The organism is Pseudomonas brassicacearum (assembly GCF_003732225.1).
In the GTDB taxonomy this organism is placed as follows: domain Bacteria; phylum Pseudomonadota; class Gammaproteobacteria; order Pseudomonadales; family Pseudomonadaceae; genus Aquipseudomonas; species Aquipseudomonas brassicacearum_E.
On record NZ_MOBJ01000009.1, the window covers coordinates 1 to 55440 of the forward strand.

Annotated in this window: 59 protein-coding genes and 1 tRNA gene (1 of these 60 only partly in view); 39 read left to right on the forward strand and 21 right to left on the reverse strand. The window is 57.8% G+C overall.

Annotation, left to right across the window (positions count from 1 at the left end):
- Positions 1-86: 86 nt before the first annotated feature.
- On the reverse strand, positions 87-1751 hold the full coding sequence (locus BK659_RS13525; protein ID WP_123425570.1) for an electron transfer flavoprotein-ubiquinone oxidoreductase: 1665 nt from the start codon (positions 1749-1751) through the stop codon (positions 87-89).
- Between the two features lie 547 nt (positions 1752-2298).
- Here BK659_RS13525 and BK659_RS13530 point away from each other — a divergent pair.
- From BK659_RS13530 to BK659_RS13595, 14 genes are all read left to right on the forward strand, one after another.
- A complete protein-coding gene (locus tag BK659_RS13530) occupies positions 2299-3048 on the forward strand; it encodes an electron transfer flavoprotein subunit beta/FixA family protein (protein ID WP_123425571.1) in 750 nt (249 codons plus the stop codon).
- Between the two features lie 16 nt (positions 3049-3064).
- Positions 3065-3994 carry an electron transfer flavoprotein subunit alpha/FixB family protein gene (locus BK659_RS13535; RefSeq protein WP_123425572.1) on the forward strand — a complete coding sequence of 310 codons (930 nt, stop codon included), beginning with the start codon at positions 3065-3067 and terminating at the stop codon, positions 3992-3994.
- An 82-nt stretch (positions 3995-4076) separates the two neighbouring features.
- Positions 4077-4901 (forward strand): substrate-binding periplasmic protein, encoded by an 825-nt coding sequence (locus tag BK659_RS13540; protein WP_123425573.1) that lies wholly within the window; start codon positions 4077-4079, stop codon positions 4899-4901.
- Between the two features lie 9 nt (positions 4902-4910).
- A complete protein-coding gene (locus BK659_RS13545; protein WP_123425574.1) occupies positions 4911-5267 on the forward strand; it encodes a DUF4398 domain-containing protein in 357 nt (118 codons plus the stop codon).
- Positions 5264-6076, forward strand: a complete 813-nt coding sequence (locus BK659_RS13550) for an OmpA family protein (RefSeq protein ID WP_123425575.1) — start codon at positions 5264-5266, stop codon at positions 6074-6076. The genes BK659_RS13545 and BK659_RS13550 overlap by 4 nt, the downstream gene beginning before the upstream one ends.
- Before the next feature lie 211 nt (positions 6077-6287).
- Entirely contained in the window at positions 6288-7727 is a 1440-nt protein-coding gene (locus BK659_RS13555; protein ID WP_123425576.1) for an aminotransferase-like domain-containing protein, read from the forward strand.
- A gap of 92 nt (positions 7728-7819) precedes the next feature.
- Positions 7820-8323 carry a translation initiation factor 2 gene (locus tag BK659_RS13560; RefSeq protein WP_123426078.1) on the forward strand — a complete coding sequence of 168 codons (504 nt, stop codon included), beginning with the start codon at positions 7820-7822 and terminating at the stop codon, positions 8321-8323.
- 167 nt (positions 8324-8490) lie between these two features.
- Positions 8491-8745 (forward strand): YkgJ family cysteine cluster protein, encoded by a 255-nt coding sequence (locus BK659_RS13565; protein WP_123425577.1) that lies wholly within the window; start codon positions 8491-8493, stop codon positions 8743-8745.
- Between the two features lie 41 nt (positions 8746-8786).
- Complete coding sequence (locus BK659_RS13570; RefSeq protein WP_123425578.1) at positions 8787-9392, forward strand: START domain-containing protein; 606 nt, start codon at positions 8787-8789, stop codon at positions 9390-9392.
- 138 nt (positions 9393-9530) lie between these two features.
- Positions 9531-9767 (forward strand): hypothetical protein, encoded by a 237-nt coding sequence (locus BK659_RS13575; protein ID WP_259740259.1) that lies wholly within the window; start codon positions 9531-9533, stop codon positions 9765-9767.
- A 211-nt stretch (positions 9768-9978) separates the two neighbouring features.
- A complete protein-coding gene (locus tag BK659_RS13580) occupies positions 9979-10320 on the forward strand; it encodes a ribonuclease E inhibitor RraB (protein WP_019689386.1) in 342 nt (113 codons plus the stop codon).
- 301 nt (positions 10321-10621) lie between these two features.
- Positions 10622-12031 carry a circularly permuted type 2 ATP-grasp protein gene (locus tag BK659_RS13585; protein ID WP_123425580.1) on the forward strand — a complete coding sequence of 470 codons (1410 nt, stop codon included), beginning with the start codon at positions 10622-10624 and terminating at the stop codon, positions 12029-12031.
- 12 nt (positions 12032-12043) lie between these two features.
- The gene (locus BK659_RS13590; protein WP_123425581.1) at positions 12044-12994 is read left to right on the forward strand and encodes an alpha-E domain-containing protein; all 951 of its coding nucleotides are present in this window, start codon (positions 12044-12046) and stop codon (positions 12992-12994) included.
- Positions 12991-13794 carry a transglutaminase family protein gene (locus BK659_RS13595; protein ID WP_123425582.1) on the forward strand — a complete coding sequence of 268 codons (804 nt, stop codon included), beginning with the start codon at positions 12991-12993 and terminating at the stop codon, positions 13792-13794. The genes BK659_RS13590 and BK659_RS13595 overlap by 4 nt, the downstream gene beginning before the upstream one ends.
- Before the next feature lie 122 nt (positions 13795-13916).
- Here the strand turns inward: BK659_RS13595 and BK659_RS13600 are convergent, their stop codons facing one another.
- Positions 13917-14723 (reverse strand): c-type cytochrome, encoded by an 807-nt coding sequence (locus tag BK659_RS13600; RefSeq protein ID WP_259740260.1) that lies wholly within the window; start codon positions 14721-14723, stop codon positions 13917-13919.
- A 605-nt stretch (positions 14724-15328) separates the two neighbouring features.
- On the opposite strand from BK659_RS13600, the gene BK659_RS13605 reads away from it, so the two are divergent.
- The 3 genes from BK659_RS13605 to BK659_RS13615 all read left to right on the forward strand — a co-directional run bounded on the left by BK659_RS13605 (position 15329) and on the right by BK659_RS13615 (position 19540).
- A complete protein-coding gene (locus BK659_RS13605; protein ID WP_123425584.1) occupies positions 15329-16534 on the forward strand; it encodes an acetyl-CoA C-acetyltransferase in 1206 nt (401 codons plus the stop codon).
- Positions 16535-16559: 25 nt separating this feature from the next.
- Positions 16560-18704: a 3-hydroxyacyl-CoA dehydrogenase NAD-binding domain-containing protein gene (locus BK659_RS13610; protein WP_123425585.1), complete on the forward strand. Its 2145-nt coding sequence runs from the start codon at positions 16560-16562 to the stop codon at positions 18702-18704.
- A gap of 107 nt (positions 18705-18811) precedes the next feature.
- Positions 18812-19540 (forward strand): amidotransferase, encoded by a 729-nt coding sequence (locus BK659_RS13615; protein WP_123425586.1) that lies wholly within the window; start codon positions 18812-18814, stop codon positions 19538-19540.
- Positions 19541-19627: 87 nt separating this feature from the next.
- Here the strand turns inward: BK659_RS13615 and BK659_RS13620 are convergent, their stop codons facing one another.
- From BK659_RS13620 to BK659_RS13630, 3 genes are all read right to left on the reverse strand, one after another.
- Positions 19628-20599 carry a magnesium and cobalt transport protein CorA gene (locus BK659_RS13620; RefSeq protein ID WP_123425587.1) on the reverse strand — a complete coding sequence of 324 codons (972 nt, stop codon included), beginning with the start codon at positions 20597-20599 and terminating at the stop codon, positions 19628-19630.
- 132 nt (positions 20600-20731) lie between these two features.
- Complete coding sequence (locus tag BK659_RS13625) at positions 20732-21454, reverse strand: lysophospholipid acyltransferase family protein (protein ID WP_123425588.1); 723 nt, start codon at positions 21452-21454, stop codon at positions 20732-20734.
- A gap of 217 nt (positions 21455-21671) precedes the next feature.
- Positions 21672-22361, reverse strand: coding sequence for a crotonase/enoyl-CoA hydratase family protein (locus tag BK659_RS13630; protein ID WP_123425589.1), 690 nt, complete (start codon positions 22359-22361; stop codon positions 21672-21674).
- Positions 22362-22668: 307 nt separating this feature from the next.
- On the opposite strand from BK659_RS13630, the gene BK659_RS13635 reads away from it, so the two are divergent.
- From BK659_RS13635 to BK659_RS27755, 4 genes are all read left to right on the forward strand, one after another.
- Positions 22669-22758, forward strand: a tRNA-Ser gene (locus BK659_RS13635).
- Positions 22759-22971: 213 nt separating this feature from the next.
- On the forward strand, positions 22972-23718 hold the full coding sequence (locus BK659_RS13640; protein WP_123425590.1) for a zeta toxin family protein: 747 nt from the start codon (positions 22972-22974) through the stop codon (positions 23716-23718).
- Positions 23715-23897: a hypothetical protein gene (locus BK659_RS13645; RefSeq protein WP_123425591.1), complete on the forward strand. Its 183-nt coding sequence runs from the start codon at positions 23715-23717 to the stop codon at positions 23895-23897. Before BK659_RS13640 ends, BK659_RS13645 begins: the two co-directional genes overlap by 4 nt.
- Positions 23898-24154: 257 nt before the next feature.
- A complete protein-coding gene (locus tag BK659_RS27755) occupies positions 24155-24304 on the forward strand; it encodes a hypothetical protein (protein ID WP_185015402.1) in 150 nt (49 codons plus the stop codon).
- A gap of 20 nt (positions 24305-24324) precedes the next feature.
- On the opposite strand, the gene BK659_RS13650 is transcribed toward BK659_RS27755, so the two are convergent.
- The gene (locus BK659_RS13650; RefSeq protein ID WP_123425592.1) at positions 24325-25872 is read right to left on the reverse strand and encodes a sensor domain-containing diguanylate cyclase; all 1548 of its coding nucleotides are present in this window, start codon (positions 25870-25872) and stop codon (positions 24325-24327) included.
- Positions 25873-26094: 222 nt separating this feature from the next.
- The gene (locus BK659_RS13655; RefSeq protein ID WP_123425593.1) at positions 26095-26637 is read right to left on the reverse strand and encodes an Hsp20/alpha crystallin family protein; all 543 of its coding nucleotides are present in this window, start codon (positions 26635-26637) and stop codon (positions 26095-26097) included.
- A 281-nt stretch (positions 26638-26918) separates the two neighbouring features.
- Between BK659_RS13655 and BK659_RS13660 the strand changes: the two genes are divergently transcribed.
- Complete coding sequence (locus tag BK659_RS13660; RefSeq protein ID WP_123426079.1) at positions 26919-27173, forward strand: DUF1652 domain-containing protein; 255 nt, start codon at positions 26919-26921, stop codon at positions 27171-27173.
- A gap of 53 nt (positions 27174-27226) precedes the next feature.
- On the opposite strand, the gene BK659_RS13665 is transcribed toward BK659_RS13660, so the two are convergent.
- Positions 27227-27562: a c-type cytochrome gene (locus BK659_RS13665; RefSeq protein ID WP_123425594.1), complete on the reverse strand. Its 336-nt coding sequence runs from the start codon at positions 27560-27562 to the stop codon at positions 27227-27229.
- Positions 27563-27619: 57 nt separating this feature from the next.
- Entirely contained in the window at positions 27620-27985 is a 366-nt protein-coding gene (gene osmE, locus BK659_RS13670; protein WP_123425595.1) for an osmotically-inducible lipoprotein OsmE, read from the reverse strand.
- A gap of 245 nt (positions 27986-28230) precedes the next feature.
- Here osmE and BK659_RS13675 point away from each other — a divergent pair, with 245 nt between their 5' ends.
- Both BK659_RS13675 and BK659_RS13680 read left to right on the forward strand, forming a co-directional pair.
- On the forward strand, positions 28231-28566 hold the full coding sequence (locus BK659_RS13675) for a hypothetical protein (protein WP_123425596.1): 336 nt from the start codon (positions 28231-28233) through the stop codon (positions 28564-28566).
- A 36-nt stretch (positions 28567-28602) separates the two neighbouring features.
- A complete protein-coding gene (locus tag BK659_RS13680; protein WP_123425597.1) occupies positions 28603-28899 on the forward strand; it encodes a hypothetical protein in 297 nt (98 codons plus the stop codon).
- Between the two features lie 70 nt (positions 28900-28969).
- Here the strand turns inward: BK659_RS13680 and BK659_RS13685 are convergent, their stop codons facing one another.
- Entirely contained in the window at positions 28970-29548 is a 579-nt protein-coding gene (locus BK659_RS13685; protein WP_123425598.1) for a DUF4337 domain-containing protein, read from the reverse strand.
- A gap of 276 nt (positions 29549-29824) precedes the next feature.
- Here BK659_RS13685 and BK659_RS13690 point away from each other — a divergent pair, with 276 nt between their 5' ends.
- Complete coding sequence (locus tag BK659_RS13690; RefSeq protein ID WP_123425599.1) at positions 29825-30157, forward strand: hypothetical protein; 333 nt, start codon at positions 29825-29827, stop codon at positions 30155-30157.
- Positions 30158-30304: 147 nt separating this feature from the next.
- Here the strand turns inward: BK659_RS13690 and BK659_RS13695 are convergent, their stop codons facing one another.
- The gene (locus tag BK659_RS13695) at positions 30305-31210 is read right to left on the reverse strand and encodes a LysR family transcriptional regulator (protein ID WP_123425600.1); all 906 of its coding nucleotides are present in this window, start codon (positions 31208-31210) and stop codon (positions 30305-30307) included.
- Between the two features lie 94 nt (positions 31211-31304).
- On the opposite strand from BK659_RS13695, the gene BK659_RS13700 reads away from it, so the two are divergent.
- The gene (locus BK659_RS13700; protein WP_123425601.1) at positions 31305-32294 is read left to right on the forward strand and encodes an SDR family oxidoreductase; all 990 of its coding nucleotides are present in this window, start codon (positions 31305-31307) and stop codon (positions 32292-32294) included.
- 45 nt (positions 32295-32339) lie between these two features.
- Here BK659_RS13700 and BK659_RS13705 read toward each other — a convergent pair whose 3' ends face one another.
- Complete coding sequence (locus BK659_RS13705; protein ID WP_123425602.1) at positions 32340-32534, reverse strand: hypothetical protein; 195 nt, start codon at positions 32532-32534, stop codon at positions 32340-32342.
- A gap of 126 nt (positions 32535-32660) precedes the next feature.
- On the opposite strand from BK659_RS13705, the gene BK659_RS13710 reads away from it, so the two are divergent.
- From BK659_RS13710 to BK659_RS13720, 3 genes are all read left to right on the forward strand, one after another.
- The gene (locus BK659_RS13710; RefSeq protein ID WP_123425603.1) at positions 32661-32981 is read left to right on the forward strand and encodes a YbjQ family protein; all 321 of its coding nucleotides are present in this window, start codon (positions 32661-32663) and stop codon (positions 32979-32981) included.
- A 191-nt stretch (positions 32982-33172) separates the two neighbouring features.
- On the forward strand, positions 33173-33364 hold the full coding sequence (locus tag BK659_RS13715) for a hypothetical protein (RefSeq protein WP_123425604.1): 192 nt from the start codon (positions 33173-33175) through the stop codon (positions 33362-33364).
- Between the two features lie 358 nt (positions 33365-33722).
- The gene (locus BK659_RS13720) at positions 33723-34067 is read left to right on the forward strand and encodes a hypothetical protein (protein WP_019689428.1); all 345 of its coding nucleotides are present in this window, start codon (positions 33723-33725) and stop codon (positions 34065-34067) included.
- A 131-nt stretch (positions 34068-34198) separates the two neighbouring features.
- Here BK659_RS13720 and BK659_RS13725 read toward each other — a convergent pair whose 3' ends face one another.
- Both BK659_RS13725 and BK659_RS13730 read right to left on the reverse strand, forming a co-directional pair.
- Positions 34199-34525 carry a helix-turn-helix domain-containing protein gene (locus BK659_RS13725; RefSeq protein WP_123425605.1) on the reverse strand — a complete coding sequence of 109 codons (327 nt, stop codon included), beginning with the start codon at positions 34523-34525 and terminating at the stop codon, positions 34199-34201.
- The gene (locus tag BK659_RS13730; RefSeq protein ID WP_019689430.1) at positions 34506-34760 is read right to left on the reverse strand and encodes a type II toxin-antitoxin system RelE family toxin; all 255 of its coding nucleotides are present in this window, start codon (positions 34758-34760) and stop codon (positions 34506-34508) included. Before BK659_RS13730 ends, BK659_RS13725 begins: the two co-directional genes overlap by 20 nt.
- 253 nt (positions 34761-35013) lie before the next feature.
- Between BK659_RS13730 and BK659_RS13735 the strand changes: the two genes are divergently transcribed.
- Complete coding sequence (locus BK659_RS13735) at positions 35014-35706, forward strand: HAD-IA family hydrolase (protein WP_123425606.1); 693 nt, start codon at positions 35014-35016, stop codon at positions 35704-35706.
- Positions 35707-35790: 84 nt separating this feature from the next.
- On the opposite strand, the gene BK659_RS13740 is transcribed toward BK659_RS13735, so the two are convergent.
- Positions 35791-36537, reverse strand: coding sequence for a 3-oxoacyl-ACP reductase family protein (locus BK659_RS13740; RefSeq protein ID WP_123425607.1), 747 nt, complete (start codon positions 36535-36537; stop codon positions 35791-35793).
- 124 nt (positions 36538-36661) lie between these two features.
- Here BK659_RS13740 and BK659_RS13745 point away from each other — a divergent pair, with 124 nt between their 5' ends.
- On the forward strand, positions 36662-37585 hold the full coding sequence (locus tag BK659_RS13745) for a LysR family transcriptional regulator (RefSeq protein WP_123425608.1): 924 nt from the start codon (positions 36662-36664) through the stop codon (positions 37583-37585).
- Between the two features lie 153 nt (positions 37586-37738).
- On the opposite strand, the gene BK659_RS13750 is transcribed toward BK659_RS13745, so the two are convergent.
- Complete coding sequence (locus BK659_RS13750) at positions 37739-38473, reverse strand: phosphoadenylyl-sulfate reductase (RefSeq protein ID WP_123425609.1); 735 nt, start codon at positions 38471-38473, stop codon at positions 37739-37741.
- A 174-nt stretch (positions 38474-38647) separates the two neighbouring features.
- Between BK659_RS13750 and thrH the strand changes: the two genes are divergently transcribed.
- Positions 38648-39265, forward strand: coding sequence for a bifunctional phosphoserine phosphatase/homoserine phosphotransferase ThrH (gene thrH / locus BK659_RS13755; RefSeq protein WP_123425610.1), 618 nt, complete (start codon positions 38648-38650; stop codon positions 39263-39265).
- 31 nt (positions 39266-39296) lie between these two features.
- Here thrH and pabB read toward each other — a convergent pair whose 3' ends face one another.
- The 4 genes from pabB to rloA all read right to left on the reverse strand — a co-directional run bounded on the left by pabB (position 39297) and on the right by rloA (position 43941).
- Positions 39297-40640, reverse strand: coding sequence for an aminodeoxychorismate synthase component I (gene pabB, locus BK659_RS13760; protein ID WP_123425611.1), 1344 nt, complete (start codon positions 40638-40640; stop codon positions 39297-39299).
- A 240-nt stretch (positions 40641-40880) separates the two neighbouring features.
- Positions 40881-41867: an alpha-L-glutamate ligase-like protein gene (locus BK659_RS13765; RefSeq protein WP_123425612.1), complete on the reverse strand. Its 987-nt coding sequence runs from the start codon at positions 41865-41867 to the stop codon at positions 40881-40883.
- A complete protein-coding gene (rloB, locus tag BK659_RS13770) occupies positions 41867-43399 on the reverse strand; it encodes an osmotic stress tolerance membrane protein RloB (protein ID WP_123425613.1) in 1533 nt (510 codons plus the stop codon). Before rloB ends, BK659_RS13765 begins: the two co-directional genes overlap by 1 nt.
- A gap of 5 nt (positions 43400-43404) precedes the next feature.
- Complete coding sequence (gene rloA / locus BK659_RS13775; protein WP_123425614.1) at positions 43405-43941, reverse strand: retropepsin-like aspartic peptidase RloA; 537 nt, start codon at positions 43939-43941, stop codon at positions 43405-43407.
- Between the two features lie 270 nt (positions 43942-44211).
- Here rloA and BK659_RS13780 point away from each other — a divergent pair, with 270 nt between their 5' ends.
- The 6 genes from BK659_RS13780 to prpD all read left to right on the forward strand — a co-directional run bounded on the left by BK659_RS13780 (position 44212) and on the right by prpD (position 52818).
- A complete protein-coding gene (locus tag BK659_RS13780) occupies positions 44212-44934 on the forward strand; it encodes a GntR family transcriptional regulator (protein WP_123425615.1) in 723 nt (240 codons plus the stop codon).
- Entirely contained in the window at positions 44931-45821 is an 891-nt protein-coding gene (gene prpB, locus BK659_RS13785) for a methylisocitrate lyase (protein ID WP_123425616.1), read from the forward strand. Before BK659_RS13780 ends, prpB begins: the two co-directional genes overlap by 4 nt.
- A 124-nt stretch (positions 45822-45945) precedes the next feature.
- The gene (gene prpC / locus BK659_RS13790; protein WP_123425617.1) at positions 45946-47073 is read left to right on the forward strand and encodes a bifunctional 2-methylcitrate synthase/citrate synthase; all 1128 of its coding nucleotides are present in this window, start codon (positions 45946-45948) and stop codon (positions 47071-47073) included.
- Positions 47074-47273: 200 nt separating this feature from the next.
- Positions 47274-49868 carry a Fe/S-dependent 2-methylisocitrate dehydratase AcnD gene (gene acnD, locus BK659_RS13795; protein ID WP_123425618.1) on the forward strand — a complete coding sequence of 865 codons (2595 nt, stop codon included), beginning with the start codon at positions 47274-47276 and terminating at the stop codon, positions 49866-49868.
- Positions 49869-49920: 52 nt separating this feature from the next.
- The gene (gene prpF, locus BK659_RS13800) at positions 49921-51123 is read left to right on the forward strand and encodes a 2-methylaconitate cis-trans isomerase PrpF (protein ID WP_123425619.1); all 1203 of its coding nucleotides are present in this window, start codon (positions 49921-49923) and stop codon (positions 51121-51123) included.
- Positions 51124-51333: 210 nt separating this feature from the next.
- Positions 51334-52818, forward strand: coding sequence for a 2-methylcitrate dehydratase (gene prpD, locus BK659_RS13805; RefSeq protein ID WP_123425620.1), 1485 nt, complete (start codon positions 51334-51336; stop codon positions 52816-52818).
- A 124-nt stretch (positions 52819-52942) separates the two neighbouring features.
- Here the strand turns inward: prpD and ppsR are convergent, their stop codons facing one another.
- The gene (ppsR, locus tag BK659_RS13810; RefSeq protein WP_123425621.1) at positions 52943-53761 is read right to left on the reverse strand and encodes a posphoenolpyruvate synthetase regulatory kinase/phosphorylase PpsR; all 819 of its coding nucleotides are present in this window, start codon (positions 53759-53761) and stop codon (positions 52943-52945) included.
- Between the two features lie 176 nt (positions 53762-53937).
- Between ppsR and ppsA the strand changes: the two genes are divergently transcribed.
- On the forward strand, positions 53938-55440 hold the 5' portion of the coding sequence (ppsA, locus tag BK659_RS13820) for a phosphoenolpyruvate synthase (protein ID WP_123425623.1). Its footprint extends 873 nt past the window's final position; 1503 of the gene's 2376 nt are visible here — the first part of the coding sequence; its start codon is at positions 53938-53940; its stop codon lies beyond the right edge, outside the window.

The window sequence follows — 55440 nt, forward strand, 5'->3', positions numbered from 1 at the left end:
ATTTTCTAGGAAGCCCGGCGTGGACTCAAATGCTTAAGTGAACAGCATTACCCCACTTAGGGAGCCTTGATGTTTGGCGATTTGGCTTACATGTTCGGGTAAGTCGGGCCGCCAGCACCTTCCGGTGTTACCCAGGTGATGTTCTGCGCAGGGTCCTTGATGTCACAGGTCTTGCAGTGCACACAGTTCTGGGCGTTGATCTGGAAGCGCTTCTCGCCGTCTTCCTTGGTGATCACTTCATACACGCCAGCCGGGCAGTAGCGCTGAGCAGGCTCATCGTACAGCGGCAGGTTCTTGCTGATCGGGATGCTCGCGTCGGCCAGCTTCAGGTGGCAAGGCTGTTCTTCTTCGTGGTTGGTACCGGAGATGAACACCGAGCTGAGTTTATCGAAGCTCAGTTTGCCGTCCGGTTTCGGGTAGTCGATCTTCTTGCTGTCGGCCGCCAGCTTGAGGCAGGCGTAGTCCGGCTTGGTATCGTGCAAGGTGAGCGGCAGTTTGCCGCCGAAGATGTTCTGATCGAGCCAGTTGAAGCCACCGCCGACGATCGCGCCGTACTTGTGGATCGCCGGGCCGAAGTTACGGCTGGCGAACAGTTCTTCGTAGAGCCAGCTGGCTTTGAACGATTCAACGTAGCTGTTCAACTCATCAGCGCCTTCGGAGCCTGCGAACAGGGCGTCGGCCACGGCGTCAGCGGCGAGCATGCCGGACTTCATCGCGGTGTGGCTGCCTTTGATCTTCGCGAAGTTCAGAGTGCCGAGGTCGCAACCGATCAGCGCGCCGCCCTTGAAGACCATCTTCGGCAGCGAGTTCAGGCCACCTTTGCAGATTGCGCGCGCGCCGTAGCTGATGCGCTTGCCGCCTTCCAGGTACTGCTTGAGCACCGGGTGATGCTTGAGGCGCTGGAACTCGTCGAACGGCGACAGGTAAGTGTTGCTGTAGGACAGGTCAACGATCAGGCCAACCACCACCTGGTTGTTTTCCAGGTGATAGAGGAACGAGCCACCGGTGTTTTCGGTGCCCATGATGTCCAGCGGCCAACCGGCGGTGTGCACCACCAGGCCTGGCTGATGTTTGGCCGGATCGATTTCCCAGATTTCTTTCAGGCCGATGCCGTAGTGCTGAGCGTCGGCATCGGTGTCGAGGTTGAAGCGCTTGATCAGTTGCTTGCCGATGTGGCCACGGCAGCCTTCGGCGAACAGCGTGTACTTGCCACGCAGTTCCATGCCTGGGGTGTACAGGCCTTCTTTAGGATTGCCTTCACGGTCAACGCCCAGGTCGCCAGTGATGATCCCGCGAACCACGCCGTTTTCGTCGAACAGCGCTTCCTGAGCGGCGAAGCCTGGGTAGATCTCTACGCCCAGGTTCTCGGCCTGCTGAGCCAGCCAGCGGCACAGGTTGCCCAGGGAGATGATGTAGTTGCCTTCGTTGTGCATGGTCTTGGGCACAAAGAGGTCTGGAATCTTGATCGCGCCATCGGCGTTCTTGAGAACGAAGATGTCATCGCGAGTGACCGGAGTGTTCAGCGGTGCGCCGAGTTCTTTCCAGTCAGGGAACAATTCATTCAGGGCCCGAGGTTCGAACACCGCGCCAGAAAGAATGTGAGCGCCGACTTCGGAGCCTTTTTCGACCACGCAGACGCTAATTTCCTTACCGGCTTCGGCGGCCTTCTGCTTCAATCGGCAGGCGGCGGAAAGACCAGCGGGGCCGGCACCGACGATGACCACGTCGAATTCCATGTATTCGCGTTCCACAGGTTATCTCCTACTCAAGGCTCAACAGTTTTTTTCTAATTGGAGGTTTGGTGTCGCATCCATGAATTCCCACGACAGGCGGGGGAAGGGACAATCGATGAACCACCTTTCTCTCTAGGTGGCGCATTATATCTACACCACTCTCAGCGTCCAATACAAACGTTTGTTTGAATTTGCTCCAGGCCAGAGAAATCAAAGAAGCGCGGCTTATAACTGGCTATTTTGGCGTATTGACCGGAATAGGCGTTCCGGTCAAGATACGGGCGGTTTTGCGCTCGCCGTAGGCTGACTGTTGGTTTCAAGAGCACCTCTAAAGACAGGGCGAAGGCAGTACAAGGTGACGCGCAGCGCAGGTTTGGCGCGAAGTTTACACGCCGCGACAAAGAATGACTCGTTAGTCACCACTGACGAACGGTCATCACGCCTCGTGAGCTGGGTCACCCATCACAAATGCCGGCGTTTTTAGAGGTGCCCTTGTGCCCGATGAGCATCAACCGCCAGGTTCGCCTAGGCGACTTTCTTTTCACCGGAGAGTAACGAGGAATCCATGAAGGTTCTTGTAGCTGTCAAACGAGTAGTCGACTATAACGTCAAGGTTCGCGTCAAAGCGGACAACTCCGGCGTCGATCTCGCTAACGTCAAGATGTCGATGAACCCTTTCTGCGAAATCGCAGTGGAAGAAGCCGTACGCCTGAAAGAGAAAGGTGTTGCGACTGAAATCGTCGTCGTCTCCATCGGCCCGTCCACCGCTCAAGAGCAACTGCGCACCGCGCTGGCTCTGGGTGCCGACCGTGCCATCCTCGTCGAATCCGCCGAAGACCTGACTTCCCTGGCCGTTGCCAAGCTGCTCAAGGCTGTTGTCGACAAGGAACAGCCTTCGTTGGTGATCCTTGGCAAACAAGCCATCGACAGCGACAACAACCAGACTGGCCAGATGCTCGCTGCACTGAGTGGTTACGGTCAGGGCACCTTCGCCTCGAAAGTCGAAGTCACTGGCGACAAAGTTGCCGTGACCCGCGAAATCGACGGCGGCGCGCAGACTGTTTCGCTGAAATTGCCAGCCATCGTCACCACCGACCTGCGTTTGAACGAGCCGCGCTACGCGTCCCTGCCAAACATCATGAAAGCCAAGAAGAAGCCGCTTGAAGTGCTGACTCCTGACGCTTTGGGCGTTTCCACCGCCTCCACCAACAAAACCCTGAAAGTCGAAGCGCCGGCTGCACGCAGCGCGGGCATCAAGGTCAAGTCGGTGGCTGAACTGGTCGAGAAACTGAAAAACGAAGCGAAGGTGCTTTGAGTTAAGGAGCCGAATCATGACTATCTTGGTACTCGCAGAACACGACAACAAAGTAGTGGCCCCGGCCACGCTGAACACTGTGGCCGCTGCCGCTAAAATCGGTGGTGACATCCACGTTCTGGTCGCAGGTCAGGGCGTTGGCGCTGTAGCTGAAGCTGCCGCGAAAATCGCTGGCGTGGCCAAAGTGCTGGTCGCCGACAACGCTGCTTACGCACACCAGTTGCCGGAAAACGTAGCGCCTCTGGTTGCAGAGTTGGGCAAGGGCTACAGCCACATTCTGGCTGCCGCCACTTCCAACGGCAAAAACATCCTGCCGCGCGTTGCCGCTCAGCTGGACGTTGACCAGATCTCCGAGATTATCTCGGTTGAAAGCGCTGACACCTTCAAGCGCCCAATCTATGCCGGTAACGCCATCGCTACCGTTCAGTCCAACGCTTCGGTAAAAGTCATCACCGTGCGTGCTACCGGTTTCGACCCGGTGGCAGCTGCTGGTGGTTCGGCTGCCGTTGAAGCGGTTGCTGCTGCTCACGACGCTGGCACTTCCAGCTTCGTTGGCGAAGAGCTGGCCAAGTCCGATCGTCCGGAACTGACCGCTGCCAAGATCGTCGTATCCGGCGGCCGCGGCATGCAGAACGGCGATAACTTCAAACACCTGTACGCCCTGGCCGACAAGCTGGGCGCTGCTGTTGGCGCTTCCCGCGCCGCGGTCGACGCAGGTTTCGTACCCAACGACATGCAGGTTGGTCAGACCGGCAAGATCGTTGCTCCACAGCTGTACATCGCCGTCGGTATCTCCGGCGCGATCCAGCACCTGGCCGGCATGAAAGACTCCAAAGTGATCGTTGCGATCAACAAGGACGAAGAAGCGCCGATCTTCCAGGTGGCCGATTACGGCCTGGTGGCGGACTTGTTCGAAGCCATCCCCGAGTTTGAGAAGCTGGTCTAATCCAGCGGCTTAACTTATAAAGAGCCCGGCCTTTTGGTCGGGTTTTTTATTGTCTGCGATTTGAGTGTGGGAGAAATGCGCCATGGATTTGCGTCGCCGGAGCGGCTTGTGGCTGCTGCTGAGCCTGTCGGCTTTGCCCTTATTCTCAGTTGCCGCGGGCAAATGCGAGCGTCTGGTGGTGACCGGCAGCCCGGATGCACCACCGTATCTGTGGCAAGACCCGCAAGATCCGGTGCACTTGATCGGTACCAGCGCCGACTTGTTGCAGCAGATGGCGGGGGAGTTGGGGATCAAGGTTGAGCTGCTGTACGCCGGCAAACGCTCCCAGGCGCTGGATGAAGTGCGCAGCGGGCGCATCGACATGCTGGCTGATGCGCCTCTGATGGAGAATCAACTCGAGTCACTGGACTACATCCAGCCGCCGCTGGTGGAAAACGACTATCTGGTCTGGACCCGCAAGGGCTCGGCACTGGTCTACAACGAGGCGCAGGACCTGCGTGGGCATGTTGGTGCAGTCTCGGCAAAGGCTCGTTTAACACAACCTTTCGAGACCTATGCACAAGAGCAATTGACCTTGATGAGTCTGCCAAACCTGACACAGGCTTTTCAGAAGTTGCTGCTGGGTGAAGCGGATTATGTGCTCGCCGGGCGTTATACCGGGATGGCCATGGCACAGACATTGGGTATGGCCAATGACGTAAAGACGTATCCGCAACCGATCGACCAACCAGGGCTGTTCCTCGCCATTTCCCGCAACTCTGCCTGCAACGATCCATGGTTACGCGGACAGTTGTCGAAAAAGATGACAGAATTGCCCGCGTCCGGCCTGACGGAGGCCCTGCTGCAGCGCAATCTGGAGCGCTGGAAAGCACACTTGCAGCAACCCGTCAGCACCCCAAAACAGTAGGGATTTTTAGTGACTCTTCGACCTCTTTTCGCTGCCCTGGCCGTTCTGGCTCTGGCGGGTTGTGCAGCCGATCCGGCGCCGAATGAACAATTGCGTTTGACCGAACGGACCCTGGAACAGGCCGCCGCTGTTGGGGCAACTACTGAAGATGTGCCCGAGCTGAAACTCGCTGAAGGCAAGTTCGCTCAGGCTCAGGCCGACATGAGCCATCAATCGTTCAAGGATGCGCGCATGCAGGCCGAACAGGCGGAGCTGGACGCGCGCTTGGCCGAGGCCAAGGTTCTGACGTTGAAAAGTCAGGAGAAACTGAACGTGCTCAATACCCGCATCACTCGCCTGCGCAAGCAACTGGGAGATGCCCAATGAACCTGAAAAACACACTCCTGGGCGGCTTACTGCTGGTCGGTTGCGCAGGGCTTGCCGGCTGCGCAGGTCAACACAGCGCGGCGGCTTTGCAACAAGCCGGCGCCGACTTTCAGAAGGTCAAGGAAGATTCGAATGTACTGCGCATTGCGCCCAAGGACGTGATTCGGGCGGGTGAGTCCCTTGCCCGGGCTGATCGCCTGTCGACCTACTGGGGCAGCGGCGCGGATGTTCAGCATTACGCTTACCTGAGTCAGCGTTACAGCGAAATTGCCCGTCAACACACAGAGCAAGCGCTGAATGATGAGCGTGCGGTGAAGCTTGAGTTGGAGCGTCAGCGCCTGCAACTGGCATTGCGCGAGAACAAACTGCTCAGCGTGCAGCAACAGGGTAAATGGCTCGAAGAGCAAATCATCAATCTGGCCACGACCCAGACCGATCGGGGTCTGGTCATGACCCTCGGCGATGTATTGTTCGACACGGGGGAAGCCGAGCTGAAAAACTCGGCAAACCGCACCGTACTGAAAATCGTCCAGTTCCTTCAGCTCAACCCCAAGCGTGTGGTGCGTATCGAAGGCTATACCGACAGCACCGGCGGCAAGCAGGACAATCTCCATTTGTCTCGCGACCGTGCCCAGTCAGTGGCTGACATGCTGATCGATCTGGGAATCGACGATAAACGTATTCAGGTCGAAGGCTACGGTGATGAGTATCCGGTAGAGGCCAACGCTTCCGAGCGGGGGCGCGCGCAAAACCGCCGGGTCGAAATTGTGTTCTCCGACGAAAAAGGCCAGCTTGGCGCTGCCCGCTAAGGTCAGCGTTACTGGAAAACCCGGCCCCTCAGTGATGCCGGGTTTTTTTTGCCTGCGAATTGGATCGCGCCATACCCATAAAAGCAGTACAGTTTTTGCTGTCACTGCACTGTACGGTCGACTATTGTGGCAACTGTCCCAGTACACTTCTAAACTGTTCCGGTATTGTTTCACACAAGAATAAAATGCCCGTGAAATCGAGTGCTGCGTCATGACCAATCTCTTGCTCTATCAACGTATCGCTCAGCAGTTGGCTGAGGATATCCGGCGTGGTGTCTATCAGCCTGGCGAGCGCGTGCCTTCAGTGCGCAAGATGAGCTCGCAGCTTAATGTCAGCCATGCGACGGTGCTTCAGGCGTATGCCAATCTTGAAGATCAGGGGCTGATTCGCGCGCGTCCGCAGTCGGGTTACTACGTCCACCAGACCCCGGCACTGACCGCGCCGACACCGGATATCGCGCGTGTCGAGCGTCCTGGCCTGGTCACGCGCAGCAGTATCATTCAGCAAGTGTTGGTCGAGTCGCGTCGTGAAGGGGTGTTCCCGCTAGGCGCGGCGGTGCCCAGTGTCGACTACCTGCCGGTACGGGCGTTGCACCAGCAATTGGCCAAGGTCACACGGTTCCACAGCCCGCGGGCGTTCAGTTACATGTTCAGCCCGGGGTTTGAGCCGCTGCGTCGTCAGGTGGCGATCCGCATGCGTGATGCCGGCGTAGTGGTCGACCCTTCAGAAGTGGTCATCACCCATGGTTGTGTCGATGCGCTGCAAATGTCGTTGCGCGTCCTGACGCGTCCCGGCGATCTGATCGCAGCGGAGTCGCCGACCTACTACGGTCTGTTGCAACTCGCCGATTTACTGGGGTTGAAAGTCATCGAGATTCCCAGCGACCCGGCGACGGGAATGAGCCTGGAAGCCTTGCAGTTGGCCGCCAACCAATGGTCGATCAAAGCGTTGGTGCTGACCACCCGCCTGAGCAACCCGCTGGGTGGCACCATGCCGGAAGAGCGGCAAAAGCAGCTGCTGCGCCTGGCTTCGGACTTCGATATCCAGATTGTCGAAGACGATATTTACGGCGAGTTGATGTTCGAGCAGGGCCGCACCAAATCGTTGAAAGCCTATGACCGGCTGGATCGGGTCATCTATTGCTCAAGTTTCTCCAAGACCCTGTCGCCCGGTGTGCGTATCGGCTGGATGATTGCCGGCAAGTACCAGCAGGAAATCCAGCGTTTGCAGACCTTCAGCACCCATTCGGCGTGCAGCGTGACGCAGATGGGGATTGCAGCTTATCTGGAGAACGGCGGCTACGATCGCCACTTGCGCTACATCCGTCAGGAATACCGCAAAAATCTCAGCGCTTTCCAGTTGGCGGTGCAGCAGTATTTCCCAGAAGGAACGCAGATGAGCCGGCCCACGGGCGGCTTCATTCTATGGGTCAGCCTGCCGGGACGGGTCAATACGCAGGAATTGCATGTACGGGCGTTGCAGCAGGGCATCAGTATCGCGCCGGGGCTTATTTTCAGTAACACCGAGCAGTTCAATCACTGCATTCGCTTGAACTGCGGCACGCCGTGGAATCGTGAAGCCGAGCGGGCGCTGATGACACTCGGGATGCTGGCCACTCAGCTGTGTCAGGAGACCGCTAGCGGCTTTTGATGCGGACTCGAGGGCTGGATTGCTATGTGAGCTTGTCAGGGGCTTTACAACAAGCGAGCATATGGCCCTCTGCCGTTAGCGCTGTAGTGTTTATGAAAGCGATTTTCCCTGCGGGATTGATGTTGGCGTGCCTTTTGAGTGTCTTCATTCCAGGCAGCGCGATGGCTGCGGCTGCTCCAGATAAAGGGGCAGTCAGCACGTCTGAGGTGAAGGCGAAGCCCGCTGCGCCGGCGAAAAACCATGCCCCTGTCAAAAAGACCGAAGCGTCGAAGAAGCCGACACCCCAAAAAAAACGCCCACCTGTTGCCTCAAAATCGAAATCCGCGAGTGAGGTGGTTAGAACCACGTACTTGCCACCGGCCAAGCTGGATTTGAGTCTGCCACCGGATATGGTCAAGCAGTTGCAACCTGTCGGGAGTGTCCCGCTAGTCAAACATGCGCCTTTGCTGCCGCCCATGTTTGGTGAAAAGCCCAAAGATGACAGCCCGTTTCAGCTCAACGGTCGCCTGCTCAGCAACGAAATGCAGTTGCAAATGCGCAAAGAAGAGCACCGAGAAGTAGAAGGCGCGGCACTTGAGTTCGAGTTCAAGCACTAAATCACTCGCAGATCCGTGACTCCCGAACCAGACGCTTTGTCGGAGACTGGTCAGTCACGCGTATTTGAATGAAAAAACCGCTGTCCGGCCAATTTCAAACGGCTGTTTTAGCGGGTACTCTAGTCCACGTTATTCAACACACTACCCGTCGCGAGGAGCGTGTCGTCATGAACTGCCGTGAAGGCTGTGGCGCCTGTTGCATTGCCCCTTCCATCAGCACACCTATCCCCGGAATGCCCAACGGCAAAGCGGCGGGAGAGCGTTGTGTGCAACTGTCTGTCGACAATCTGTGCAGTATCTTCGGCAAACCTGAACGTCCGGCAGTATGTAGCGCGTTTCAGGCGGATATCGAGGTCTGCGGCAACAGTCGGGAAGAAGCCATCAAGTTGATCGGTTGGTGGGAGGAAATGACCGCGGCGTAGTGTGTTCAACGAACGGAACTTCAACAATAAGGAATAAGACTATGGGTTCGCTGCATCGTATCGCTGTGTTGTGTGGTTTGACCGTTCTGCTGGCCACGACAGCCCAGGCTGAAGACTGGAAAACTGCCAAGGATGAGGACGGTATCAAGGTTTCCCTGAGTGAAGTCGCCGGGTCTCAATACAAGGCCTATCGCGGTGTGACTGTGATGAAGACCACCGTGGCCAAGTTGCGCGCTCTTCAGGAAGACGTGGTCGGCGCGTGTGCCTGGATTCACGAGTGCAAATCGCAGAAGTTGCTCAAGCACGAAGGCGATCAAAGCTGGACCTACACTCAGTTCAATACCCCATGGCCGGTGACTGCACGTGATTCGGTGCTGCACGTGACCACCGTCGCAGGTGCCGATGGCAGCCTGACCCGTAAGCTTGAAGGTGTGCCGACCTACCTTCCTGAAGAAAAAGGTTTTGTGCGTGTCACCCAGGTTCAAGGCTTCTGGAAGTTCATTCCAAAAGGCGCTGACCAGGTCGAAGTGACCTATCAGGTTCACACTGAGCCGGGTGGCAGCGTGCCGTCCTGGCTGGCCAACAAGTTTGTGGTCGACGCGCCATTCGATACCTTGAAAGCACTGAAAGAACGCGCCGAGAAGTAATCCCGCGCGCGTTGCAGAGAGGTCGCCAACAGGCGGCCTTTTTTCATGCCAAAGCATTGGTTTGCGCGGGAACGATTGCTCGGCGTTTGGGGTCGAGATGTTGTAAGCCCATCAATGGGTTTTATCGAGGAGGCACCAATGCAAAAGTGGGAAGTCACCTTTGTTGATGATCACGGTGTGCAGACCGTGGAGCAATTCGATTGCGAACAAAAACCCACGATGGAGCGGGCCGCGCAATTGATTCGTGCAAAACTCCTCCCTGTTCCGGCCGAGCTCGATCTCAATGATCTGGAGGGTCGAACCGATGATCCGACAGTCAAAAGTCTGAAAGATCAGAACAGCATTGAAATTCTCAGTATCACTCCAATTGCATAACCTCTTGATGCGACTCGCAACCAGGCCTTGGCAGCAGCTCTGACTTGGGGCTACTCTGCAATCGAGATCAGCGAATGGATCGCTAAGGTCTGGTCTTGTCAGCTACATGCTTGTTTCCCGGCGGCAATCTGATTGCCGTATCGCCCTCACCATTCGGTTGCGGGCGCTGGGAGTACGGAAAGTCTATCCATCAGTTTGAGGAGGACGTTTCATGAGCACAGCCTATCAAGAAGACATCAGCAGCAGCGTGCTGCGCCGCATGAAAGAGGGCGGTTTTGACTTTTCACGGTTCCATCCCATCGAGTTCTACGCCATTTTCCCGGATGAGGAGCGGGCACGCAGGGCGGCAGGGCATTTTCGCGGTGAGTCCTTGAATGCGCAGGTCAGCGTGCGTGATGACGGTGCCTGGCATCTGGAGTTGAGCAAAGTGATGTACGCCACTTACGGCGGCATCGGTGACTTCGAACAGGACTTTGAGGCGGTGGTCGAGCCTTTGGGTGGGATTATCGAAGGATGGGGCGTCAAGCAGGAGGTACGAGGGCTACTCGCATAACACTATGAACAGCGACAACACTCAGCAACGGCTGACCTCAGGGTTGGCCGTTTTTGTTTCTGGATGTTAAAAAATCAAAGGATCGCAGCCGCAAACGGGCAGTGAAATCAACTCTGGCTATGCTGGTAATAGCCATGAGCATTGCTTTGCAATGAAGCGGGGGCGATCAGGTTGGGGCATTTGCCGCACAGGATTGGTGCGGTGTGCATTGGGCGATTATCCAACCGATTGATAATAAAGCGTTTATGCCGCTGGCACGGGCCTTGCGAAGCCTAGGTGTCCGGGTGACAAGGAGTACGGCATGATCCGCACCTATTTTGATGAGATGTACGACGCCGGCGGCCTGGTCCGCCCGCATTATCGGGAGTTTGCCCGTTGGTTAGCTGAAACGCCTGACGAGCTTTTGGCACAACGGCGACGCGAGGCCGATCTGTTATTTCATCGCGCCGGGATAACCTTCACGCTCTATGGTGATGAGCAGGGGACAGAGCGCCTGATTCCCTTCGACACCATTCCCCGCAGCATCCCCGCCAGTGAATGGCGGATCGTCGAGCGCGGCTGTATTCAACGGGTCAAGGCACTGAACATGTTTCTTGCCGACCTGTATCACGAGCAGCGCATCATCAAGGCCGGCATCATCCCGGCCGAACAAGTGCTGGCCAACGAGCAATACCAGCTGGCCATGCAAGGGCTGGATCTGCATCGCGATATCTATTCGCATATCTCAGGCGTCGATCTGGTGCGCGATGGCGACGGCACGTACTACGTGCTCGAAGACAATTTGCGCACGCCCAGTGGCGTCAGCTACATGCTCGAAGACCGCAAGATGATGATGCGGCTCTTCCCCGAGTTGTTCGCCGCCCAGCGCATCGCGCCCATCGATCATTACCCGAACCTGTTGCTCGACACCCTGAAAAGCTCGAGCCCGCTGGACAACCCGAGTGTCGTGGTACTGACCCCCGGGCGCTTCAACAGTGCGTTCTTCGAGCACGCGTTTCTGGCGCGCGAGATGGGCGTGGAACTGGTGGAGGGCGCGGACCTGTTCGTACGTGATGACAAGGTGTTCATGCGCACCACCGACGGGCCGAAAGCCGTCGATGTGATCTACCGTCGCCTCGACGATGCCTTCCTCGATCCGTTGGCGTTCAACCCGGATTCGATGCTCGGCGTTCCAGGATTGCTGTCGTCCTATCGCTCCGGCAATGTGGTGTTGGCGAATGCCATCGGCACCGGTGTCGCGGACGACAAGTCGGTTTATCCGTTCGTGACCGACATGATTCGTTTCTACCTGGACGAAGAGCCGATCCTGAAAAACGTGCCGACCTGGCAGTGTCGCAACCCGTCAGAGTTATCTCACGTCTTGGCGAACCTGCCTGAGCTGGTGGTCAAGGAAACCCAGGGTTCCGGTGGTTACGGAATGTTGGTCGGACCCGCTGCCTCTGCGGCAGAGATCGAATCGTTTCGCGCACGCATCAAGGCCAAGCCCCACGCGTATATCGCACAACCGACGTTGTCCCTGTCGACCTGCCCGACGTTTGTCGAAAACGGCATCGCCCCACGGCACATCGACTTGCGCCCGTTTGTCCTGTCTGGCCGCGAAACCCGGGTCGTACCCGGCGGCCTCACCCGTGTAGCCCTGCGCGAAGGATCCCTGGTGGTCAATTCGTCCCAGGGGGGCGGAACCAAGGACACCTGGGTGGTCGAGGATTGAAGGAAGCCTGCCATGTTAAGTAGAACTGCCTCGGATTTGTATTGGATGTCGCGTTACCTGGAGCGGGCGGAAAACCTCGCACGGATGCTCGATATCAGTTATTCGCTGTCATTGATGCCGCAGGATGGCCGCGGTGACGGTCTGCACGAATTGGCGATGCCCTTGCTGATCACCGGCACGCTGGACGATTACCTGGAGCGCCACGGCGAATTGCACGCCGAACGATTGCTGCACTTCTTTGCCCTGGATGCGGCCAACCCGGCCAGCATCTACAGCTGTCTCGGTGCTGCGCGGGCCAGTGCTCACGCGGTACGTGGGCGGATCACCGCCGACATGTGGGAAAACATCAACTCGACCTGGCTGGAGATTCGCGGTATTGCCGAACAGGGCCTCAGCCGTTATGGCATGAGCCGTTTCTGCGAGTGGATCAAAGAACGCTCCCACCTGTTCCGGGGCGCGTCCTACGGCACCATCATGCGCAACGATGCGTTTCGCTTCATTCGTCTGGGGACGTTCATCGAAAGGGCTGACAACACGTTGCGTCTGCTCGATGCCCGCTACGAAATGGCCGGCGATCAGGCCGAGGCGGTCAGCGATGGCACCGCCCACGCCTATTACCAGTGGAGCGCATTGCTGCGGGCCTTGTCGTCGTTCGAGGCGTACACCGAGATCTATCGCGATGCACCTGGCGCTCGGCATGTCGCCGAGCTGTTGCTGTTGCGTGCCGACGTACCGCGTTCGCTGCGTGCCTGCACTGAAGAAATCGATCAGATCCTCGCCCAACTGCCGGGGGCCAACGGCCGTCCTGCGCAACGTTTGGCAGCGGAAATGGACGCACGGCTGCGTTATACCGGTATCAACGAAATTCTCGATGAAGGCCTGCACGCCTGGCTGACCGAATTCATCCCGCTGGTGCGCCAGTTGGGCAACGCCATACACAGTTCCTATCTGGAGGCTGCATGAGACTTTCCATTAGCCACGAGACCACCTATCACTACGAAGATCAGGTGCGGGCGAGCATCCAGTATTTGCGACTGACACCGCACGACAGCGAGCGTCAGCACGTGCTCAGCTGGCAACTCGACCTGCCACGTCCGGTGCGCGCGCAACTCGATCCGTTCGGCAACATCCTGCACGTGCTGACGATGGACGAGCCCCATGAGGCGATCATCATCGGCGCGCGGGGTCAGGTGGACATCGATGAACTGCGTGAGGCCGAACATGAAAGCCAGTCGGCGCTGCCGTTCTTGCGTTTCACTCGACTGACCGAGGCGGATGAGGCGCTACGTGCGTTTGCCGAGAAGGAATGTCGCCAACGCCGTGATCGCACAGCGCTGATCGACTTGATGCATGGCCTCAACCAGCACATGACCTACACGCCGGGGTCCACTGAAGTCGAAACCAGCGCAGCTCAAGCGTTCGCCGGGCGCGCGGGCGTCTGTCAGGATCACGCTCATGCGTTTCTCGCCTGCACGCGCAGCCTGGGGATTCCAGCGCGGTATGTGTCGGGTTACCTGTACAGCGAAAACAGCGAGCACCTGGCCAGTCACGCCTGGGCCGAAGCCTGGCTCGACGACGCGTGGTACAGCTTCGATGTCACCAACGAACTGGCCAGGCCCGAGCGTCATCTGAAACTGGCGGTAGGCCTCGACTATCTCGATGCCTGCCCAGTACGCGGCATGCGCCGTGGCGGTGGGTGTGAACAGATGCACGCCAAGGTGTTCGTCTCGCCGACGCCGGTGATTTCGGTGCAACAGCAGTAAGATTGGGGATACCTCATCGCGAGCAAGCTCGCTCCCACATTGGATCTCCAGTGTGCCGGAAATCCTGTGGGAGCGAGCTTGCTCGCGATGAGGCCCTTACTAACACCACATCTCTCAAACTATCAGGGCTGCTGCTTACGCCCCGCCATATGCTTCAAATATCCCACCAGCAACGTCAGCTCCTCATCCGACAATGCCGCCGTCGAGAACCCCGGCATCTTCGCCTGTGGCCACTGGCGCAAGCTTTGCGGGTCGCGGATATAGCGCTTGAGGAATTCAGCGCCAAAGTACTCGGTTGGGCTGAAGGGAATGTTCAGGTCCGGACCAAACTGCGCATCGCCCGCGCCGTTCAAACGGTGGCACGCCAGGCAGTTTTTCTGGAATAGCGCGTAGCCCAGATTCACCGGGTCATTGGCTGCGAGCGCCGGGTCTGGAAGCAGGGCAGGGAAGCGTACGCCGACCGCTGCCAGGCGTTTGATACTGGCGACCTGGAAAGGCCATTGCTCGGGACTGATATGCCCGGCCTGAGGGTTGGTCCACACCAGATAAAACGGTCCGGCACTGGGTTTACCTTCCGCCAGCGCTGGCCAAGGCTTGGCCGGGTCTTCAATGGCCAACCACGCCTGCGCGCCCTCCGTGTTGAGCAAAGGCGCGGCAGCCAGCTCGGCAGCGAAACCGTCCAGGGCCACGGCTTGCAAGTGGTCGTCGGCTTTTATTCCGGTCAACAACGCCGCCAGCGGTACAGCGCGATAACTCATGTCCCGTTTATAGGACACATCGTCGGTGATCTGAATAGTCTGAACCTGAGGATGCTTGAGCAACTCCTCGGTCCGCCAGGTTTGGCTGCTGTTGCCCAGATCGAGCACCAGTTGCGCAGCATACAAGGGCGTGCTGAGCAGCAAGGCCCAGAGCAAAAGTAGACTTTTCAAGTGATCGCCATCCTGTCGTGGGTATGCCGTAAAGGTTGGCACACGCGCGCTGACCCGGATAGCGAGCGAGTCAGATTTTTAATGAGGCGTCGTAAACAACCACGCTTGATTATCCGATCATTTTTGTAAGGTTCGGCAAAATCAGTATCAACGTAGTGGCGAATAGAATGAGCCCGGCTTGACGTACCTTCGAATGTTTGAACATGGCTGTCTGCCTTTTTTTGTTATTTCCTGAGCGTCGAATGCTTGCCTGCATTTCTCCATGACGGCAAAGCGCTGTAGTTCCCTTCTCACGAGCGCCTCGGCAAAACCCGACGACAACCTCGTAAGGTTTACCTTAGGGGCCCCGCAGGCTGTGGTTTAGATCCATTTCGTATCAAATAAGAACAAACAGCTACTAAAAAGGCATGAGGCGTATTGCCAGCTGCTTTGCCGGCCTTTTGCTAGACAGTTCGCTGACCTGAACCGGTTAATCCGATAGCTCACTACCGTCCGTCTGAGCGTGACCGTCAAGGCCGTTGAGCGCTTCGGTCATTGAATCCGCCGCTGCTGAGCCTAAGGTGAGAACTCGCTCATTATTCATCTGCCAGCGGTACGAGGACGTCATGACCCAAGCTTTGATTTTCGATGCGTTACGCACGCCCCGTGGCCGAGGCAAGGCCGATGGCGCCTTGCACAGCGTCAAGCCGGTGAACCTGCTGGCAGGCTTGCTCGGCGCTTTGCAGCAGCGTACGCAGCTCGACACCAGCCAGGTCGATGACATCGTGATCGGCTGTGTCACGCCGATTGGTGATCAGGGCGCCGATATCGCCAAAACCGCAGCGCTGGTGGCCGACTGGGACGTCAGCGTCGCGGGCGTGCAAATCAACCGGTTTTGCGCGTCCGGGCTGGAGGCGGTGAATCTCGGAGCGATGAAGGTTCGCTCCGGCTTCGAGGACCTGGTGGTGGTCGGCGGCGTCGAGTCCATGTCGCGGGTGCCGATGGGCAGCGATGGCGGCGCCTGGGCGCTTGACCCGCAGACCAACCTGCACAGCCATTTCACTCCACAAGGCGTCGGCGCCGACCTGATCGCCACGATCGAGGGCTTCAGCCGTCAGGACGTCGATGCGTACGCGCTGCACTCCCAGCAGAAGGCTGCGCGAGCACGGGCGGATGGCTCGTTTAAAAAGTCCCTGGTGCCGGTGCAGGATCAGAACGGTATCGTCCTGCTTGATCATGACGAGTTCATTCGCGCCGAGTCGACGCTGGAAGGCCTGGGCAAGCTCAAGCCGAGCTTCGAGATGCTCGGGCAAATGGGTTTCGACGCCACCGCGCTGCGGGTCTATAGCCACATCGAACGCATCAACCACGTTCACACACCGGGCAACAGCTCGGGGATCGTCGACGGCGCGGCGCTGATGTTGATCGGCTCCGCCGCTCGTGGTCGAGAGTTGGGTTTGCAGCCACGGGCGCGGATCGTCGCCACTGCAGTCACCAGCACCGACCCGACCATCATGCTGACCGGCCCTGCGCCGGCCACTCGCAAGGCCTTGGCCAGGGCCGGGCTGCGAGTCGAGGACATCGATCTGTTCGAGGTCAACGAAGCGTTTGCCTCGGTGGTGCTCAAGTTCATCAAGGACATGGCCATCGATCCGACCAAGGTCAACGTCAACGGCGGCTCCATCGCCATGGGCCACCCGCTGGGCGCCACCGGTTGCGCGATTCTCGGCACCTTGCTCGATGAACTGGAAGTGCGGCAGTTGCGCTACGGTTTGGCGACCCTTTGCGTCGGCGGCGGCATGGGCATTGCCACCATCATTGAACGCCTCTGAGCCCCGACTTCAAGGAAGCACCTTTATGACTGATGCCATTCGTTACGAAAAAGGTCAGGACCAGATTGTCGTCCTGACCATCGACATGCCGGGCCAGAGCGCCAATACCATGAACGCGGCGTACCGCGAGGCCATGGCTGATTGCGTTGCGCGGCTGGTGGCCGACAAGGATTCGATTGCCGGAGTGATCATCACCTCCGCGAAAAAAACCTTCTTTGCTGGCGGCGATCTCAACGAGTTGATCAAGGTCGGCAAGCCCCAGGCCAAAGCCTTCTACGACATGGTGCTGACACTCAAAGCTCAGCTTCGGACGCTGGAAACACTCGGCAAACCAGTGGTTGCGGCGATCAATGGTGCGGCACTGGGCGGCGGCTGGGAAATCTGCCTGGCCTGCCACCACCGCGTTGTGCTGGACAATTCGTCGGTGCAGATCGGTTTGCCGGAAGTCACGCTGGGGCTGCTGCCGGGCGGCGGCGGGGTGGTGCGCATGGTGCGCATGCTGGGGCTGGAGAAGGCACTGCCGTATTTGCTCGAAGGCAAGAAAGTTCGGCCGCAGCAAGCACTGCAAGCCGGTTTGGTCGATGAGCTGGCGGCGGATCGTGATGAACTGCTGGCGAAGGCGCGCACGTGGATTGTTGCCAACCCTGCGGTCAAACAGCCTTGGGATATGAACGGTTACCAGATTCCCGGTGGTACACCGTCGCACCCGAAAGTCGCGCAGATGCTGGCCATCGCGCCGTCGATTTTGCGCAGTAAAACTCAGGGTTGCATGCCGGCACCGGAGAAGATCCTCTGCGCCGCGGTTGAGGGTGCTCAAGTCGATTTCGACACGGCGCAACTGATCGAAACCCGCTACTTCACCGAGCTGACTACCGGCCAGGTGGCGAAAAACATGATCGGCACCTTCTGGTTCCAGCTTAACGAGATCAATGCCGGAGGTTCGCGGCCTGCAGATTTCGCACCTTACGTGACCAAGAAAGTCGGGGTGCTCGGTGCGGGGATGATGGGCGCCGGCATTGCCTACGTCAGCGCCGTGGCCGGTATCGACGTGGTGCTCAAGGACATCAACCTGACGGCAGCCGAAAAGGGCAAGGCCCATTCGGCAGCACTGCTGGACAAAAAAGTCGCCCGTGGCCAGTTAAGCGCAGCGCAGCGGGAAGCCACGCTGGCGCGGATCAAAACCACCGAGCAGGACGCCGATCTGGCGGGCTGTGACCTGATCATCGAAGCCGTGTTCGAAGACCGTGAGCTGAAAGCCAAGGTCTCGTCAGCCGCGCAAAAAGTCATCGGTGCCGACGCGGTCATCGCTTCCAACACCTCGACCTTGCCGATCAGTGGCCTGGCGACAGCGGTGCCGGATCAGTCGAAATTCATCGGTCTGCACTTCTTCAGCCCGGTCGATAAAATGCCGCTGGTGGAGATCATCAAGGGCGCCAATACCAGCGATGAAACCCTCGCCCGTGGTTTTGATTTCGTCCTGCAAATCAAGAAAACCCCGATTGTGGTCAACGACAGTCGTGGTTTTTTCACCTCGCGGGTGTTCGGCACCTTCACCAACGAAGGCATTGCCATGCTCGGCGAGGGCATCTCGGCGCCGATGATCGAAACCGAGGCGCGCAAGGCCGGGATGCCGATTGGTCCGCTGGCGATTTCCGACGAAGTTTCCCTCAGCCTGATGAGCCATATCCGCCAGCAAACCGCCAAGGACCTGCAAGCCGAAGGCAAACCGCTGACAGTGCATCCGGCGTTTGCCGTGATCGACCTGCTGCTCAACGAATACAAACGTCCTGGTAAAGCCGCTGGCGGTGGTTTCTATGAGTATCCGGCTGGAGGGCAAAAACACTTGTGGCCAGAGCTGAAAACGCGTTTCGAGAAGGCTGACGGGCAGATATCACCACAGGACGTACGCGATCGCTTGCTGTTTGTGCAAGCCATCGAAACCGTGCGCTGCGTGGAGGAGGGCGTGCTGCAGTCGACGGCCGACGCCAACATCGGTTCGATCTTCGGCATTGGCTTCGCTGCCTGGACGGGCGGGGCGTTGCAGTTCATCAACCAATACGGCGTGAAAGACTTCGTCGCCCGCGCCCAGTACCTCTCCGAGCAGTACGGTGAGCGTTTCACTCCGCCTGCGTTGCTGCTGGAAAAGGCCGCGAAGGGAGCGTTGTTCTGAGGGAGTCGCTCTGACGGATTGGCGGTGCGCACCGGGCTTGCCTGACCCAACGTTTCAAGGCAGGCTCTGGGTGTGCACTATCGCCTCTATCGTGTCAGGTATTTTTTATGTCGTTACGCATCTGCATTCTGGAAACCGACATCCTGCGCCCAGAACTGGTCGATCAGTATCAGGGTTACGGGCAGATGTTCCAGCGTCTGTTTTCGCAGCAACCCATCGCTGCCGAGTTCACCGTCTACAACGTGATGCAAGGCGAGTACCCGAGCGATGAGTTGAGCTTCGATGCCTATCTGGTGACCGGCAGCAAGGCTGACTCATTCGGCAACGACCCGTGGATTCAAACCCTCAAGACTTACCTGTTGGCGCGCTATGAGCGCGGCGACAAGCTGCTGGGCGTGTGCTTCGGCCATCAATTGCTGGCGCTGCTGTTGGGCGGCAAAAGCGAGCGCGCGACGCAGGGCTGGGGCGTCGGCACCCACAAGTACAAACTCGCCGCCAAAGCGCCGTGGATGAGCCCGGTGCGGGAAGAACTGACCTTGTTGATCAGCCACCAGGATCAGGTCACCGCGCTACCGGAAAACGCTACGGTGATCGCTTCCAGCGATTTTTGCCCGTACGCCGCGTACCACATCAACGACCAGGTACTGTGCTTCCAGGGCCACCCGGAGTTCATTCACGATTACTCGCGGGCGTTGCTGGAAATCCGCCAGCAACATCTTGGCGAACAGGTCTATCAGAAAGGCGTGGCCAGCCTGGCGCATGAGCACCACGGCACCACTGTCGCGGAATGGATGATGCGGTTTGTGGCTCATAAGCCGCAGGCGAAATCTGTATAAATGCCCGTAGGAGCTGCCGCAGGCTGCGATCTTTAAAGTTCAAGATCAAAAGATCGCAGCCTGCGGCAGCTCCTACAGGATAAGGCGTTACAACCACCCCGACCGCTTGAAGCTCACCCACAACCCGAAACAGCCCACAGTCATAAACCCCATCACCACGAAATAGCCGTAATGCCAGCTCAGTTCCGGCATGTTCTGAAAGTTCATCCCATAGATCCCGGCCACCGCTGTCGGGAACGCCAGAATTGCCGCCCAGGCCGCAAACTTGCGTTGCACCACACTTTGTCGGGCTGCTTCCAGCAACACGCCGATCTCGATGGTCTGGCTGGCGATGTCGCGTAACGTCGTCAGGTCTTCCATCTGCCGTGTGACATGGATCTGCACATCACGAAAGTACGGTCGCATGTTCTTGTCGATAAACGGGAAGCTCAGCTTCTGCAGCTCCTCGCTGATTTCTACCATCGGCGCTACATAACGGCGCAGGCGCAACACGTCGCGACGCAAACCATGGAGGTTCTGAATGTCCTTTTCGTTGAGCGTGCTACGCAGCACGTTGCGCTCCAGTTCATCGATCTCGTTATGGATCGCTTCGCCCACTGGCTGATAGTTTTCGATGACGAAATCGAGCAGGGCGTACAGGACGAAATCTTCGCCGTGCTCAAGCAACAGCGGGCGCGCCTCACAGCGTTGGCGCACATGCGCGTAGGACGCCGAGTGACCGTTACGGCAGGTGATGATGTAACCCTTGCCGGCAAAGATGTGGGTTTCGATGAACTCCAGTTTGCCCTCATGGCGCACCGGCGAGTACGTGACGATAAACAGCGCATCGCCAAAGGTTTCCAGCTTCGGTCGGCTGTGTTTACCCAGGGCGTCCTCAATCGCCAGTTCGTGCAGGCCGAACTGACGTTGCAGGTTGGCCAGCTCTTGGGCGTTCGGCTCCTCAAGGCCGATCCATACAAAGTGGCCTGGTTTTGCAGCCCAGGCGGCGCCCTCATCGAGGGTGATATTGGCGACTCTCTTACCGGCACTGTAGACCGCAGACGCAACGACTCTACCCATGATTTTTATTCACTTCTTCTTGGCAAATGGCAATGACAGGTAACGTCCAGCTTATCCTGCTCTGAGGCTTGAGAGTCAGTAAAATCGGCGAAGTTCGCCGGCAAAAACAAGCCCGCACAGGGCGGGCTTCATTCAGGCAGCGTGCAGCTGTCGATCCATCGACTCGATGCACTCGCGCATCTGTTCGCGGCACTGGGCGATCAGCATCGGCATGTCGTCCATGCTCAAAGCGGCGGTAGGAATCGCCGGTAGCGAGCGGATCAGGATCTCCCCACTGCGCCAGCGGTTCAGGCGCATATGGTTGATGTAGCTGCTGACGCACACGGGCACGATCGGCACCCCGGCGGCGATCGCCATCTGGAACGCACCTTTCTTGAACGGCAGCAACTCTTCGCCAAGGTTGCGCGTGCCTTCCGGGAATACCCAGATCGAGGTGTCTTTGTGCTGCAAGGTGTCGGTGGTGGTGAGCATCGATTGCCGAGCCTTGTGCGCATTGCCACGGTCAATCAACACATTGCCTGCCAGCCAGAACAGCTGCCCGAACAATGGCACCCATTTCAGGCTCTTCTTGCCGATGCACACGGTGCGGTGCGGCACTACATTGCCCAGCACAAACAGATCGTAGTTCGACTGATGGTTGGCGATCACCACGCAGCTTTGCGTCTTGTTCGTTAGCCCGTCGACATCGGCCTTCACTCGCAAACGCAAAATACACATCGCCGGCCAGGCATAAAGGCGCGCGCACAAACGGCTGTTATCCGGATTGAACGGCCGGCACAGACCAAGCACTACGCCGAGCACACCCGCTACAACAAAATGCAGGCCCATCAATAACATGCGAAACAGATACAGCATTTACAGGCCCACCGGGACAAAAGGTGGCGCAGTGTACGGATGTGCACTGTTTTCGGCAATTGCCACTATAGAGGTAGGAGATAGGCGATGTTTAAGCGCATGTTTCTGACCTATAGCGTCAGATGCCGCCTAGAGCGGCTGAAGGACGGTAAACAGATCGGACAAGAAAAAGCCCGACTCGGCGGTCGGGCTTTTCATTGCATCGCTTTCGGGCTTCTTAAACCAAATGTTCCTGATCCTGAATGATCGCGTTGTCCAGCGTCTCCAGCAGGGCCTTGCGCACTTTCAGCTTGGTGTTCTTGTGAGCGGTCATGTTGATCTTCTTCAACTGACGCGCCATGGCCAGTGCGGCACCTTGCAGTTCTTCAGCAGAGACGACCTTGTCGAGGAAGCCAGCATCCACCGCGCTTTGCGGATCGAACATCTCAGCGTTGATCACCGAACGGTGGAACGCCGATTTGCGCAGACGATCACGGGCCAACTCGATGCCGGCGTGGTGCATGGTCATGCCGATCTGCACTTCGTTCAGACCAATGCTGAACGGGCCGTCGACACCAATCCGGTAATCAGCCGACAACAGAATGAATGCACCTTTGGCCACCGCATGCCCTGGGCACGCGACGATCACCGGGAAAGGGTGCGACAACAGACGACGGGCCAGGGTCGAGCCAGCGGTCACCAGGCTCACCGCTTCTTTAGGACCGGCCGTCATCACCTTCAAGTCATAACCGCCGGACAAAATGCCCGGCTGACCGGTGATGATCACCACCGCACGATCCGTCACCGCCTGATCCAGCGCAGCATTAAACGCGGCAATCACGTCCGGCGAGATGGCATTGACCTTGCCATTGCTCAAGGTCAGGGTCGCGATACCGTCTTCGAGATGGTAGGAAATCAACTCACTCATGACGCTATTCCTTGTATTGAAGTGGGGCAGACGTTACCCACCGCCGTAGGCCAGGTAAAGCACCAAGGCTGACCGGCCAGTCAGCCAATTCGCGCCCGCCAAGCGTAACCGGCCATACGCACCGCGCATTGCCCTCTATATAGAAGCATTCACCCAGCCGAAGATTGGCAGGTTTGCCCTGTCTCCAAACCCGCCCGAACGCATAAATCTCTTAACCGCATGAAAATTCTGAAAAAATGTTTGCCATCGGAAAAGCTTTCGACTACATTAGCGCGCCTCGACAGACAGAACATGTTTGAAGAGATACGGTGAAGTGTCCGAGTGGCTTAAGGAGCACGCCTGGAAAGTGTGTATACAAGAAATTGTATCGAGAGTTCGAATCTCTCCTTCACCGCCAAATTCGATACACACAAAACCCCTGATTTCGAAAGAAGTCAGGGGTTTTGTGGTTTCTGGCGTCTGAAAAAAAGCGAACATCCCAACAGATGGGGGACCTAGGAGAAACCCAAAATGTGACCGCATCATTCCAGATGGCCGTATCACCAGTAGCAACCGGTATAGTCGGCATGCCGTAGCCTTAAACGACGCCACGAGTGAATCCGAGTTTCATATGACCCCTGAAGAAATTGCCATTGAAGAGGCAGCCTTTGAGTTTGCAAAAGCGAATCGGACGTCGCTCGCCAGAACAATTGCGGACACGAGTATTTTCGCGGCGGAAGCTTCTCCGCTTACCGTTTTCATGGCTGGGTCACCAGGGGCAGGGAAAACAGAGATTTCCAAGGCTATGGTCGAAACCTTGGAGGAGGGGATACCAGGTGTGCCTGCGCAGAGAGTTTTACGCATTGATCCCGACGACTTCAGGTGCTTGATTCCTGGGTATGCTGGCGATAATTCATACCTCTATCAGCGTGCGGTAACCAAAATTTTGGAGAGGGTGCTTGATCGGGCGTTCAACAAGCACCTTTCATTTCTTCTTGATGGGACCTTGGCAAATATTGACGTGGCAAGACGGAACATCGACAGGGTCCTGAGAAATCAACGAATGGCTCAGGTGATCTATGTTTATCAAAGGCCTGAGCTAGCTTGGCAGTTTGTTAAAGCTAGGGAGATCACTGAGGGGCGCAATATCCCAATGGATGCATTTGTCAGTCAGTATTTGGCTGCGCGCCGAAACGTTGTGGAGCTGAGGAAATCTTACGGTGAACATTTTTCTGTGGATTTGATCATAAAAAATACGGATCGTACGGCTATGGCCTTCGAGGGCGACGTTTCCGTAGAGCAAATTGACGCTTTGATTCCTGAGACCTATGATCAAAACGAGCTCGTTGAGCTATTAACCGAGGTGGAACAGTCATGAGTGCCGTTAAGGCCGGAAAAAACAGCCCATTGGCTGATTTTTTCTCCAACGCTTCTGCGGAAACGAAGCGAGGAGTGTTTGAAGAAGTGATCAGCAAGGCTATCGCTTCTCAGCTAGAAGTCATAGAAAGGGCTGAAGCGATCAAAAAGACGCAAAAATCGTCGAAGGCACCCGTATAACAATATTTCCTCGATTCCGAAGCCCAGCCTAGTGCTGGGCTTTTTCATTGGACCACTACAGGTGCTTCCGAAATTGCTGTAGGGCAAATGATGGAGGTGTGGGAAGCAACGCTGCAAAGCCAGGTACTTGAGCGCTTCCATGGGTTTCAGCGCTTCACACGAAGCAAGTCGGGAAGGGCTATTCATTTCGCACCTTTAGGGTAGAAAATGAATCAAAGCGCAGCACACCCGACCCGCCACCCGAAAGGACGAATGTTATGCAGGAGCTGACCCTGCAACACGCCGAACTGGAAAAGGTTCACGTGGAAATCGTCAAGCTGATGGCTGAGCAGCGCAAGCTGAATGCCGAGGCTGGCCTGATCGGCACGGTGGCCGCCGTCACTGCGGTGTTGATCAAGCTTTTCTAATCCCTTCAAACCGATCAATATTAATTTGAAATAATGGTCCTGTTTCTCCCGTTGGACTTGGCGATGTATAGCGCTTTGTCGGCGGTATCCACCAGGTTTTCGGGAGTGCCAATTTCCTCTTCAGAGAGTGCGCTAATGCCAATGCTGATAGTGATCACTCCCAGCGGAGACTTGATGTGTTCTATTTTAATTTTTTCTAGATCGAATCGTATCTTTTCAGCCAGCAGGAAAGCGCCAACATAATCTGTATTTGAGAGCACAATGGCAAATTCTTCTCCACCGTATCGGGCGGCAAGATCGCCGACCCGGTTGACATGGTTTTTAATTATTGCCGCCACCGTCTTCAGGCACTCGTCACCCTGTACGTGTCCGTAGTGGTCGTTGTAGTCTTTGAAGAAGTCAATGTCGATCATGATGAGCGCGGTGCCGTCTAACTTGCGTTTCTTTCGGCTAATTTCAGCTTCTATAAATAAGTCAAAATGACGGCGGTTGGCAATTTTTGTAAGCCCGTCTTCGAGTGCCATTAATCCAAGTGCTTTGTTTACTTCGATATAGTTCTTTTGGGAGGCCTGTAACTCTCTTTGCGCTTGAATTTGCTGGCTCATCAGTTTGATCAGTCGATAACCTATAATGCTAAGGATTATCAGCAGTATGGAGGATATGATTAAGCTGGCAAGAGACTCGCTTCGCCAGTCCGCGAGGAGTTCATTTCTGTCAAAGGCCGCGATGACTACCAGCGGGTATCCATCAACGCGTCGAAAACCGATGACCCGCTCCACGCCGTCTATAAACGACCTTATGGTTGCAGTGCCAGAATTGACATCAGGCTTTAGCAGGGCGAACACTTCACCCGTTGATATGTTAATACCGATGTCTGAGTCGTGAAATGGTTTGCGTACCAGAATATTGCCGCGTGATGTCACTAAATTGATGATTCCGTTTGTTCCCATGTCTACGTCGTCGTAGAGGCTGAGAAAATAATTAAGATAAATGGTAGCAATCGTTACCCCGGCAAAACTCCCGTCAGGATGGTTGATCCTGCGAGATATGGTCATTATCCATTCATTGGTCGAGCGGCTGCGTATTGAAGGGCCAAGATAAGGGCCAGAGTCGGGGTGGTCGCGATGGTAAATGAAGTAGTCGCGGTCTGAGTTGTTTGCGCCGACGGGGAGTATGCCGTTTGAGTTAAGTAACCAGCGCCCTTGTTCATCATAGATAAAGAAGCCATGTATTTGAGGTAGACGCTTTTGTTGTACTTTAAGCAGTTCACCCAACCTTTTTAAATTTTCCGTATCTTCACCTTCAGCTTCCAGACGCTCCTTAACGCCTAAAAGCACTGTGTCGGCCTGAGTTAGAGTGGCCTCAATGTTGGATGATAGCGTCTTGGAAAGATTTGACATCTCGGTTTCTTTGTCGTGCAGGTGGTACTCCAGGGAGCTGAATACGCCCCAGATGCTTATCGCTATCAATGAGATGCATACGACTGCAACGAAAAGGACTACATGACCGACCTTCAGTTTGGCATCCGTCCACTCAGTGGCAAAAATTGAGGCCTTTTTTATTAGCATTGATGTCTGCCGTCATCCTTGGGTAGTAGCGTTTAGCGTATTCTAGTTTTTTTACATCGTTGAGATTTTTTCGGCTGAGGTTCCGGCCATTCTGGCCATATGCTCGTTTTGATTTTTGAATGACGACAGTGCAGGTAACCGTCTACAGGTGCGCGTCGCCCTTGCTCACTACAATGAAAAGCCCCTTGCCGTTTCCCGGCAAGGGGCGGGGCTGTCACCGGCTCATTCGGTTTTGATCGGCACGATCTTTTCCGGTTTTATGGCTTCGGGCTTTTTCGGCAGCGATAGGCTCAGCACACCGTTGCTGAATTTTGCTTCAATCTTGTCGGCATCAACCCCTTTTGGCAGGTTGAACACCCGCTCGAAGGAACCGTAGTGACGCTCGGAAAGGTGATAGCCCTTTCTGCTCTCTTCCTTGTCCTCTCTCTTTTCGCCTTTGATGATCAGGCTTCCGTTGGACAGTTTGATCTCGATGTTCTTCTGATCCATGCCGGGTAATTCGGCAGTGATTTCGAAGCTTTTTTCCTTCTCGGCAATATCCACGGCAGGTAAGCCGCGACCGATAAATTCCCGCCGCCAGAACGGCTCGACATCAAACAGTCCGCGGCTGAACGGCGACAATCCTGAGCCTCGATTGAAGTCTTCGAACAGGTGATCGACCTGTTGCCGCAGTTTTTCCAGGGGGCGCCAAAGGTCAGTCGTTACCGGGTGCTGACTGGCTTTGTCTTCGGTATGGATCGGCATTTTCTTCACGGAGTTGGCCATTTTCACCTCTCCTCTTGGTAATGACCGGAGGTGGGCTGCGAGCATCCCGGACGCTTGCCCACTCCAAAAAAATATACCGTCTTACCAAGCCCTACAAGGCCGGTTTCCCCAACCACACACTCCGAAACGGTCTAACAGACGGCTACTCAAGGCGTAGACTGGAACTGCCGTCACCCCCGCCAAGTGGTTTGAGGGGCGGTGTTCAGGCGTTAATGCTTCTGGACCCACAACACCATCAAGCAAGAGCACCTTGGCTGGCTCCTGCCCTGAACGGGGTCATCATGTTATCTACGCTCGAGTTGCGTCACCTCATCGAATCAGCATTCCTGCCTCTTTCCTGCCAATGTCGAGTTGACCCCGGCGGATCGCTGCAAGCTCAGATTTTCGAGCCAGTCACAGGCCGAGTGGAGTTGCTGGTGACAGGGATTCCTGCTTCCAGCCTGAGTGGCAATCTGGCGATAACCAAGCTCATCGGCGAGATTCGACACGATCTCAAGGCCACTCATGAACGGCGGGGATTGCACAGAATCAGGTAGGACCAGAATCTAAAAGGCCGGCGCCGCTCAAGCGTCCGGCCGAAGGTTGTGCGTCATTTTTGCTTGTGTAGGTATTGCTGTATTGCGTCCACTTCAAGCTTGCCGGGTTTTGCGCCGTTATCAGCTTTGAAGCTGGCCCCGCTCCAGTGTGGCATGGGGGCTTTCAGGGGCTTTCCATGGTCGTCGACACCGTTCAATACGGCCCGCTCAAATACCTTTGCTTTCCACTCGCTGGCATCTCCCGCCAATTTAGGTGCCGAGCCCCCCATGCCTCGAGGTCCATGGCAGGCACTGCAGTTCTCCTGGAAAAGCGCTTCCCCATCGGGCGGTAACGCCATGGCCGATGAGCAAAACAGCAGAGTTATCAGGGTAAATAAAGCGCACTTCATTTCAGACTCCTTGGCCGGCCAGCCGTTACGCGGGTATAGGCCGGCATGACCGCTGCACTAATAACCACCACCACCGCCCATGCCTCCCATACTGCCGGACGGCTCTCTGGCCTTTTGCTGCGCGCGACTCCATTCCGCGCACGTCATAAAGCTCTTATGGTCTACCTTGCCGGTCCTGTCGAAGCTGACATTAAACGTATGCCTCTGGCCAGCCTGCGTGAGCATATAGTCAAAGCAGGTGCCGGGTTCGACGGTGCGATCACTGATCGATAAAGGCTTACCGCCGATTTGCTGGACCTGATCCTTGCTCATGCCCATCTCGACCTTTGCGACCAGCGGTTGCTCTCGATAGACCTGTGAATCAGAGCTGCATCCAGCCACCGCAGACAACACGGCGACCAGTGCAAATAAAGGGGTGTTCATGACTGGGCTCCCGGTAGTGAGTGTCGTGAAGAAACTCTTGGGTGCATCAGTAAAATTAAAGTCGAGTTCGGCGGTGCGCGCCAAATATCCTCAGGGTCGACTTTCAGAGGCGCGCGCAAACGTTCCCTTTCGATAGATTCGTGCTCAATTCTGCAACAGTGTGTTGCACTGCTGACCCCCTAATTACACTGGATGTCTACTCGGGCCCGCGTTACATTTGCCACATTTTATTGCAGGGAACAATTATGCGAATTTTGATAGGCGCGCTTGCTGTTGCGGCGTTGGCGGGGTGCTCTTTACCGGCGTCCCTGGTGCCAGGTGAACCGAATGTCAGCGAGATCACTGCCAAGGCGCCCAAAGACTATGCCCAGTGCGTTTTGCCGGCCTGGCAGCGCGAGATCCCTAAAACCACTCAGGCTGCGATAGCTAACGGCTACAGGATCACTGCGCCAAGCGTTGTGACTGCCGATGAGACGCTGGATATCGTGAAGTACAAGAATGGGAGTCGCATATCGCTGTATCAAGGCCCGCCGTGGGCCAAGTCCCGCGCGCTGATGAAGTCGGTGCACGACTGTTTGTAATTCATACCTTATGAATCGACGTTGGAGTGATGCCGGATGCGCGCACCAGTAGGTTCAATCGTGGGGCTTTGCTCCGCCTCTGCGACGATGTTTGCCATGGGCATGGCGTTTCTCGGCTACTGGGGCGTGCATGAACCTCACCCGTGGCGCTGGCACGAAATCCTCGTGGTGGTGTTGGCTCTGGGTGGATTCGCGATGCTCGGAGCGGTGACCTGGATCGCCACAACACCTGTCGAGGATGAAACGCTGGAGAGGGTTTTGCCAGCCAGACGAGCATTTGCGTCGGGTGTTGTGCTGCTTTGGCTGTCCGTCCTGGTCACGGTTATGTATTGATTGCTTGTGCCTGTTCAACAAGAGGCAAGGTGGAGGAGCGATGACTTGATGTCGCCCCCCCGCCAAAAGCTTATATATGTAACCACGCCAGCGAACCCAGCACTACGCTAACGCCCGCGGCACTGTACGCGACCCTTTTCAGCCACTCCTTGCGCGTCAACAAGGTGATTGCCGCCAGCGAAATGGCAATCTGAATCGCTGTCATTGCCTGGGCCCAGCGATGATGCTGGTGCAATACCAATTCTGATTTTTCATCCCACTCGCGAGCTTCCGCTTCGAGTATCTCTGCCTGCTTGCGCACCGCTTCTTTTTCAGTTTTGTAGCGTTGCGCTTCGGCGGTGTAGTGCGCGGCATCGAGGCCAGGGATGTGAATCGCCAGTTCAGACAGGTTTTGTCGGCTGGATTTAGCCTGGTAGTAATTCCATTGGTTGGAGGCTTCGGTTTTCTTGATGGCGGCGTTGTTTTTGTCCATTGCCGCTTCGCTTTCCGTAGAGCCCGCCTGGTAGCTGAGCATGGCGCCGATGGTCGCCATGATCGCCGTCATCACCGCGATCTTGCTGGCGAAACTGTCCCCACGGGCCTGGGCGTGTTCGGTAGCGTGTTCCAGATGCTTTTCGTGCGGGCTAGGGACTTCGAAGTCTTCAGTCATGGACTTTGGTCTGTGCGGAGTGAATAAGTGTCAAATTGTAACGGTAGTATTTGTCAAAGGCGCTACCTCAATGAGGCACTTTTGGATTTTTATTCCTGAATACCATGAAGTTTTCACCTTTATCCGACGGTAACCCTACAACCCGAAATCCAAGCTCTGCGGCGCCATGGCTGACAGTGAGGAGGACCAGGCAAAGGGCAGGACTCAAAGGGTAACGTTGGCGCAAATCGCATTAACGATTCACGCGTGTGCAATCCACTCATTCAGGAGTTACCTATGTCCATCGGAGCAATCTCGGCTTCCAACCCAGTGACTATTAACGGGCTCAGTTCTGCCCAAAGTCAGCCCAAGGCGCAAGCGGATCAGGCAACTGCATCCACAAGCTCCACCACCGTTGCCAGCAACGTTGCGGCGGCATTGAAAGAAGCAACCGAAACCGCTGCACAAACCGCTCAAGAAGCTGGGCATGGTGATCATCAAGCTCAGCTATTGATGCAAAAACAGCATCACCACCACGTAGGCGCTGCAACGCCGTCCAAGGCGCCAGCTACTGGCGTTGTGAATGGCAATGGGCAGATAACCGGCGAGCTTATCAACACTAAAGCTTAAGCCGTTTGATGAAGTGCTGAAGGCTGGTGAATCCTGCGCGAGCAGGCTTTGCCAGTTGCGATTTGAAGCGCGCCAGTAATGCCCGCATTCACAGACAACTCTCCCATTTCAAAAGCAGCGCCTGATAAGCCACCTCCCTTTGGCAACTCAATCACCCAGAGCATCCTGATCGGTATAGTGCTGCAACCCTTCAACCAACGCGTCGAAGGTCGTTCGGCATCGCGGGCTGTTGCGCAAGTCCTCGTGCATGGTGACCCAGGTTTCCATTCCCAGCGAAAACGAACTCGTCAGCACACGTTGCAGTGCAACGTCACGCTTGGCCAGCGGAACCTGGCAGACACCGATGCCCGCTCCTGCTCGTATCAGCGCTAACTGTGCGAGATCGCTGTCGCTGCTCAGTGAGAAGAGCTTACGGTCAATGTCGTTGATGGATTTTCCGATACTGCGGATAAAGGCGTTCGGTTGGTCGTAACCGATGATCGAATGGCCGGCCAGTTCGTTGAGGTCGCGCGGTATTCCATGTTGGCTCAAGTACTCGGTGCGCGCATGCAGCCCAAGTTCGATTTGACCGATCCGGCGTGCCACAAGCTGCTCTTGACGGGGGCGCATCATGCGCACGGCGATGTCGGCTTCGAGCTGCAAGAGATCCACCACTCGGTTAGTCAGTACGAGTTCTACTTTCAACGCCGGGTGCTGTTGGCGAAGCCGCGCGATGATGGGTGGCAACACCTCGACGCCAATAACGTCGCTGGCTGAAATACGGACAATCCCCTGTACTGCCGTGCCCCGGCTTGAAGCTGCTCGCTCGATGGCGGCCGCTGTACTTTCCATGGTGTGTGCGTGGGCGCGCAGGGTCAGTGCCACTTCGGTGGGCATCAGTCCTGTTTGTGAGCGTGTAAACAAGGCAACACCCAGCGCCTTTTCGAGCGCGGCGATGTGCCGACCGACCGTTGGCTGTGTAATGCCGAGCAAGCGCGCCGCGCCCGACAGCGATCCTTCGTTGAGTACACCCAGGAAAGATCGATAGAGCTCCCAACCAATATTCGATGCCATGCATAAATGTATAGCGTCACGCCGATCTTCGGCAATTTATCTATAGCGCCCATTCGCCCACGATCAAGCCCTCTATAACCTTGAGGTGTCGGGTATGAACAGCAACAAGGCGCTGGTACTGGGAGCGACAGGAGGGATTGGCAGGGAAGTGGCGAGTCAATTGAGAGGCGCCGGCTGGGAGGTTTGTGCGCTAACGCGTCATCTTGAAAACGGCATTGATCAACCATCGGGTATCACCTGGCTGCGTGGTGATGCGTTGAATCGGCAGGATGTTATCGAGGCTGCGAAGGGTTGCTCGGTGATCGTTCATGCGGTCAATCCGCCAGGCTATCGTCGATGGTCGGAGCTGGTGTTGCCGATGCTCGATAACTCCATCGCAGCGGCCCTGGTCGAAGGGGCAACCATCGTGCTGCCCGGCACGGTTTATAACTTTGGTCCTGATGCCTTTCCGGTCCTGCGAGAGAATTCACCACAGCATCCGCAAACCCGAAAAGGCGCTATTCGGGTGGAGATGGAACAGCGTCTGCGCAACGCTGCCGGCAATGGCGCTCGTGCGCTGATCGTTCGCGCCGGAGATTTTTTTGGGCCCAGAGCCGGCAACAACTGGTTTTCCCAAGGGCTGATCAAGCCGGGAAAGCCCGTCAAAGTGCTGAGTTATCCAGGTGAGCGGGGCGTGGCTCACCAATGGGCCTACCTGCCGGATGTTGCGCGGACCATGGTCGAGTTGCTGGAGCGTCGCACCACACTCGACGCCTTTGAAAGTTTTCATATGGCCGGTCATCTGGACACTGACGGTACTCGGATGAACCGTGCTATCCAGCGTGTTGTCTATCAACACACGGGCAAGGAACCGCGTGTAACCGCGTTCCCATGGTGGTTGTTGAAAGTGGCTTCGCCCTTTGTCGTCACGTTCCGCGAAGTGCTGGAGATGCGTTATTTGTGGCGCACACCGGTGCAGATGGACAATGCGCGATTGATTGAAGTGCTGGGACACGAGCCGCATACACCTTTGGATGAGGCGGTTGAAGCGGCGCTGGTGGGAATGGGGTGTATCAGTCGGGACGGGTTAGCGACGTGTTCCTGAAATAGCGGCTACGACTTCCAAAAATAAAGCTGCCCTCATTGACTATCACTGGCTGACTTGAGTTTCACAGACAAAGTAATTGGTCTTACGATTTTTGGCCGTGAGATCTACCGTTAGCTTCTTGGCGGCAGCGATGCATTGCTTGTAAGCGTTCGCCTGTACCCAGTGTTCGACGGGTATCACCTGGCAGTCGGTGCGGGAGGCGTCAGTGCACAGGTACAGCAGTAAAAATACCGTCATACAACCTCCTGCGTGCCCAACACCAAAACCACCAGCTGAACCCGGATGGCAACAATTCTTAGTATGTACGTCTCTCCAGCTTCAGCCAGCAGCAGGGCTGATACCCAGTCAATAAAGGAATGCCACATGATCATGACCACTACTCAATCCATCGAGGGCCGCCAAATCGCAGCGTACCTGGACATCGTCAGCGCCGAATCCGTGCAGGGCATCAACGTAGTGCGGGATATGTTTGCCGGGATGCGGGATTTCTTCGGTGGGCGTTCCCAGACGCTGGAAAGGGCGTTGAAGGAGGCTCGCGCCCAGGCAACGGATGAGCTCAAGGAGCGTGCGCACAGCCTTCAGGCGGACGCGGTGGTCGGGGTGGACTTCGAAATCAGTATGCCCTCAGGCAGGGGCAGCATGCTGGTGGTGTTTGTGACCGGGACGGCGGTGAAGCTCAAGTAAGCTGATTGGCGTTTTATCTGTCGGAAAGAGGTTGGTGAGGTCATGGAGTTTTCCTGGCCGTTCGTCGGGTGTTTCGCATTTGAATCATTGGTCTGGGAATGACCGGCTAGTCTCAAAACCCTTGAAGGTCGGTATTTTTTTTAGGCAATCAGTTGCTTGCCGGTATCGATCTGTCTGGAGGGACTGATTAGATGAGCAATCCTTACATTGAAGATGATGGCGCTGAGTACCCGATCAACAATTGTGTGCAGTGTGGCCAGACGGATTATGTGGCTGGGTTTGGTGAAACGCCGACCAAGCCGGGCAAGGCCAGGCTTCCAGCGGTGACAAAAACCATCGCAAAACCGTTTATGCCGAAGGTCGCAGCGCCTGTACGCAAGTAACCGAAAAGTGTGCCGACCCCGCCATTGAGCGGGGTTTTTTGTGAGTGCTGCCTGGACGTATGGCAGGTGATTGGTGACGGTCTAGAGACGCGTCATACGCGGTATCAAAGTTACTGATCGTTGGGTGTTTATTTCACGCTTCTTTCACACGCACGCCAGTAGGCTCAGCTCATCCGTTAAAAAGCAATTCCATTAGCCCGTCTCCCCGCGGGCTTTTTTTTGTCTGCGATAAAACTCTTTGCGTATAAACTGTCCAACCTTCGCGCTCGGGAGGGTTGAGCTGGTTCATTGACTGATCCGGCTGCCTTTTACAGCATCCAATTTATTACTGTTCAGCACCCTTTTTGAGGTTCATGTCATGCGTTTAACTTTGCCTGCTCTGGTTCTGGGTCTTCTGGTCGCTCAAGGCGCAATGGCTGGTGATGGCTCCGCAGCGCTCGGCGGCGGCCTGGGCGGTGCGCTGGGTAATGTGGTCGGTCAGAAGCTCGGTGGCAGCACCGGCGCGGCGATTGGTGCGGGCGTTGCAGGCGCGGCAGGCAGTGCTGCCGGCGCACGCAAAGGTCACCGAGCCAAAGCTGCAATCGGCGGTGGTGTAGGCGCGGCGGGTGGTTCGGTCATCGGCAACTCGCTGGGCGGCAAGACCGGCTCCGCCATCGGTGCAGGCCTTGGCGGCGCAGCGGGCGGTGCGCTCATGGGCAAGTAAGGGCACTGATTCCAGCGGTACGATTTGAAACAGCCCGGCTAATTGCCGGGTTTTTTCATTCTGGGGCACTCGACCCCTAGCACCCCATGCTAGTGCGCTACCTGAGCCCACAGCCGGCAATGACTCTGACTTCACAACTCCAGCTGATCAGCCCTGATCCCGAACGCCATGGCGATCTTTTCCCGAGTGGTGCGGCGTGGTTTGTTCACCGCCTCCTGCTGGGCGAACGCAGGTTGTGAAATCCCCATCCGCTTTGCCACTTCCTCCTGCGTCAGGTTCAAGTGTTCGCGCCAGGCGCGGATTGGGGTGGCACCGTCGACGATACGACTGACCACTTGATGAGGAATCAGCTCGGTGCCGCCGTGTTGAGCGACATACTGCTGGTAGGGGATGACCACAAAGGCCGGTTCGCCGTCCGGGCCGTTGATGATTTGTATGTCAGTAGGTGCGTTCGTCACGTTTTTTGACCTCTTGAATGCTGACCACCTGGACCGAGCCGTCCCAGTCAAACAGAACCCGGTAGCTACCCACTCTCAGGCGATACCCGCAATTGTGCAGGGCCAGCGCCTTGACGTTGATTGCGTCGGGCATGCGCTCCAGCTGCGTTACGGCATCGCGGATTTGGGCCCGGTGCTCCGTGTGTACTCTGAGCAGTTGCTTTACGGCTTTGCGGGTCCAGTAGATTTCGTTCATGAGATCTTAATAAGTCTTCCATAAGTTATGCAATGATTTTCTTATATTTCTATAAGTAACCGTGTACGCTTTCCTTGCGCTCACTCCATACCCTAGGCCGTGATCGACGCGTGGGAGCGGCAAATAGTTGCTGCATGTGAACCGCGCTCGCTATGCTGCTGAACCCTTTAATCGATCCCTCTTTGATCGATCAAGGCACTGGCCGTACCTGAGCCGCCTCCCGGAATGTTGTGTTGATAACGGATCAGATGCGATGAATGCACCGCTCGACTTCGGCCCGATCAAGGCCGTGATTTTCGATATGGATGGTTTGCTGCTCGATACCGAGGGCATTTACACCGAGGTCACGCAAATCATTGCCGAACGCTACGGCCGAACCTTCGACTGGAACATCAAGCAGAACATCATCGGCCGCGGTGCTGGCGATCTGGCGCGCTATGTCGTCGAGGCGCTGGACCTGCCGATCAGCGCCGAGGAGTTTCTGCTGATCCGCGAACCTTTGATGCGTGAACGCTTTCCGCGTGCGCTGGCGATGCCAGGTGCGCAGGAACTGGTTCAGCATCTGAAAGCGAACAACATTCCGATTGCCGTGGGCACGAGTTCTTCGAGTCAGTCCTTCGGGCAGAAAACCACGTTGCATGGCGATTGGTTTGCGCTGTTCGACACCATCGTGACTGCTGATGACCCTGAGGTGGGCGCGGCGAAACCAGCGCCGGATATCTTCCTCACCGCCGCGCGACGTCTGGGTGTGGCGCCGCAGGATTGCCTGGTGTTTGAAGATTCGCCGTTTGGCGTTACTGCGGCAAAAGCCGCGGGGATGACTGCGATTGCTGTGCCGGATGCGGCCATGGCTGATGAAAAGTATGCGCATGCCGACAGCATTCTTCGCACGTTAAAGGCCTTCCAGCCGCACGCGTACGGCTTGCCGGCACTCGAGCTGAGATAACGGGCAAACGCGGAACAACAAAATGCCGGGCAACCTGATCAAAGGTTACCCGGCGTTTTGTTTTTACGGTGCGAGGGCGGTGAATCAGGCGCCAAAACCACCGTCGATGCTAAGGCTGGCACCGGTGATGTAGCCGGCTTCCGGGCCGACCAGGTAAGCAACGAAACTGGCGATCTCGGAGGCGGTGCCATAACGACCAACGGCCATCAGCGGGATCAGGCTCTCGGCGAACTCACCGTGGGCCGGGTTCATGTCGGTATCGACCGGGCCAGGCTGCACGTTATTGATGGTGATACCCCGCGGGCCCAGGTCGCGGGACAGGCCTTTGGTCAGGCCGACCAGCGCCGCCTTGCTCATGGCGTAAGGGCCGCCACCGGCGAAGGGCATGCGGTCGGCGTTGGTGCTGCCGATGTTGATGATGCGACCGCCTTCGGTCATGTGTTTGGCGGCCTCTTGAGTCGCGATGAACACACTGCGTACGTTGATCGCCAGGGTTTGGTCGAAGTCTTCGAGTTTGAAATCTTCAAGTGGGGCAACGGCCAGCACACCTGCGTTGTTGACCAGAATATCCAACCGGCCAAAGGTTTTGACGGTGGCGTTGACGGCGTTGCGAATGGCGACTGCATCAGCGCTGTCGGCTTTGATCGCCAGAGCTTTGCCGCCGGAAGCGGTGATGCTGTTCTGCAACTCTTCAGCCTTGGCGGCGGAGCTGACGTAAGTGAAGGCAACCGCTGCGCCTTCAGCGGCCAGGCGTTTGACGATGGCGGCGCCGATGCCGCGGGAGCCGCCCTGGATGAGCGCTACTTTACCGCTGAGATTTTGAGTGGTCATGTCGTTCTCCAAAAGTACAAGGCGGACTGCCTTGTTGTTGGAGCCGAGTATCGGCCTCGGATTACCCGCTGTGTAGACGGTAATTACTATAGTCTGTGTAAACCAAAAGTTTATAGTGGCGACCATGGAAACCTTCAGTAGTATCGAATGCTTCGTCCGCAGCGCCGAGGTCGGCAGCTTTGCCGAAGCCGCGCGGCGCCTGAGCCTGACTCCGGCAGCGGTGGGCAAAAGTGTCGCCAAGCTTGAGGCGCGCCTGGGTGTGCGGCTGTTTCAGCGCAGCACGCGCAGCCTGACCTTGACCGAAGCCGGTCAGCTGTTTCTCGGTGAAGTCAGTGCCAGTCTGCACACCATTCAAAATGCCGTGGCCAATTTGGCCAGCGCCGAAGGACGTCCGGCCGGGACGCTGAAAGTCAGCATGGGCACGGTGTTTGGGCGGCTGTACATCGTGCCGCTGCTGGGCGAGTTTCTGCGGCGTTTTCCGGCGATCAACCCGGATTGGCATTTCGATAACCGCCAGGTCGATCTGATCGGCCAAGGCTTCGACGCGGCGATTGGTGGCGGCTTTGAACTGCCGCAAGGCGTGGTCGCGCGCAAGCTGACGCCGGCTCACCGGGTGTTGGTGGCGTCCAGGGATTATCTGGCGCAACGCGAGGCGATTCGTGAACCGGATGATTTAAGTGACTGCGACGGGATTCTGATTCGTTCACCGCAGACGGGTCGCGTGCGCTCCTGGCAACTGACCAGTCGTCGTCAGGAACACAGCCCGCTGAACCTCAAGGCGCGGATGACCATGAGTGACTCCGAAGCCGCTTGCGCCACCGCCGTGCAAGGCTTGGGTATCGCGCTGGTGAGCATGCCGTTCGCCGTTGGTTACCTGAATGCCGGTACTTTGCAGCGCGTGCTGCCGGACTGGTACGTCGATGATGGCAACATCTCGATCTACTACGCCGAACACAAGCTGCTGCCGGGCAAGACACGGGCGTTCGTTGATTTCATCATCGAGCAATTCGCCGAGCAGCAATTGGCGCAGCGATTCAGCGCTGTCTGAGCAGGTCTCCTGGCCGAGTGCAGATCCTGTGGGAGCGAGCTTGCTCGCGATGACGGACTGACATTCAACATTGATGTTGATTGTTACACCGCTATCGTCGGAACGCCGCCCGGAGCAAGCTCGCTCCCACAGGGGATTTTGCAGGGCAGGGGATCAGGCTTTCTGGATGATGTTGCCCGCGTGCAAGCCGCATTCTTTCTGGGTGGCTTCTTCCCACCACCAGCGACCTTCGCGCTCGTGCTGGTTCGGCAGCACCGGGCGGGTGCACGGCTCGCAGCCAATGCTGATGAAGCCGCGCTCATGCAGGCTGTTGTACGGCAGTTCCAGCATGCGGATGTAGCCCCAGATCTCTTCGCTGGTCATTTGTGCCAGCGGGTTGAATTTGTACAGGGTGCGTTCCGGCGTCGAGAACGCGCTGTCGACTTCCAGTACGGCAACCTGGCTGCGGGTGCCCGGGCTCTGGTCGCGGCGCTGGCCGGTGGCCCAGGCGCTGACGGTGGACAGTTTGCGACGCAGCGGTTCGATCTTGCGGATGCCGCAGCATTCGCCATGGCCGTCCTTGTAGAAGCTGAACAGGCCTTTTTCCTTGACGAACGGTTCGAGCTTTGTATGGTCCGGCGAGACCAGTTCAATCTCGATCTTGTAGTGCTCGCGCACCTGATCGATGAAGCGATAGGTTTCCGGGTGCAGGCGTCCGGTGTCGAGGCTGAAGACTTTGACGTTTTTGTTGATCTTCCAGGCCATGTCCACCAGCACCACGTCTTCGGCGCCGCTGAAGGAGATCCAGAGATCATCCCCGAACTCGGCAAAAGCCAGTTTGAGAATGTCCTGGGCGGATTTGGTGGCATAGGTCGCGGCGAGTTCAGCGACGTCGAACGATGGGCTCATCAGGGCGGTTTCCTACAGGTCGGTGGCGCTAAGCGCTCTATATAGTGGCGATGGTAGCAAAAACCCGAGGCGACAGGGGCGCTCGTCTGCGTTGCGTCGGTCGGTACGACTCGCTAGAGTTCGGCAGTCCTTTTGCTCGCTCAACTCAATAATCAGTACAAATGGGAGTGTCTTGTGGAAATTGCCTGTCTCGATCTGGAAGGTGTCCTGGTCCCGGAAATCTGGATCGCCTTTGCCGAAAAAACCGGGATTGAATCCCTCAAGGCAACCACCCGGGATATTCCCGATTACGACGTGCTGATGCAGCAGCGCCTGCGCATCCTCGACGAGCACGGCCTGAAGCTGTCCGACATTCAGGAAGTGATCGCCACCCTGAAGCCACTGGACGGTGCCATCGAGTTCGTCAACTGGCTGCGCGAGCGTTTCCAGGTGGTGATTCTTTCCGACACGTTCTACGAGTTTTCCCAGCCGCTGATGCGTCAACTGGGCTTCCCGACCTTGCTCTGCCATCGTCTGATTACGGATGACACGGGGCGGGTGACGGGCTATCAACTGCGTCAGAAAGATCCCAAGCGTCAGTCGGTATTGTCCTTCAAGAGCCTCTACTATCGGGTGATCGCGGCCGGTGATTCGTACAACGACACCAGCATGCTGGGCGAGGCGGACGCAGGGATCCTGTTCCACGCGCCAGACAACGTGATCCGCGAATTCCCGCAGTTTCCGGCGGTGCATACCTTCACCGAGTTGAAGCAGGAATTCCTCAAGGCCTCGAACCGCGAATTGAACCTGTAAACACCCGCCCCTACGGGGGCAATACACTGGGTTACAGGTTTTGCAGGGTTTCCAGCAACACCTTCACCTTGGTGATCGACTCCTGATACTCGGCCTGCCAGTCCGAATCGGCGACGATCCCTCCACCCCCCCAGCAGCAGACCTGACCATCCTTGACCAGCAAGCTGCGGATGGCGATCGAGCTGTCCATCTCTCCGCGTACGTCCAGATACAGCAACGAGCCACAGTACAAACCACGGCGGGTCGGTTCCAGTTCGTCGATGATCTGCATGGCACGGATCTTCGGCGCGCCGGTGATCGAGCCGCCGGGGAAGCTGCCGGCGATCAGATCCAGGGCGTCTTTGTTGTCAGCCAATTCGCCGGTGACGCTGCTCACCAGGTGATGCACGTTCGGGTAGCTTTCCAGGCTGAACAACTCTGGCACGCGCACCGAGCCAATGCGGCAGGTGCGGCCCAGATCGTTACGCAACAGGTCGACGATCATCAGGTTTTCCGCGCGATCCTTGGGGCTGGCCAGCAGTTCGGCGGCATTGGCTGCGTCTTCGGTGGCGTTCTGTCCGCGCGGCCGGGTGCCTTTGATCGGCCGGGTTTCCACATGGCCGTCGCTGACTTTGACGAAACGCTCCGGCGACAAGCTCAGTACTGCGCCGCCCTCGGGCAAGCTCTGGAAGCCGGAGAACGGCGTTGGGCAGGCTGCCCGCAACGCGCAATACGCGGCCCACGGATCACCCTGATACTGCGCGCGGAAGCGTTGTGCAAAGTTGACCTGATAGCAGTCGCCGGCCTGAATGTACTGCTGGATACGCACGAACGCCTGCTGATAGTCGCTGGCACTGAGGTCGGGGCTCATGGCGCCGTTCAGGGTGAACGTCCCGGTGGACGCAATCGTGGGCTGGCTGAACAGTTCGATCAGACGCTGGCGCTCGGTTTCAATCAGGTTTGGATGGAACACCAGCTGACTGCTACCGATCAAGTGGTCGCTGATCAGCGCCCAGTCATACAGGCCGAAGCGCGCGTCGGGCAGTTGCAGGTCATCGTGAGCCTGAGAGGGCAGGGCTTCCAGGTGACGACCGAAATCGTAACTGAGGTAGCCGATCAAGCCGCCCGCGAACGGCAGCTCGTAGGGTTCTGGTATCGCTGCATCGCCGAGTCGGGCCAGCGTGTCGCGCAGGCGTTGCAGGAACGCGCTGCCACTTTCGTCAGGGGAAACGGCCAGCGTTGTCAGCGGCCAGGCGCTGAGCAGGTCATAACGCCCGCGCTCGGCACTCGGCCGGCCGCTGTCGAGCAGCACACTGCCCGGGGCATGACGAATTGCCGCGAAATACTCGGCGGGGTTGGCGCGATAGGGAAGCGGGTATACGGAACAGGTCAGCATGAGCGGGGCAGATCAGCCATCGAGGCGGGGTGGCGATTGTAGTCCTCTGCGGGAGTTGCTCCTAGAGGGGATGTCGGTGATTGGCAGGTTGGAGGCAGGGTTGAAGGCTTTGGTGACTGTCAGGCCGCCATCGCGAGCAGGCTCGCTCCCACACTGGATCTGTGTCGCACCAAAGATCTAAATGTGGGAGCGAGCTTGCTCCGGGCGGCGTTCCGACGATGGGCGCGCCTCGATCTCGAATCAGCCATCAACCGAGGGAATATGCCCGAACATGTGCTGAACAAACTCCACCCGCTCTTGCGGCGTTTCGGTAATCCCTCTGGCCTTCAGCTCTTCCAGTCGTGCCTCGACGGCATGAGTACGCAAGGTCAACCCGCAGTCATTGGCAATCTGAATATTCAGCCCGGGCCGCGCGTTGAGTTCGAGAATCAGCGGGCCTTTCTCCTGGTCCAGCACCATGTCGACGCCAATGTAGCCCAGGCCACACAGCTCATAACAACTGGCGGCAAGTTTCATGAAACCGTCCCAGTAGGGCAGTTGCACGTCATCCACCGGATTGGCGGTGTCCGGGTGTTTGGCGATGAATTTGTTCAGCCAGGTGCCGCGCAAGGTCAGGCCGGTGGCCAGGTCGACACCGACGCCGATGGCGCCCTGGTGCAGGTTGGCCTTGCCGTTGGACTGCCGGGTTGGCAAACGCAGCATGGCCATTACCGGGTAGCCCATCAGCACGATGATGCGGATGTCCGGCACGCCTTCATAACTGATGCTTTGGAAGATCTGGTCGGGAATCACCCGATACTCGATCAGCGCACGGTCGCGGTGACCACCCAGGGAATACAGACCGGTCAGAATGCTGGAAATCTGATGTTCGATTTCCTCATGGCTGATGATCTTTCCGGAAACCGTGCGGTACTGGCCTTCGAAGCGGTCGGCGATCACCAGGATGCCGTCACCGCCGGCACCCTGCGCCGGTTTGATCACGAAGTCGCTGTGGTTGCCGATGATCTCGCCGAGCTTGTCGATTTCCTTTTCGGTGGAGATCACCCCGTACATTTCCGGCACATGAATGCCGGCCTTGATCGCACGTTCCTTGGTGATGATCTTGTCATCGACAATCGGGTACAGGCTGCGCTTGTTGTACTTGAGTACGTAGTCCGCGTTGCGCCGATTGATGCCCATGATGCCCCGGGCTTCCAGGGCCTTCCAGGTCTTCCAGAAACCGAACATTACGACTCGGCCTTGACGAAGGCTTTGAAGCGCATGAGTTCGGTCAGGCGGTAGCCGCGATAACGACCCATGGCCAGCATGAAACCCACCAGGACCAACAGGATCGCCGGGAAGGTGAACACGAAGTAGATCAGTTCCGGGATGCTCATGATCAGGTGTCCCAGGGATGCTGCGAACAGCGTGCCGATCGCGACTTTCAGCGCATGGCCGGCGCCGCGTTCTTCCCAGGTGATCGACAGGCGTTCGATGGTCATGGTCAGAATCACCATCGGGAACAGTGCCACCGACATACCGCGCTCCAGTCCCAGTTTGTGGCTGAACAGGCTGATGGCGGCAATCAGCACCACGACGAAGGTCAGTACTACCGAGAGCCTCGGCAACATTTGCAGTTTCAGGTGTTCAAGGTAGGAGCGCAAGGACAGGCCCAGCGCCGTGATCACCGTAAACAGCGCGATACCGAAGCCCAGCTGGGTTTCCCGGAAGGCCAGGGCGATCAGTACCGGAGTAAAGGTGCCCAGGGTCTGCAAGCCGATCAGGTTGCGCAGGATCAGGATCACCAGCACGCCGATCGGGATCATCACCATGATCATGAAGGTTTGCTGGGTCTGTAGCGGCAGGCCGTACAGCGAGTAATCGAGGAAGCTGGCGTCGGTGTTCTCGTCGGTCAGCTTGGCCAGGCGAATGGCGTTCATTTCGCTGTTGTTCAGGCTGAAGGTGACGTTGGCTTTCTTGCCGCCTTCGACGGTGATCAGGTTGTCATCGCCGGTCCACCACAGCAGGCGGTCAGTCGGCAGGCCTTGCTCACCGGTTTCCGGGTTGAAGTACAGCCAGTCGGTGCCATTGAAGCTGCGCAGCCAGAGTTCCGGGATTTGCGGCTGATCGGCCACCAGGCGGATGGTGTGGACCTTTTCCATCGGTACGTGGGCGATGGACAGCAGCAGCTCGATGATTTTCGCCTTGTGCGCGGGCGAAGGATCGCCTGCCAGGAGCATTTTGGCGTTGTCGTCGTTGGTGTTGTTGACCCGTTTGATTGCTTCGCTGATGAACGTTTCAACGTCCGCCGAGTGTTGGCGAATCGGCGCGAGCAGGGCATCGGCGGCGATTTTTTCCGGGCCTTCGACGGCGATGCTGTCACGGAAGGTCGGGCCTTTGACTTTGGATTTTTCACCGGTGTAGCGCTTGGTCAGCACCAGGCGGTAGTAAAGCGTCTGGTTGCCCTTGGCCCGACGTGCCGACCAGGTGACTTTGCGGTTGCCGTCGACGCGGTTGACCGAAACGCCATAGTTGTTGGAGATGAAACTTTCATTGAGGCTGACGTAATCGCGGCTCAGCGGTGGCACGAACATCTGGATCTTGACCGGGTCCTTGGCACTGGCGACGAACTCGACCTTGGCGTCGATGTTCCACAAGTCGTCGGTGGCGTCTTCGGTCACCGGAATGCCCAGCACGAAAATCTGATAGGCCGTAACTGAAATGCCTAGCACCATCAATATGGCGATCAGGATTTTCAGGTGGAGGGTAAGAGAGCGCATGGGTATTACTCTGCGGTTTGTGCGTCGGTGGCGCAGGCAGGTTTGCCAGCAGCGTATTTAAGACTGGGGTCGACCAGCGCATCAAAGCGTTTCAAGGCTTCGGAGCCGATCAAGAGCGGGTATTGGAATGCACTACGGTCGGTCAGGTTCACTTCTATGCTGCGTAGCGCCGTACCCATGCAGATATCCAGCTCTATCACCGGGCGTGCGGTGTACTGCTTGCCTTCATCGGGGTCGTAGTCACCGGCACGGCGTTTGATTTTGCTCACGCGTGCCAAAGGGCGTTCGATCGGGTGCGAGTGGGCGGTGTCGATAGCCAGATAGAAGCGCACCCAGGATTCGCCATTGCGTTTGAAGCGTTTGATGTCGCGGGCACTGAGCGAGGCGGTTTTGGCCCCGGTGTCGAGTTTGGCCGCGACTTCCAGGTCGATCCCTGCCAGCTGCGCGTATTCGTTGAGGCCGTACACAGTCTTTTCGCCCGCGATAGCGAGACCCGGCAGGCAGAGTAGGCAGAACAACAGGGTGAAGGGCTTGAGTCTCATAGATCCTGGCGCGGTGCCGTCCGTTCTTCAGTTCAAGGCGACTGGCATTGCTGCACAAGCTCCTTCTCGTGCCTGCCATAAAAACATGACAGACAAATGCGGGCGGCATTCTAGCACGGTGGTTTTATGGCGCCAGCCGCGGGGCTGTCCTTTACTTAGGTTTTACCAAAGGCGTTTATTAGACGATTGTCGACAATAGCTCTTTTTCCTTTGACTGATTGCCTGATATTGGTTAGTTTTTGGCGCATTGACTTACAAGGTGTCGACAATATGCTGGATCAACTCGATCCCCCGGTGATGGCGTCAGACGATTCGGAAACCCTTTCCGAAAACGTCTTCCGACGCATTCAGGCGGCCATCGTCAAAGGCGAGATCGCCCCGGGCAGCAAGATCTCCGAGCCTGAGCTGGCGCGCACCTACGGCATCAGCCGTGGGCCGTTACGTGAGGCAATCCATCGCCTGGAAGGTCAGCGCCTGCTGGTGCGCGTCCCGCATGTGGGGGCAAGGGTGGTGTCGCTGAGCCACGCCGAGTTGCTTGAGCTCTACGAAATTCGCGAGTCTTTGGAAGGCATGGCCTGTCGCCTGGCTGCCGAGCGCATGACCAGCGAAGAAATCGATGAGCTGCGCCGGGTGCTGGAAACCCACGAGCGCGATGCGGCGTTTCAGGCAGGTGTCGGTTATTACCAGCAGGAAGGCGATTTCGACTTTCACTACCGAATCATTCAGGGCAGTGGCAACCGCACGCTGACGCAAATGCTCTGCGGCGAGCTTTATCAATTGGTGCGCATGTACCGCATCCAGTTTTCCGCCACGCCCAATCGGCCGCGCCAGGCGTTCGCCGAGCACCACCGGATTCTCGATGCCATCGCCGACCGTGACGGTGAATTGGCCGAGTTGTTGATGCGTCGTCACATCGGCGCTTCAAAACGTAATATCGCCCGTCACTATCAGGACGGCGCCCATCAGACAGCCACTCCACGAGGTGAGTCATGAGTTCCAACAAGAGCACACCAGGCCAGCGTTTCCGCGATGCGGTTGCCAGCGAGCAACCTTTGCAAGTGGTCGGCGCGATCAACGCCAACCATGCGCTGCTGGCCAAGCGCGCCGGTTTCAAGGCTATCTATCTGTCCGGTGGCGGGGTCGCTGCCGGTTCTCTCGGTGTGCCGGATTTGGGCATTACCGGCCTCGATGATGTGCTGACCGACGTACGCCGGATCACCGACGTCTGCGATCTGCCGTTGTTGGTGGACGTGGACACCGGTTTTGGTTCCTCGGCGTTCAACGTCGCGCGCACCGTGAAGTCGATGATCAAGTTCGGCGCGGCGGCGATTCACATCGAGGACCAGGTCGGCGCCAAGCGCTGCGGTCACCGTCCGAACAAAGAGATCGTTTCCCAGCAGGAAATGGTCGATCGGATCAAAGCCGCTGTCGATGCGCGCACCGATGACAGCTTCGTGATCATGGCCCGCACCGACGCTCTGGCGGTGGAAGGTCTGGAGTCGGCACTGGATCGCGCCGCGGCGTGTATTGAAGCCGGCGCCGACATGGTGTTCCCGGAAGCCATCACCGAGCTTGAGATGTACAAGCTGTTCGCCAGCCGCGTCAAAGCGCCGATCCTGGCCAACATCACCGAGTTCGGCTCGACGCCGCTGTACACCGTCGAGCAACTGAGAGCCGCCGATGTGTCGCTGGTGCTGTATCCGCTGTCGGCCTTCCGCGCCATGAACAAAGCCGCGGAAAACGTCTACACCGCGATCCGCCGCGACGGTACGCAACAGAACGTCATCGACACCATGCAAACCCGCATGGAGCTTTACGATCGCATCGATTACCACACCTTCGAGCAGAAGCTCGATGCGTTGTTTGCTGCGAAGAAGTAAAGATCAAAAGATCGCAGCCTTCGGCAACTCCTACGCCGATCGTGTTCCCCGTAGGAGCTGCCGCAGGCTGCGATCTTTTCGGGGTTATCCGAATAGCCTGACAAATTCAAGATTGGAGACAGCAATGGCCGAAGCAAAAGTATTGAGTGGCGCCGGGCTGCGTGGCCAGGTGGCCGGGCAAACCGCATTGTCCACCGTGGGACAGGAAGGCGCAGGCCTGACCTATCGCGGCTATGACGTTCGCGAACTGGCGGCGCAAGCGCATTTCGAAGAAGTGGCGTACATGCTGCTGTACGGCGAGCTGCCGAACAAGGCGCAACTGGCCGCCTACATCAGCAAACTGAGCAAGCTGCGTGACCTGCCGCAAGCCCTGAAGGAAGTGCTCGAACGCATCCCGGCGGACGCCCATCCAATGGACGTGATGCGCACCGGTTGCTCGTTCCTCGGCAACCTTGAACCGGAGAAAGACTTCTCCGAGCAACACGATAAAACCGACCGGCTGCTGGCCGCGTTCCCGGCGATCATGTGCTACTGGTATCGCTTCAGCCACGACGGTAAACGCATCAACTGCGTGACCGATGAAGAGTCGATCGGCGGGCATTTCCTGCACCTGCTGCACGACAGGAAGCCGAGCGAGTTGCACGTCAAGGTGATGAACGTTTCGCTGATCCTTTACGCGGAGCACGAGTTCAACGCGTCGACCTTCACCGCCCGCGTTTGCGCATCGACCTTGTCCGACCTGTTCTCCTGCGTTACCGCGGCCATCGGTTCCCTGCGCGGCCCGCTGCATGGTGGCGCCAACGAAGCGGCGATGGAAATGATTCAGCGCTTCGCATCGCCGGAGGAGGCAATCAAAGGCACCCTCGGCATGCTTGAGCGCAAAGACAAGATCATGGGCTTCGGTCACGCGATCTACAAAGACAACGACCCGCGCAATGAAGTGATCAAGGGCTGGTCGAAAAAGCTCGCTGACGAGGTCGGTGACAAGGTGTTGTTCCCAGTGTCCGAAGCCATCGACAAGACCATGTGGGAGCAGAAGAAACTGTTCCCCAACGCCGACTTCTACCATGCCTCGGCGTACCACTTCATGGGCATTCCGACCAAGCTGTTCACGCCGATTTTCGTCTGCTCGCGCCTGACCGGCTGGGCGGCGCATGTGTTCGAACAGCGTGCCAACAACCGCATCATCCGCCCGAGCGCCGAGTACGTCGGCGTCGAACAGCGCAAGTTCGTGCCAATCGAACAACGCTGAGTGGTGGGGTTTTGCACTGGTAGCTGAAGAAACCGAAAACCCTGTGGGAGCGAGCTTGCTCGCGATAGCGGTGGGGCAGTCGACATCGATGTTGGATGTGACTCAGTCATCGCGAGCAAGCTCGCTCCCACAGTAGTTGGGTGTTCTTCAGTTCCGGCGCCAGACGCCTCCTATGCAATCACCGTGACCGAGTCCTGACGATGAACACAGAATTTCGCAAACCGCTGCCCGGCACCCATCTGGATTACTTCGACGTCCGTGCGGCAGTCGAGGCCATCCAGCCTGGCGCCTACGACACTCTGCCGTACACCTCCCGCGTGCTGGCGGAAAACCTGGTGCGTCGCTGCGACCCGGCCACGCTCACCGAATCCCTGAAGCAGTTCATCGAGCGCAAGCGCGACCTCGACTTCCCGTGGTTCCCGGCGCGCGTGGTGTGCCACGATATTCTTGGCCAGACCGCCCTGGTTGACCTCGCCGGCCTGCGTGATGCCATCGCCCTGCAAGGTGGCGATCCTGCACAAGTGAACCCGGTGGTGCCAACGCAACTGATCGTCGACCACTCCCTGGCCGTTGAGCGCGGTGGCTTCGATCCGGAGGCGTTCGAAAAGAACCGTGCCATCGAGGACCGTCGCAACGAAGACCGCTTCCACTTCATCAACTGGACCAAGAAGGCCTTCAAGAACGTCGACGTGATTCCGCCGGGCAACGGCATCATGCACCAGATCAACCTGGAGAAAATGTCTCCGGTGATCCAGGTGCGCGATGGCGTGGCGTTCCCGGATACCTGCGTGGGCACTGACAGCCACACGCCTCACGTCGATGCGTTGGGCGTGATCGCCATCGGTGTCGGCGGTCTGGAAGCCGAAAGCGTGATGCTCGGCCGCGCGTCCTGGATGCGCCTGCCAGAAAGCGTCGGCGTTGAACTGACCGGCAAGCTGCAACCGGGCATCACCGCCACCGACATGGTGCTGGCGCTGACCGAGTTCCTGCGTCAGCAAAAAGTCGTCGGCGCCTGGCTGGAATTCTTCGGCGAAGGCGCCTCGGCACTGACGCTCGGCGACCGCGCAACCATTTCCAACATGGCTCCGGAATACGGCGCCACCGCGGCGATGTTCTACATCGACCAGCAAACCATCGACTACCTGAAACTCACCGGCCGTGAAGACGAGCAGGTGCAGTTGGTCGAGAGCTACGCCAGGCAGACCGGTCTGTGGGCCGACAGCCTGAAGGGCGCGCAATACGAGCGAGGGTTGAGCTTCAACCTGTCCTCGGTGGTGCGCAACATGGCGGGGCCGAGCAATCCTCATGCCCGTGTCGCCACCTCGGACCTCGCCGCTCAAGGCATCTCTGGCCAGTGGGACGACGTTCCCGGTCAGATGCCGGATGGCGCGGTGATCATTGCCGCCATCACCAGTTGCACCAACACCAGCAACCCGCGCAACGTCATCGCTGCCGGTCTGTTGGCACGCAACGCCAACAAGCTCGGGTTGACCCGCAAGCCATGGGTCAAATCGTCCCTCGCACCGGGTTCGAAAACCGTGGCGCTGTACCTGGATGAAGCCGGCCTGACCACTGAACTGGAACAGCTCGGTTTCGGCGTGGTGGCGTTCGCTTGCACCACCTGCAACGGTATGTCCGGTGCGCTGGACCCGGTGATCCAGCAAGAAATCATCGACCGTGACCTGTACGCCACCGCCGTGTTGTCGGGTAACCGCAACTTCGACGGTCGGATTCACCCGTACGCCAAGCAGGCGTTCCTCGCGTCGCCGCCGCTGGTGGTGGCGTACGCCATTGCCGGGACCATTCGTTTCGACATCGAAAAAGACGTGTTGGGCCTGACGGCCGACGGCAAGGAAATCCGCCTGAAGGACATCTGGCCGAGTGATGAAGAGATCGACGCGGTGGTCAAGGCGTCGGTCAAGCCGGAGCAGTTCCGTCAGGTTTACATTCCGATGTTCGCCATCCACGAAGACACCGGCCCGAAAGTCAAACCGCTCTACGACTGGCGCGAGATGAGCACCTACATCCGCCGTCCGCCGTACTGGGAAGGCGCACTGGCCGGGGCACGTCCGCTCAAGGGCATGCGCCCGCTGGCAGTGCTGCCGGACAACATCACCACCGATCACCTGTCGCCGTCCAACGCCATCATGCTCGACAGCGCCGCCGGCGAATACCTGGCGAAAATGGGCTTGCCGGAAGAGGACTTCAACTCTTACGCGACGCACCGCGGTGACCACTTGACCGCACAACGCGCGACCTTCGCCAACCCGAAACTGTTCAACGAAATGGTTCAGGAAAACGGCAAGGTCAAGCAGGGTTCGCTGGCGCGTGTCGAGCCGGAAGGCCAGGTCATGCGGATGTGGGAAGCCATCGAAACCTACATGGAGCGCAAACAGCCGCTGATCATTATCGCAGGCGCCGACTACGGTCAGGGTTCGTCCCGCGACTGGGCTGCCAAGGGTGTGCGACTGGCCGGGGTTGAGGCTATCGCAGCCGAAGGTTTCGAACGCATCCACCGTACCAACCTGGTGGGCATGGGCGTGTTGCCGCTGGAGTTCAAGCCGGGTACTGATCGCAAAACCCTGGGCATTGACGGCACTGAAACCTTCGACGTGATCGGCGAGCGCACTCCGCGCGCCACACTGACGCTGGTCATCACCCGCAAGAACGGTGAACAGGTGTCGGTGCCGGTCACTTGCCGTCTCGATACTGCTGAAGAAGTCTCGATCTATGAAGCCGGTGGCGTGTTGCAGCGTTTCGCCCAGGACTTTCTTGAATCGGCTGTTGCCGTTTAATACGACGAGCCGCGCGGGATTTCAAGTCCCGCGCTGGCCAATAAGGACCCACATGGCTCACGTACCTCAGATCGCCCCTCAAATTAGAATCCCTGCCACCTACATGCGGGGCGGCACCAGTAAAGGCGTGTTCTTCAGCTTGCAGGATTTGCCTGAATCGGCACAGGTTCCGGGCCCGTCCCGCGATGCGTTGCTGTTGCGTGTGATCGGCAGCCCTGACCCGTATGAAAAGCAAATCGACGGCATGGGCGCGGCGACCTCGAGCACCAGCAAAACGGTGATCGTGTCCAAGAGCATCAAGGCCGATCACGATGTCGATTACCTGTTCGGTCAGGTCTCCATCGACAAGCCTTTTGTCGATTGGAGCGGCAACTGCGGCAACCTCTCGGCGGCGGTCGGTTCGTTCGCCATCAGCAGTGGTCTGGTAGAGGCCAGTCGCATCCCGCACAACGGTGTGGCAGTGGTGCGCATCTGGCAGGCCAATATCGGCAAGACCATCATCGCCCACGTGCCGATTACCAACGGCGCGGTGCAGGAAACCGGTGATTTCGAACTCGATGGCGTGACCTTTCCAGCCGCGGAAGTGCAGCTCGAATTCATGAACCCGGCGGCCGAAGAGGAGGGCGCGGGTGGTTCGATGTTCCCGACCGGCAACCTGGTCGATGACCTGGAGGTGCCAGGCGTTGGCACCCTCAAGGTGACGATGATCAATGCCGGTATCCCGACCATTTTCCTCAACGCGGACGCCATCGGTTACACCGGCACCGAGTTGCAGGGCGACATCAACGGCGACCCGAAAGCGCTGGCGATGTTCGAGACCATCCGGGCGCACGGTGCGCTGCGTATGGGGTTGATTTCGAACCTCGATGACGCCGCCAAACGTCAGCACACCCCCAAGGTTGCGTTCGTTGCACGGCCAGCCGATTACCTCGCCTCCAGTGGTAAGCCGGTGGCCGCGGGCGATGTCGACCTGCTGGTCCGGGCGCTGTCCATGGGCAAGCTGCACCACGCGATGATGGGCACCGCTGCCGTCGCCATCGGCACCGCTGCGGCGATTGACGGCACGCTGGTCAACCTCGCTGCCGGTGGCATTCCACGCAACGCCGTGCGTTTCGGGCATCCGTCGGGCACCTTGCGTGTCGGCGCCGAGGCTCATCTGGTCGACGGCGAATGGACCGTGACCAAAGCCATCATGAGCCGCAGTGCGCGGGTGTTGATGGAAGGCTGGGTGCGCGTGCCGGGTGACGCTTTCTGAGGTAATACAAACCTCACGTGAACCCTGTGGGAGCGAGCTTGCTCGCGATGAGGCCATAACATTCAGTATCTATGTTGGCTGTCACACCGCCATCGCGAGCAAGCTCGCTCCCACAATTGACCGTTTTTCAACAATAAGAATGATGTAACCGACTGAGATTGCCCCTGAACCGAGGTCCCATCTACGAACCACTGCCAGAGTGAATCGAACATGAGCGCCAACGTCGACCTGAACAACCGTCCCGACTACGACAAAGTCCTGCAAGACATTGCCGATTACGTCCTGAATTTCAAGATCGAATCCAAAGAGGCGTTGGACACCGCCCGCAACTGCCTGATGGACACCCTCGGCTGCGGCCTGCTGGCCCTGCGTTTTCCCGAATGCACCAAACACCTGGGTCCCATCGTCGAAGGCACGGTCGTACCCTTCGGCGCACGTGTTCCCGGTACCAGCTTGCGCCTCGATCCGGTCAAAGCTGCGTGGGACATTGGCTGCATCGTCCGTTGGCTCGACTACAACGACACCTGGCTGGCCGCCGAGTGGGGGCATCCGTCTGACAACCTCGGCGGGATCCTCGCGGTTGCCGATCACCTGTCGCAGAAACGCGTGGCCAATGGCGATGCACCGCTGACCGTGCGAGCGGTGCTGGACGCGATGATCATGGCCCACGAGATTCAGGGCGTGATTGCCCTGGAAAACTCTTTCAATCGGGTCGGTCTGGACCATGTCCTGCTGGTCAAAGTCGCCTCGACGGCCGTTACCGCGAAAATGATGGGCGCCAATCGCGAGCAACTGTTGGCGGCGCTGTCCCACGCCTTTGTCGACGGCCAGGCACTGCGCACTTACCGTCACGCGCCGAACGCCGGTTCGCGCAAGTCCTGGGCGGCGGGTGATGCATCCAGTCGTGGCGTGCGGCTGGCGGACATCGCCATGCGTGGCGAGATGGGCATTCCGGGCGTATTGACAGCGCCGCAATGGGGTTTCTACGACGTGCTGTTCAGCCACACCAACAAGGATCTGGCGCTCAAGCCTGAAGATAAACGCACCTTCAGTCTCTCGCAGAAGTTCGGCACCTACGTGATGGAAAACGTGCTGTTCAAGATCAGCTTCCCGGCCGAATTCCACGCGCAAACCGCCTGCGAGGCAGCGGTGACCTTGCACCCGCAGGTGAGCAATCGTCTGCATGAAATCGACAGGATCGTCATCACCACCCACGAGTCGGCGATTCGCATCATTTCCAAGGTCGGCCAACTGGCCAACGCCGCAGACCGCGACCACTGCATCCAGTACATGACGGCGGTACCGCTGGCCTTCGGCAATCTGGTGGCTGAACAGTACGAAGACGAGTTCCACGCGGCACACCCGATCATCGATGTGCTGCGCGAGAAGATGGTCATCGTCGAAGACCCGCGCTACACCCGCGAGTATCTGGAGGCCGACAAGCGCTCCATCGCCAACGCCCTGCAAGTGTTCTTCAAGGACGGCTCAAGCACCGAACAAGTGGTGGTCGAATACCCGATTGGTCATCGTCGTCGCCGCGCCGATGGCATTCCCTTGCTGGAGGACAAGTTCAAGGCCAATCTGGCAACCCGATTCACCGCGCAACGCTCGGCGCAGATCCTGGCCCTGTGCAAGGATCAGGCAAACCTTGAAGCCACGCCGGTTAACCGCTTTGTCGATTTGTGGGTGATCTAGCCAGACCGCGTAATCGTTCATCGCGAGCAAGCTCGCTCCCACATTTGACCGCGACCTCAAGGTAAATACGGTCCAGTGTGGGAGCGAGCTTGCTCGCGATGGCGGCAGACCTGGTGATAAGGAACTACTTGAAGCGCCGCTCCACGCCTTTTTCCACCAGAATCTTCGCCGAAATCTCTTCCACGGAAAAATGCGTGGAGTTGATGTGTGCGATGTTCTCGCGGCGGAACAGGTTCTCGACTTCGCGCACTTCGAACTCGCACTGGGCGTAGCTCGAGTAGCGGCTATTGGGCTTGCGTTCGTTGCGGATCGCGGTGAGGCGGTCCGGATCGATGGTCAGGCCAAACAGCTTGTGCTTGTGGGCACGCAATGCCGTTGGCAGTTGCAGGCGCTCCATGTCGTCTTCGGTCAGCGGGTAGTTGGCCGCGCGAATCCCGAATTGCATGGCCATGTACAGGCAGGTCGGGGTTTTGCCGCAGCGCGACACGCCGACCAGGATCAGGTCAGCCTTGTCGTAATAGTGGGTGCGGGCGCCGTCGTCGTTGTCGAGGGCGAAGTTCACCGCCTCGATACGCTCCATGTAATTGGAGTTGTGGCCAATGGAATGGGATTTGCCGACCGAATACGACGAGTGTTCGCTCAACTCCTGCTCGAGCGGCGCGAGGAAGGTCGAGAAAATGTCGATCATGAAACCATTGGAGGTCGCGAGGATCTCACGAATATCCTGGTTGACGATCGTGTCGAAGATGATCGGACGAAATCCGTCCTTTTCGGCGGCCATGTTGATTTGTTGTACCATGGCCCGCGCTTTGTCCACGTTGTCGATGTACGGTCGTATGACTTTGCTGAAGGTAATGTTTTCGAACTGCGCCAACAGGCTTTGACCCAGGGTTTCGGCTGTAATGCCCGTGCCATCGGAGATAAAGAAAGCAGATCGTTTCATTTGCGCCTTGGGCCTTAAGCTGGTGACGATTCTTGGATATGATAGGCGCGGTTTGTCGGCCTGGATTGGCCCGCATTCTCACTTATTTTCCAGGTCCAGGCCATATCGCTGGCAAATGCTCCTGATGAGCCGCCAGCGCCCTGAGCTTTTCCAACACAGTTAGTGGAGAGATCACCTTGGTAGAGTACGTAGTTTCCCTCGATAAGCTCGGCGTCCATGATGTAGAGCATGTGGGGGGCAAGAACGCATCCCTGGGCGAGATGATCAGTAATCTTGCGGGGGCCGGTGTATCGGTCCCGGGTGGCTTTGCCACGACGGCTCAGGCTTATCGTGATTTTCTCGAATTAAGTGGTTTGAACGACCAGATCCACGCAGCCCTCGATGCGCTGGACGTAGACGACGTGAACGCCCTGGCGAAAACCGGTGCGCAAATTCGTCAATGGATCATGGAAGCCGAATTCCCGGAGAAGCTCAACGCCGAAATCCGCACCGCGTTCGCCACACTGTCGGCCGGTAACCCGGACATGGCCGTGGCCGTGCGCTCCTCGGCGACCGCCGAAGACTTGCCGGACGCTTCCTTCGCCGGTCAACAGGAAACCTTCCTGAACATCCGTGGCGTCGAAAACGTCATTCGCGCCGCCAAGGAAGTGTTTGCTTCCCTCTTCAACGACCGCGCCATTTCCTACCGCGTGCACCAGGGCTTCGACCATAAGCTGGTTGCCCTGTCGGCTGGCGTGCAGCGCATGGTCCGTTCGGAAACCGGCACTGCCGGCGTAATGTTTACCCTCGATACCGAATCCGGCTTCCGTGACGTGGTGTTTATCACCGGCGCCTACGGCCTGGGCGAAACCGTCGTACAAGGCGCGGTGAACCCGGATGAGTTCTACGTCCACAAAGGCACGCTGGCAGCAGGTCGTCCGGCGATCCTGCGCCGCAACCTGGGCAGCAAAGCCATCAAGATGATCTACGGCGACGAAGCCAAGGCCGGTCGTTCGGTCAAGACTGTCGATGTCGACAAGGCCGAACGCGCGCGTTTCTGCCTGAGCGATGCTGAAGTCAGCGAACTGGCCAAACAGGCGATGATCATCGAGAAGCACTACAAGTGCCCGATGGACATCGAATGGGCCAAAGACGGCGACGACGGCAAGCTGTACATCGTTCAGGCTCGCCCTGAAACCGTGAAGAGCCGCACCCAGGCCAACGTCATGGAACGTTACCTGTTGAAAGAAACCGGCACCGTGCTGGTTGAAGGTCGCGCCATTGGCCAGCGCATCGGCGCCGGTAAAGTGCGCATCATCAAAGACGTTTCCGAGATGGACAAAGTCCAGCCGGGCGACGTTCTGGTTTCCGACATGACCGACCCGGACTGGGAACCGGTCATGAAGCGCGCCAGCGCCATCGTCACCAACCGTGGCGGCCGTACCTGCCACGCGGCGATTATCGCCCGCGAGCTGGGCATTCCGGCCGTCGTCGGTTGCGGTAACGCCACCCAACTGTTGAAAGACGGGCAGGGCGTGACGGTTTCCTGCGCTGAAGGCGACACCGGTTTTATCTTCGAAGGCGAGTTGGGCTTCGACATCAAGAAAAACTCCGTCGACGCCATGCCGGAACTGCCGTTCAAAATCATGATGAACGTCGGTAACCCGGATCGCGCTTTCGATTTCGCGCAGTTGCCGAAC

Bases quoted from the DNA above. Each gene is read 5' to 3' on its own strand.
- BK659_RS13530 (WP_123425571.1), top strand. From the start codon at position 2,299: ATGAAGGTTCTTGTAGCTGTCAAACGAGTAGTCGACTATAACGTCAAG.
- BK659_RS13535 (WP_123425572.1), top strand. From the start codon at position 3,065: ATGACTATCTTGGTACTCGCAGAACACGACAACAAAGTAGTGGCCCCG.
- BK659_RS13540 (WP_123425573.1), top strand. From the start codon at position 4,077: ATGGATTTGCGTCGCCGGAGCGGCTTGTGGCTGCTGCTGAGCCTGTCG.
- BK659_RS13550 (WP_123425575.1), top strand. From the start codon at position 5,264: ATGAACCTGAAAAACACACTCCTGGGCGGCTTACTGCTGGTCGGTTGC.
- BK659_RS13555 (WP_123425576.1), top strand. From the start codon at position 6,288: ATGACCAATCTCTTGCTCTATCAACGTATCGCTCAGCAGTTGGCTGAG.
- BK659_RS13560 (WP_123426078.1), top strand. From the start codon at position 7,820: ATGAAAGCGATTTTCCCTGCGGGATTGATGTTGGCGTGCCTTTTGAGT.
- BK659_RS13565 (WP_123425577.1), top strand. From the start codon at position 8,491: ATGAACTGCCGTGAAGGCTGTGGCGCCTGTTGCATTGCCCCTTCCATC.
- BK659_RS13570 (WP_123425578.1), top strand. From the start codon at position 8,787: ATGGGTTCGCTGCATCGTATCGCTGTGTTGTGTGGTTTGACCGTTCTG.
- BK659_RS13575 (WP_259740259.1), top strand. From the start codon at position 9,531: ATGCAAAAGTGGGAAGTCACCTTTGTTGATGATCACGGTGTGCAGACC.
- BK659_RS13580 (WP_019689386.1), top strand. From the start codon at position 9,979: ATGAGCACAGCCTATCAAGAAGACATCAGCAGCAGCGTGCTGCGCCGC.
- BK659_RS13585 (WP_123425580.1), top strand. From the start codon at position 10,622: ATGATCCGCACCTATTTTGATGAGATGTACGACGCCGGCGGCCTGGTC.
- BK659_RS13590 (WP_123425581.1), top strand. From the start codon at position 12,044: ATGTTAAGTAGAACTGCCTCGGATTTGTATTGGATGTCGCGTTACCTG.
- BK659_RS13595 (WP_123425582.1), top strand. From the start codon at position 12,991: ATGAGACTTTCCATTAGCCACGAGACCACCTATCACTACGAAGATCAG.
- BK659_RS13605 (WP_123425584.1), top strand. From the start codon at position 15,329: ATGACCCAAGCTTTGATTTTCGATGCGTTACGCACGCCCCGTGGCCGA.
- BK659_RS13610 (WP_123425585.1), top strand. From the start codon at position 16,560: ATGACTGATGCCATTCGTTACGAAAAAGGTCAGGACCAGATTGTCGTC.
- BK659_RS13615 (WP_123425586.1), top strand. From the start codon at position 18,812: ATGTCGTTACGCATCTGCATTCTGGAAACCGACATCCTGCGCCCAGAA.
- BK659_RS13620 (WP_123425587.1), bottom strand. From the start codon at position 20,599: ATGGGTAGAGTCGTTGCGTCTGCGGTCTACAGTGCCGGTAAGAGAGTC.
- BK659_RS13625 (WP_123425588.1), bottom strand. From the start codon at position 21,454: ATGCTGTATCTGTTTCGCATGTTATTGATGGGCCTGCATTTTGTTGTA.
- BK659_RS13630 (WP_123425589.1), bottom strand. From the start codon at position 22,361: ATGAGTGAGTTGATTTCCTACCATCTCGAAGACGGTATCGCGACCCTG.
- BK659_RS13640 (WP_123425590.1), top strand. From the start codon at position 22,972: ATGACCCCTGAAGAAATTGCCATTGAAGAGGCAGCCTTTGAGTTTGCA.
- BK659_RS13645 (WP_123425591.1), top strand. From the start codon at position 23,715: ATGAGTGCCGTTAAGGCCGGAAAAAACAGCCCATTGGCTGATTTTTTC.
- BK659_RS27755 (WP_185015402.1), top strand. From the start codon at position 24,155: ATGCAGGAGCTGACCCTGCAACACGCCGAACTGGAAAAGGTTCACGTG.
- BK659_RS13650 (WP_123425592.1), bottom strand. From the start codon at position 25,872: ATGCTAATAAAAAAGGCCTCAATTTTTGCCACTGAGTGGACGGATGCC.
- BK659_RS13655 (WP_123425593.1), bottom strand. From the start codon at position 26,637: ATGGCCAACTCCGTGAAGAAAATGCCGATCCATACCGAAGACAAAGCC.
- BK659_RS13660 (WP_123426079.1), top strand. From the start codon at position 26,919: ATGTTATCTACGCTCGAGTTGCGTCACCTCATCGAATCAGCATTCCTG.
- BK659_RS13665 (WP_123425594.1), bottom strand. From the start codon at position 27,562: ATGAAGTGCGCTTTATTTACCCTGATAACTCTGCTGTTTTGCTCATCG.
- osmE (WP_123425595.1), bottom strand. From the start codon at position 27,985: ATGAACACCCCTTTATTTGCACTGGTCGCCGTGTTGTCTGCGGTGGCT.
- BK659_RS13675 (WP_123425596.1), top strand. From the start codon at position 28,231: ATGCGAATTTTGATAGGCGCGCTTGCTGTTGCGGCGTTGGCGGGGTGC.
- BK659_RS13680 (WP_123425597.1), top strand. From the start codon at position 28,603: ATGCGCGCACCAGTAGGTTCAATCGTGGGGCTTTGCTCCGCCTCTGCG.
- BK659_RS13685 (WP_123425598.1), bottom strand. From the start codon at position 29,548: ATGACTGAAGACTTCGAAGTCCCTAGCCCGCACGAAAAGCATCTGGAA.
- BK659_RS13690 (WP_123425599.1), top strand. From the start codon at position 29,825: ATGTCCATCGGAGCAATCTCGGCTTCCAACCCAGTGACTATTAACGGG.
- BK659_RS13695 (WP_123425600.1), bottom strand. From the start codon at position 31,210: ATGGCATCGAATATTGGTTGGGAGCTCTATCGATCTTTCCTGGGTGTA.
- BK659_RS13700 (WP_123425601.1), top strand. From the start codon at position 31,305: ATGAACAGCAACAAGGCGCTGGTACTGGGAGCGACAGGAGGGATTGGC.
- BK659_RS13705 (WP_123425602.1), bottom strand. From the start codon at position 32,534: ATGACGGTATTTTTACTGCTGTACCTGTGCACTGACGCCTCCCGCACC.
- BK659_RS13710 (WP_123425603.1), top strand. From the start codon at position 32,661: ATGATCATGACCACTACTCAATCCATCGAGGGCCGCCAAATCGCAGCG.
- BK659_RS13715 (WP_123425604.1), top strand. From the start codon at position 33,173: ATGAGCAATCCTTACATTGAAGATGATGGCGCTGAGTACCCGATCAAC.
- BK659_RS13720 (WP_019689428.1), top strand. From the start codon at position 33,723: ATGCGTTTAACTTTGCCTGCTCTGGTTCTGGGTCTTCTGGTCGCTCAA.
- BK659_RS13730 (WP_019689430.1), bottom strand. From the start codon at position 34,760: ATGAACGAAATCTACTGGACCCGCAAAGCCGTAAAGCAACTGCTCAGA.
- BK659_RS13735 (WP_123425606.1), top strand. From the start codon at position 35,014: ATGAATGCACCGCTCGACTTCGGCCCGATCAAGGCCGTGATTTTCGAT.
- BK659_RS13740 (WP_123425607.1), bottom strand. From the start codon at position 36,537: ATGACCACTCAAAATCTCAGCGGTAAAGTAGCGCTCATCCAGGGCGGC.
- BK659_RS13745 (WP_123425608.1), top strand. From the start codon at position 36,662: ATGGAAACCTTCAGTAGTATCGAATGCTTCGTCCGCAGCGCCGAGGTC.
- BK659_RS13750 (WP_123425609.1), bottom strand. From the start codon at position 38,473: ATGAGCCCATCGTTCGACGTCGCTGAACTCGCCGCGACCTATGCCACC.
- pabB (WP_123425611.1), bottom strand. From the start codon at position 40,640: ATGCTGACCTGTTCCGTATACCCGCTTCCCTATCGCGCCAACCCCGCC.
- BK659_RS13765 (WP_123425612.1), bottom strand. From the start codon at position 41,867: ATGTTCGGTTTCTGGAAGACCTGGAAGGCCCTGGAAGCCCGGGGCATC.
- rloB (WP_123425613.1), bottom strand. From the start codon at position 43,399: ATGCGCTCTCTTACCCTCCACCTGAAAATCCTGATCGCCATATTGATG.
- rloA (WP_123425614.1), bottom strand. From the start codon at position 43,941: ATGAGACTCAAGCCCTTCACCCTGTTGTTCTGCCTACTCTGCCTGCCG.
- BK659_RS13780 (WP_123425615.1), top strand. From the start codon at position 44,212: ATGCTGGATCAACTCGATCCCCCGGTGATGGCGTCAGACGATTCGGAA.
- prpB (WP_123425616.1), top strand. From the start codon at position 44,931: ATGAGTTCCAACAAGAGCACACCAGGCCAGCGTTTCCGCGATGCGGTT.
- prpC (WP_123425617.1), top strand. From the start codon at position 45,946: ATGGCCGAAGCAAAAGTATTGAGTGGCGCCGGGCTGCGTGGCCAGGTG.
- acnD (WP_123425618.1), top strand. From the start codon at position 47,274: ATGAACACAGAATTTCGCAAACCGCTGCCCGGCACCCATCTGGATTAC.
- prpF (WP_123425619.1), top strand. From the start codon at position 49,921: ATGGCTCACGTACCTCAGATCGCCCCTCAAATTAGAATCCCTGCCACC.
- prpD (WP_123425620.1), top strand. From the start codon at position 51,334: ATGAGCGCCAACGTCGACCTGAACAACCGTCCCGACTACGACAAAGTC.
- ppsR (WP_123425621.1), bottom strand. From the start codon at position 53,761: ATGAAACGATCTGCTTTCTTTATCTCCGATGGCACGGGCATTACAGCC.